The 57,671-nt window shown below is 36.7% G+C and carries 59 protein-coding genes and 1 pseudogene (2 of these 60 running past the window's edge); 31 read left to right on the forward strand and 29 right to left on the reverse strand.

Annotation, left to right across the window (positions count from 1 at the left end; all coding sequences use genetic code 11):
• The 7 genes and pseudogenes from DK857_RS05850 to DK857_RS05880 all read left to right on the forward strand — a co-directional run.
• On the forward strand, positions 1 to 1,379 hold the 3' portion of the coding sequence (locus DK857_RS05850; RefSeq protein ID WP_109401765.1) for an ABC transporter substrate-binding protein. Its footprint begins 259 nt before the window's first position; 1,379 of the gene's 1,638 nt are visible here — the last part of the coding sequence; its start codon lies off the left edge, out of view; it ends in the stop codon at positions 1,377 to 1,379.
• A gap of 271 nt (positions 1,380 to 1,650) precedes the next feature.
• Positions 1,651 to 3,288, forward strand: coding sequence for an oligopeptide ABC transporter substrate-binding protein OppA (oppA, locus tag DK857_RS05855; protein ID WP_109401766.1), 1,638 nt, complete (start codon positions 1,651 to 1,653; stop codon positions 3,286 to 3,288).
• Positions 3,289 to 3,367: 79 nt separating this feature from the next.
• Positions 3,368 to 4,288, forward strand: a complete 921-nt coding sequence (oppB, locus tag DK857_RS05860; RefSeq protein WP_069368989.1) for an oligopeptide ABC transporter permease OppB — start codon at positions 3,368 to 3,370, stop codon at positions 4,286 to 4,288.
• Positions 4,289 to 4,306: 18 nt separating this feature from the next.
• A complete protein-coding gene (gene oppC, locus DK857_RS05865) occupies positions 4,307 to 5,215 on the forward strand; it encodes an oligopeptide ABC transporter permease OppC (protein ID WP_109401767.1) in 909 nt (302 codons plus the stop codon).
• A 10-nt stretch (positions 5,216 to 5,225) separates the two neighbouring features.
• On the forward strand, positions 5,226 to 6,212 hold the full coding sequence (oppD, locus tag DK857_RS05870) for an ABC transporter ATP-binding protein (RefSeq protein ID WP_075673767.1): 987 nt from the start codon (positions 5,226 to 5,228) through the stop codon (positions 6,210 to 6,212).
• The gene (oppF, locus tag DK857_RS05875) at positions 6,209 to 7,216 is read left to right on the forward strand and encodes a murein tripeptide/oligopeptide ABC transporter ATP binding protein OppF (protein WP_109401768.1); all 1,008 of its coding nucleotides are present in this window, start codon (positions 6,209 to 6,211) and stop codon (positions 7,214 to 7,216) included. The genes oppD and oppF overlap by 4 nt, the downstream gene beginning before the upstream one ends.
• A gap of 199 nt (positions 7,217 to 7,415) precedes the next feature.
• A pseudogene (locus DK857_RS05880) lies at positions 7,416 to 8,315 on the forward strand (endonuclease/exonuclease/phosphatase family protein).
• A gap of 82 nt (positions 8,316 to 8,397) precedes the next feature.
• Here DK857_RS05880 and DK857_RS05885 read toward each other — a convergent pair.
• Together DK857_RS05885 and DK857_RS05890 are read right to left on the reverse strand one after the other, a co-directional pair.
• Complete coding sequence (locus DK857_RS05885) at positions 8,398 to 9,555, reverse strand: pyridoxal phosphate-dependent aminotransferase (protein ID WP_109401769.1); 1,158 nt, start codon at positions 9,553 to 9,555, stop codon at positions 8,398 to 8,400.
• A 159-nt stretch (positions 9,556 to 9,714) separates the two neighbouring features.
• Positions 9,715 to 10,593, reverse strand: coding sequence for a LysR family transcriptional regulator (locus DK857_RS05890; protein ID WP_099660317.1), 879 nt, complete (start codon positions 10,591 to 10,593; stop codon positions 9,715 to 9,717).
• Between the two features lie 205 nt (positions 10,594 to 10,798).
• Here DK857_RS05890 and DK857_RS05895 point away from each other — a divergent pair, with 205 nt between their 5' ends.
• A complete protein-coding gene (locus tag DK857_RS05895; protein ID WP_109401770.1) occupies positions 10,799 to 11,413 on the forward strand; it encodes a LysE family translocator in 615 nt (204 codons plus the stop codon).
• Between the two features lie 62 nt (positions 11,414 to 11,475).
• Here the strand turns inward: DK857_RS05895 and DK857_RS05900 are convergent, their stop codons facing one another.
• Positions 11,476 to 13,518, reverse strand: a complete 2,043-nt coding sequence (locus DK857_RS05900; protein WP_109401771.1) for a choline transporter — start codon at positions 13,516 to 13,518, stop codon at positions 11,476 to 11,478.
• A gap of 209 nt (positions 13,519 to 13,727) precedes the next feature.
• Between DK857_RS05900 and betI the strand changes: the two genes are divergently transcribed.
• The 8 genes from betI to DK857_RS05940 all read left to right on the forward strand — a co-directional run bounded on the left by betI (position 13,728) and on the right by DK857_RS05940 (position 22,263).
• On the forward strand, positions 13,728 to 14,330 hold the full coding sequence (betI, locus tag DK857_RS05905; protein ID WP_109401772.1) for a transcriptional regulator BetI: 603 nt from the start codon (positions 13,728 to 13,730) through the stop codon (positions 14,328 to 14,330).
• Positions 14,331 to 14,354: 24 nt separating this feature from the next.
• Positions 14,355 to 15,830, forward strand: a complete 1,476-nt coding sequence (betB, locus tag DK857_RS05910) for a betaine-aldehyde dehydrogenase (RefSeq protein WP_109401773.1) — start codon at positions 14,355 to 14,357, stop codon at positions 15,828 to 15,830.
• 39 nt (positions 15,831 to 15,869) lie between these two features.
• Entirely contained in the window at positions 15,870 to 17,549 is a 1,680-nt protein-coding gene (betA, locus tag DK857_RS05915) for a choline dehydrogenase (protein ID WP_109393893.1), read from the forward strand.
• 365 nt (positions 17,550 to 17,914) lie between these two features.
• Positions 17,915 to 19,165: a cytosine permease gene (gene codB, locus DK857_RS05920; protein WP_109393892.1), complete on the forward strand. Its 1,251-nt coding sequence runs from the start codon at positions 17,915 to 17,917 to the stop codon at positions 19,163 to 19,165.
• Positions 19,155 to 20,432, forward strand: a complete 1,278-nt coding sequence (locus DK857_RS05925) for a cytosine deaminase (protein WP_109393891.1) — start codon at positions 19,155 to 19,157, stop codon at positions 20,430 to 20,432. Before codB ends, DK857_RS05925 begins: the two co-directional genes overlap by 11 nt.
• A 320-nt stretch (positions 20,433 to 20,752) precedes the next feature.
• Positions 20,753 to 21,505, forward strand: a complete 753-nt coding sequence (locus DK857_RS05930) for a DUF3944 domain-containing protein (protein ID WP_109394038.1) — start codon at positions 20,753 to 20,755, stop codon at positions 21,503 to 21,505.
• Positions 21,506 to 21,697: 192 nt separating this feature from the next.
• On the forward strand, positions 21,698 to 21,916 hold the full coding sequence (locus tag DK857_RS05935; RefSeq protein WP_036912865.1) for a hypothetical protein: 219 nt from the start codon (positions 21,698 to 21,700) through the stop codon (positions 21,914 to 21,916).
• Between the two features lie 2 nt (positions 21,917 to 21,918).
• A complete protein-coding gene (locus DK857_RS05940; protein WP_109393890.1) occupies positions 21,919 to 22,263 on the forward strand; it encodes a low molecular weight protein tyrosine phosphatase family protein in 345 nt (114 codons plus the stop codon).
• Positions 22,264 to 22,366: 103 nt separating this feature from the next.
• Here the strand turns inward: DK857_RS05940 and DK857_RS05945 are convergent, their stop codons facing one another.
• The 4 genes from DK857_RS05945 to DK857_RS05960 all read right to left on the reverse strand — a co-directional run bounded on the left by DK857_RS05945 (position 22,367) and on the right by DK857_RS05960 (position 25,458).
• Positions 22,367 to 22,831 (reverse strand): HIT family protein, encoded by a 465-nt coding sequence (locus DK857_RS05945; protein ID WP_109401774.1) that lies wholly within the window; start codon positions 22,829 to 22,831, stop codon positions 22,367 to 22,369.
• A 110-nt stretch (positions 22,832 to 22,941) separates the two neighbouring features.
• Positions 22,942 to 23,919: a porphobilinogen synthase gene (gene hemB / locus DK857_RS05950; protein WP_072064069.1), complete on the reverse strand. Its 978-nt coding sequence runs from the start codon at positions 23,917 to 23,919 to the stop codon at positions 22,942 to 22,944.
• Between the two features lie 242 nt (positions 23,920 to 24,161).
• Complete coding sequence (locus DK857_RS05955) at positions 24,162 to 24,524, reverse strand: hypothetical protein (protein ID WP_109393888.1); 363 nt, start codon at positions 24,522 to 24,524, stop codon at positions 24,162 to 24,164.
• Positions 24,525 to 25,236: 712 nt separating this feature from the next.
• Positions 25,237 to 25,458 carry a DUF2594 family protein gene (locus DK857_RS05960; protein ID WP_006536484.1) on the reverse strand — a complete coding sequence of 74 codons (222 nt, stop codon included), beginning with the start codon at positions 25,456 to 25,458 and terminating at the stop codon, positions 25,237 to 25,239.
• A gap of 278 nt (positions 25,459 to 25,736) precedes the next feature.
• Here DK857_RS05960 and DK857_RS05965 point away from each other — a divergent pair, with 278 nt between their 5' ends.
• The 7 genes from DK857_RS05965 (at position 25,737) to DK857_RS05995 (ending at position 30,346) form a co-directional block, all read left to right on the forward strand.
• Positions 25,737 to 26,621 (forward strand): NAD(P)H-hydrate dehydratase, encoded by an 885-nt coding sequence (locus tag DK857_RS05965; protein WP_109393887.1) that lies wholly within the window; start codon positions 25,737 to 25,739, stop codon positions 26,619 to 26,621.
• Positions 26,622 to 26,762: 141 nt separating this feature from the next.
• Positions 26,763 to 27,191, forward strand: coding sequence for a universal stress protein (locus DK857_RS05970; RefSeq protein ID WP_036912874.1), 429 nt, complete (start codon positions 26,763 to 26,765; stop codon positions 27,189 to 27,191).
• Positions 27,192 to 27,309: 118 nt separating this feature from the next.
• Positions 27,310 to 27,648, forward strand: coding sequence for a hypothetical protein (locus DK857_RS05975; protein ID WP_075674296.1), 339 nt, complete (start codon positions 27,310 to 27,312; stop codon positions 27,646 to 27,648).
• 66 nt (positions 27,649 to 27,714) lie between these two features.
• The gene (locus tag DK857_RS05980) at positions 27,715 to 28,152 is read left to right on the forward strand and encodes a universal stress protein (RefSeq protein ID WP_098942597.1); all 438 of its coding nucleotides are present in this window, start codon (positions 27,715 to 27,717) and stop codon (positions 28,150 to 28,152) included.
• Positions 28,153 to 28,361: 209 nt separating this feature from the next.
• Positions 28,362 to 28,775: a hypothetical protein gene (locus DK857_RS05985; RefSeq protein ID WP_109401775.1), complete on the forward strand. Its 414-nt coding sequence runs from the start codon at positions 28,362 to 28,364 to the stop codon at positions 28,773 to 28,775.
• 303 nt (positions 28,776 to 29,078) lie between these two features.
• Positions 29,079 to 29,882, forward strand: a complete 804-nt coding sequence (locus DK857_RS05990; RefSeq protein ID WP_109393883.1) for a threonine/serine exporter family protein — start codon at positions 29,079 to 29,081, stop codon at positions 29,880 to 29,882.
• Positions 29,873 to 30,346: a threonine/serine exporter gene (locus DK857_RS05995; RefSeq protein ID WP_109394037.1), complete on the forward strand. Its 474-nt coding sequence runs from the start codon at positions 29,873 to 29,875 to the stop codon at positions 30,344 to 30,346. Before DK857_RS05990 ends, DK857_RS05995 begins: the two co-directional genes overlap by 10 nt.
• Positions 30,347 to 30,350: 4 nt before the next feature.
• Here DK857_RS05995 and DK857_RS06000 read toward each other — a convergent pair whose 3' ends face one another.
• Entirely contained in the window at positions 30,351 to 30,533 is a 183-nt protein-coding gene (locus DK857_RS06000; RefSeq protein ID WP_036912881.1) for a hypothetical protein, read from the reverse strand.
• A 253-nt stretch (positions 30,534 to 30,786) separates the two neighbouring features.
• Here DK857_RS06000 and DK857_RS06005 point away from each other — a divergent pair, with 253 nt between their 5' ends.
• A complete protein-coding gene (locus tag DK857_RS06005; protein ID WP_109401776.1) occupies positions 30,787 to 31,770 on the forward strand; it encodes an endonuclease in 984 nt (327 codons plus the stop codon).
• A gap of 15 nt (positions 31,771 to 31,785) precedes the next feature.
• On the opposite strand, the gene DK857_RS06010 is transcribed toward DK857_RS06005, so the two are convergent.
• Positions 31,786 to 32,229: a methyltransferase family protein gene (locus DK857_RS06010; RefSeq protein WP_100160255.1), complete on the reverse strand. Its 444-nt coding sequence runs from the start codon at positions 32,227 to 32,229 to the stop codon at positions 31,786 to 31,788.
• 352 nt (positions 32,230 to 32,581) lie between these two features.
• On the opposite strand from DK857_RS06010, the gene phoH reads away from it, so the two are divergent.
• Positions 32,582 to 33,367: a phosphate starvation-inducible protein PhoH gene (gene phoH / locus DK857_RS06015; protein WP_109393881.1), complete on the forward strand. Its 786-nt coding sequence runs from the start codon at positions 32,582 to 32,584 to the stop codon at positions 33,365 to 33,367.
• Between the two features lie 100 nt (positions 33,368 to 33,467).
• On the opposite strand, the gene DK857_RS06020 is transcribed toward phoH, so the two are convergent.
• The 5 genes from DK857_RS06020 to DK857_RS06040 form a co-directional block, all read right to left on the reverse strand.
• Entirely contained in the window at positions 33,468 to 34,313 is an 846-nt protein-coding gene (locus tag DK857_RS06020) for a siderophore-interacting protein (RefSeq protein WP_109401777.1), read from the reverse strand.
• Between the two features lie 391 nt (positions 34,314 to 34,704).
• Complete coding sequence (locus DK857_RS06025; protein WP_006536506.1) at positions 34,705 to 35,088, reverse strand: DUF805 domain-containing protein; 384 nt, start codon at positions 35,086 to 35,088, stop codon at positions 34,705 to 34,707.
• Between the two features lie 670 nt (positions 35,089 to 35,758).
• Positions 35,759 to 35,920 (reverse strand): DUF2474 domain-containing protein, encoded by a 162-nt coding sequence (locus DK857_RS06030; protein WP_088495408.1) that lies wholly within the window; start codon positions 35,918 to 35,920, stop codon positions 35,759 to 35,761.
• Positions 35,901 to 36,908, reverse strand: a complete 1,008-nt coding sequence (cydB, locus tag DK857_RS06035; protein ID WP_109401778.1) for a cytochrome d ubiquinol oxidase subunit II — start codon at positions 36,906 to 36,908, stop codon at positions 35,901 to 35,903. Before cydB ends, DK857_RS06030 begins: the two co-directional genes overlap by 20 nt.
• The gene (locus DK857_RS06040; RefSeq protein WP_109401779.1) at positions 36,898 to 38,232 is read right to left on the reverse strand and encodes a cytochrome ubiquinol oxidase subunit I; all 1,335 of its coding nucleotides are present in this window, start codon (positions 38,230 to 38,232) and stop codon (positions 36,898 to 36,900) included. The genes cydB and DK857_RS06040 overlap by 11 nt, the downstream gene beginning before the upstream one ends.
• A gap of 137 nt (positions 38,233 to 38,369) precedes the next feature.
• Here DK857_RS06040 and DK857_RS06045 point away from each other — a divergent pair, with 137 nt between their 5' ends.
• Both DK857_RS06045 and DK857_RS06050 read left to right on the forward strand, forming a co-directional pair.
• Positions 38,370 to 39,785, forward strand: coding sequence for an aminotransferase-like domain-containing protein (locus DK857_RS06045; protein WP_109393877.1), 1,416 nt, complete (start codon positions 38,370 to 38,372; stop codon positions 39,783 to 39,785).
• A gap of 114 nt (positions 39,786 to 39,899) precedes the next feature.
• Positions 39,900 to 40,469: a HutD/Ves family protein gene (locus DK857_RS06050; protein ID WP_109393876.1), complete on the forward strand. Its 570-nt coding sequence runs from the start codon at positions 39,900 to 39,902 to the stop codon at positions 40,467 to 40,469.
• Between the two features lie 56 nt (positions 40,470 to 40,525).
• Here the strand turns inward: DK857_RS06050 and DK857_RS06055 are convergent, their stop codons facing one another.
• Positions 40,526 to 41,137 (reverse strand): LysE family translocator, encoded by a 612-nt coding sequence (locus DK857_RS06055; protein WP_109401780.1) that lies wholly within the window; start codon positions 41,135 to 41,137, stop codon positions 40,526 to 40,528.
• 161 nt (positions 41,138 to 41,298) lie between these two features.
• Between DK857_RS06055 and DK857_RS06060 the strand changes: the two genes are divergently transcribed.
• Positions 41,299 to 41,763 carry an Lrp/AsnC family transcriptional regulator gene (locus tag DK857_RS06060; protein ID WP_023582027.1) on the forward strand — a complete coding sequence of 155 codons (465 nt, stop codon included), beginning with the start codon at positions 41,299 to 41,301 and terminating at the stop codon, positions 41,761 to 41,763.
• A 103-nt stretch (positions 41,764 to 41,866) separates the two neighbouring features.
• Here DK857_RS06060 and DK857_RS06065 read toward each other — a convergent pair whose 3' ends face one another.
• Positions 41,867 to 42,091 (reverse strand): hypothetical protein, encoded by a 225-nt coding sequence (locus DK857_RS06065; protein WP_109393874.1) that lies wholly within the window; start codon positions 42,089 to 42,091, stop codon positions 41,867 to 41,869.
• A gap of 181 nt (positions 42,092 to 42,272) precedes the next feature.
• On the reverse strand, positions 42,273 to 43,169 hold the full coding sequence (gene bla / locus DK857_RS06070; RefSeq protein WP_109401795.1) for a class A beta-lactamase: 897 nt from the start codon (positions 43,167 to 43,169) through the stop codon (positions 42,273 to 42,275).
• Between the two features lie 171 nt (positions 43,170 to 43,340).
• On the opposite strand from bla, the gene DK857_RS06075 reads away from it, so the two are divergent.
• A complete protein-coding gene (locus DK857_RS06075; protein WP_109401796.1) occupies positions 43,341 to 44,219 on the forward strand; it encodes a LysR substrate-binding domain-containing protein in 879 nt (292 codons plus the stop codon).
• A gap of 70 nt (positions 44,220 to 44,289) precedes the next feature.
• Here DK857_RS06075 and lhgO read toward each other — a convergent pair whose 3' ends face one another.
• The 12 genes from lhgO to budA form a co-directional block, all read right to left on the reverse strand.
• Positions 44,290 to 45,495: an L-2-hydroxyglutarate oxidase gene (gene lhgO, locus DK857_RS06080; protein WP_109401781.1), complete on the reverse strand. Its 1,206-nt coding sequence runs from the start codon at positions 45,493 to 45,495 to the stop codon at positions 44,290 to 44,292.
• Positions 45,496 to 45,510: 15 nt separating this feature from the next.
• Positions 45,511 to 46,224, reverse strand: coding sequence for a FadR/GntR family transcriptional regulator (locus tag DK857_RS06085; protein ID WP_109393872.1), 714 nt, complete (start codon positions 46,222 to 46,224; stop codon positions 45,511 to 45,513).
• Positions 46,225 to 48,192, reverse strand: coding sequence for a TRAP transporter permease (locus DK857_RS06090; RefSeq protein WP_109401782.1), 1,968 nt, complete (start codon positions 48,190 to 48,192; stop codon positions 46,225 to 46,227). It abuts the gene before it with no gap.
• A 12-nt stretch (positions 48,193 to 48,204) separates the two neighbouring features.
• Positions 48,205 to 49,239, reverse strand: a complete 1,035-nt coding sequence (locus tag DK857_RS06095; protein WP_088495417.1) for a TAXI family TRAP transporter solute-binding subunit — start codon at positions 49,237 to 49,239, stop codon at positions 48,205 to 48,207.
• A 401-nt stretch (positions 49,240 to 49,640) separates the two neighbouring features.
• Positions 49,641 to 50,153: a DedA family protein gene (locus tag DK857_RS06100; RefSeq protein WP_109401783.1), complete on the reverse strand. Its 513-nt coding sequence runs from the start codon at positions 50,151 to 50,153 to the stop codon at positions 49,641 to 49,643.
• A 68-nt stretch (positions 50,154 to 50,221) separates the two neighbouring features.
• Entirely contained in the window at positions 50,222 to 51,043 is an 822-nt protein-coding gene (locus DK857_RS06105; protein WP_109401784.1) for an energy-coupling factor ABC transporter ATP-binding protein, read from the reverse strand.
• On the reverse strand, positions 51,027 to 51,872 hold the full coding sequence (locus DK857_RS06110; RefSeq protein ID WP_109401785.1) for an energy-coupling factor ABC transporter ATP-binding protein: 846 nt from the start codon (positions 51,870 to 51,872) through the stop codon (positions 51,027 to 51,029). Before DK857_RS06110 ends, DK857_RS06105 begins: the two co-directional genes overlap by 17 nt.
• Entirely contained in the window at positions 51,863 to 52,567 is a 705-nt protein-coding gene (locus DK857_RS06115) for an energy-coupling factor transporter transmembrane component T (RefSeq protein WP_167392445.1), read from the reverse strand. Before DK857_RS06115 ends, DK857_RS06110 begins: the two co-directional genes overlap by 10 nt.
• A gap of 2 nt (positions 52,568 to 52,569) precedes the next feature.
• Positions 52,570 to 53,151 (reverse strand): ECF transporter S component, encoded by a 582-nt coding sequence (locus DK857_RS06120; RefSeq protein ID WP_098942621.1) that lies wholly within the window; start codon positions 53,149 to 53,151, stop codon positions 52,570 to 52,572.
• 76 nt (positions 53,152 to 53,227) lie between these two features.
• Complete coding sequence (locus DK857_RS06125) at positions 53,228 to 53,656, reverse strand: PPC domain-containing DNA-binding protein (protein ID WP_075670997.1); 429 nt, start codon at positions 53,654 to 53,656, stop codon at positions 53,228 to 53,230.
• 360 nt (positions 53,657 to 54,016) lie between these two features.
• On the reverse strand, positions 54,017 to 55,696 hold the full coding sequence (alsS, locus tag DK857_RS06130; RefSeq protein WP_109393866.1) for an acetolactate synthase AlsS: 1,680 nt from the start codon (positions 55,694 to 55,696) through the stop codon (positions 54,017 to 54,019).
• Between the two features lie 67 nt (positions 55,697 to 55,763).
• The gene (budA, locus tag DK857_RS06135; RefSeq protein ID WP_109393865.1) at positions 55,764 to 56,591 is read right to left on the reverse strand and encodes an acetolactate decarboxylase; all 828 of its coding nucleotides are present in this window, start codon (positions 56,589 to 56,591) and stop codon (positions 55,764 to 55,766) included.
• A 365-nt stretch (positions 56,592 to 56,956) separates the two neighbouring features.
• Between budA and DK857_RS06140 the strand changes: the two genes are divergently transcribed.
• Positions 56,957 to 57,259: a hypothetical protein gene (locus tag DK857_RS06140; protein ID WP_109401786.1), complete on the forward strand. Its 303-nt coding sequence runs from the start codon at positions 56,957 to 56,959 to the stop codon at positions 57,257 to 57,259.
• A gap of 61 nt (positions 57,260 to 57,320) precedes the next feature.
• Positions 57,321 to 57,671 carry the 5' portion of a hypothetical protein gene (locus DK857_RS06145; protein ID WP_109401787.1) on the forward strand. Its footprint extends 228 nt past the window's final position, so the window shows 351 of its 579 coding nt (coding positions 1-351); its start codon is at positions 57,321 to 57,323; its stop codon lies off the right edge, out of view.

The following is a 57,671-nucleotide window of genomic DNA, read 5'->3' on the forward strand; positions in this document are numbered from 1 at the left end:
TTGCACAACGCTGGGAAACTGATGATAACAAAGTGTGGACATTCTATTTGCGAGAAGATGCAAAATGGAGTGATGGTTCTCCAGTTACAGCTGAAGATTTTGTTTATAGCTGGCGTCGAGTGGTAGATCCTAAAACAGGTTCACCTTATGCCAGCTATCTCGAATATGCTTATGTTGAAAATATTGCAGATATTCTTAGTGGCAAAAAATCCCCTGAAACATTAGGTGTGAAAGCGATTGATCCTCATACTTTTCAGGTGAGTTTAACAAAGCCAATTCCTTATTTAATCGATATGATCAGCCACACGCCATTAAAGCCCGTTAAAAAAGAGATTGTTGAAAAATATGGCGTGAATTGGACTCGCCCTGAAAACTTCGTTGGCAATGGTGCTTATGTTATTGAAAATTGGGTTGTAAATGAAAAGGTGACTTTAAAGCGTAATCCACTTTATTGGGATAATAAAAATACCATTATTGAACAAGCCATATTTTTACCAATAAGCTCGGAAACTAGTGATGTTAATCGCTATCGCAGTGGTGAAATCGATATCACTAATAGCGCTATTCCTCCTGTTCTTTATAGAAAAATGAAGCAAGAGCAACCTGAAAATTTACATGTCACACCGTATTTATGTACTTTCTATTATGAATTAAATAATCAAAAAGCGCCTTTTGATGATCCGCGAGTTCGAGAAGCGGTAAAGCTTACTCTTGATAGAGAAGTGATTGCCGAAAAAATAATGGGGCAAGGACAAATACCTGCTTACTCTTTTACACCTTCTTTTATTGGTAACGGTAATTTTAAAGCTCCTAAATGGGCTTATTGGACGCAACAACAACGTAATGAAAGGGCGCGTGAATTATTAAAAGAAGCGGGGTTTAATAGTCAAAATCCGTTGACTTTCACATTGCTCTACAATACTTCAGATCAAAATAAACAGCAGGCAATAGCGGCAGCATCAATGTGGAAAAAAAGTATTGGTGCAAATGTAACGTTGCAAAATCAAGAATGGAAAACGGCATTAGAAAACCGTAATCAAGGAAATTACCAAGTTGCAAGAGCAACATGGTGCGCAGATTACAATGAACCTACCTCATTTTTAAACTCGTTTCTTTCCACCAGCAGTCTAAATACCGTTTTTTATGAAAATAAAGATTACGACGATGCATTAAATAATGCCTCAATTGCTGTTGATAAAGGGGCACGTCATCAACTCTATCAACGGGCTGAAGCCTTGCTAGACAAGGATTCGGCGATAGTGCCTGTTTATTATCGTGTCAGTGTTAGATTAGTTAGTCCCAAAGTAGGCGGATTTACAGGTAAAGACCCCTTTGATTATACGGACTTAAAGCGCTATTTTATAAAGGCAGATAACTAAAACTGGTAAATTATCGATATTCTATAGTTATGTGCGATTTTGAATCATTAAAAGTGATTTAAAAAGTAGTAACACAATAAAAAGCTACACAAAAAAGCTATCGGCATAAAAAATTATAATGCTATCAGGCAATTAAGCACTGATAGTAAATAAGCAAGATTGATTTATTTTTTGTAAAAACAATAAGTTGTGTAAACCGTTCTAAAACACAACTGAACATCACAGAATGGTTGTCTAACAACCAACTCACTAACTGGGAGTATTTTATAAGATGAGTAATTTAACTAAAAAGAGTGCGTTGGCGATTGCTATAAGCGCAATCTTTGGATTATCAGCATTAACAGCTAATGCTGCTGTTGTTCCTGATGGAGTAAAATTAGCTGAAAAACAAGTGCTTGTACGTAATAACGGCTCTGAACCACAATCGCTTGATCCTCATAAAATCGAAGGTGTTCCTGAATCTGCATTAGCGCGTGATCTTTTCGAAGGCGTGACGATTGTTGGTCCAGATGGTGAAATTTTACCGGGCTCTGCAACTAGCTGGGAAAATAAAGACTTTACTGTTTGGACATTCAAAATTCGTGAAGGTGCTAAATGGTCAAATGGTGAACCTGTTACAGCACAAGATTTCGTCTATAGCTGGCAACGTTTAGCTGATCCTAATACGGCATCTCCTTATGAAAGCTATCTGCAATATGCGCATATCGTAAATATCGACGATATTATTGCCGGTAAGAAAAAAGCCACAGAATTAGGTGTTAAGGCATTAGATAACAACACATTAGAAGTCACTTTATCTGAAGCGGTGCCTTATTTACCAAAATTATTAGCTCACTCCTCCATGTCGCCAGTAAACCAAAGAGTCATTGAAAAATTTGGGGAAAAATGGACGCAACCTGCTAACTTCGTCGGCAATGGTGCTTATAATTTAAAAGACTGGACAGTCAACGAACGTATTGTTTTAGAACGTAGCCCAACTTATTGGGATAACAAAAGTACCGTTATTGACCAAGTCACTTTTTTACCTATTTCATCAGAAGTCACTGACGTAAACCGCTATCGTGCGGGTGAAATTGATATGACATACAGCAATTTACCGATCGAATTTTTCCAAAAGCTGAAAAAAGAGATCCCAGATGAATTGCGTATAAGCCCATATTTATGTACTTATTATTATGAAATTAATAATGAGAAAGCACCGTTTAATGATCCGCGTGTTCGTGAAGCACTTAAGCTTTCAATGGATAGAGATATCATCACTTATAAAGTGAAAAACCAAGGTGATATTCCAGCTTACGGCTTTACCCCTCCATTCACAGACGGTATTAAAGAGAGTAAACCAGAGTGGTTTGCGACTTGGACTCAAGAACAACGTAATGAAAAAGCACGCCAATTATTAGAAGAAGCAGGCTATAACAAAGCAAATCCACTGAAATTTAAGCTTCTGTACAATACATCCGACTTACATAAAAAAGTCGCGATCGCCGCTTCTTCAATTTGGAAGAAAAACTTAGGTGCAGAAGTGTCTCTTGAGAACCAAGAGTGGAAGACATTCTTAGATACACGTCACCAAGGAACTTATGATGTTGCACGCGCTGGCTGGTGTGCGGATTATAACGAACCTTCTTCATTCTTGAACATGATGTTGTCTTACAGCAGTAACAACACCGTTCACTATAAAAACACAGAATTTGACGCATTGATCAAAGAGTCTTTACGTGTGAAATCTGATGATGAACGTGCCGCTATTTATCAAAAAGCGGAAGGCGTATTAGATAAAGATTCGGCTATTGTTCCACTTTACTACTATGTAAACACCCGTTTAGTTAAACCTTATGTGGGTGGTTATTCAGGTAAAGATCCATTAGATAATTTACATACTAAAGACTTGTACATTATTGCTAAGTAATCGGGCGAGACCTTGTCTTTTTTAAGGCAAGGTCTTTTTATCGTCACGCCTGAATAGGTTTGTGTTATAGGAACGGGCAATGCTCAAATTTATTTTTCGTCGCTTTTTAGAAGCGATACCGACTCTATTTATTCTAATAACGATTTCGTTTTTTATGATGCGTTTAGCACCCGGCAGCCCTTTTACAGGGGAAAGGAAACTTCCACCGGAGGTTATGGCAAACATTGAAGCGAAATATCACTTAAACGATCCCATTTATAAACAATACTTCGATTATTTAATTCAATTGTCGAAAGGGGATTTAGGGCCTTCTTTTAAATATAAAGACTACAGTGTAAACACCTTAGTCGGTAAAGCATTCCCTGTTTCAGCTAAATTAGGGCTGTCGGCATTTATTTTTGCTGTCATTTTGGGTGTGGGGGCAGGCGTGATAGCAGCACTGAATCAAAACACCAAATGGGATTATACCGTCATGACTTTTGCCATGACGGGGGTTGTAATACCGAGTTTCGTTGTCGCACCACTGCTAGTTCTTATTTTCGCTATCTCGCTAAGGTGGCTACCGGCTGGTGGTTGGAATGGCGGTGCGGTGCAATATATGTTGCTACCGATGATTGCGCTGTCGCTTTCTTATATCGCCAGTATCTCGCGTATTACCCGTAGTTCAATGATTGAAGTGTTACATTCAAACTTTATCAGAACGGCAAAAGCGAAAGGCTTGCCGATGAAAAGAATTGTACTACGTCATGCTTTAAAACCTGCGTTGCTACCTGTTATCTCTTATATGGGGCCTGCATTCGTCGGTATTATTACGGGCTCAATGGTTATTGAAACCATCTTTGGATTGCCGGGTATTGGACAATTATTCGTTAATGGTGCTTTAAACCGTGATTACTCATTGGTATTAAGCTTAACCATTATCGTAGGTGCATTAACGATTTTCTTTAATGCGATTGTCGATATTTTATATGCCGTTATTGATCCGAAAATTCGTTATTAATAGACACTGGAGCGCGTTATGTTATCACTGAAGGAAAACAGCGAAGCTCTGGGGAATTTCTCGGAGCAGCTAGATATTGAAGGCCGTAGTTTATGGCAAGACGCTCGTCGTCGTTTTATGCACAATAAAGCGGCTATCACGAGCCTTGTATTACTTTTCTTTATTTTATTATTTGTTATTTTTGCCCCAATGTTATCGCCCTTTGTTTACGACGATACTGATTGGGAAATGATGTCAATAGCACCTGATTTTGCCTCTTCTCACTATTTTGGTACTGACTCATCTGGGCGTGACTTATTAGTTCGTGTTGCGATTGGTGGGCGTATTTCATTAATGGTTGGTATCGCCGCCGCCTTTGTTGCTGTTATTGTTGGTACGCTGTATGGCGCAATGGCAGGTTATATTGGTGGACGTGTTGACTCTGTGATGATGCGTTTACTGGAAATCTTAAACTCATTCCCATTTATGTTCTTTGTTATCTTATTGGTGACATTTTTTGGTCAAAATATCTTACTGATTTTCGTTGCGATTGGGATGGTATCTTGGCTGGATATGGCACGTATTGTAAGAGGACAAACCTTAAGTCTAAAACGTAAAGAGTTTATTGAAGCCGCATTAGTCTGTGGTGTGTCATCACGCAATATTGTGTTAAGACATATTGTACCTAACGTATTAGGTGTGGTGGTGGTTTATGCCTCTCTATTAGTGCCTAGTATGATTTTATTTGAATCCTTCTTAAGCTTCTTAGGTTTAGGAACACAAGAGCCACTAAGTAGTTGGGGCGCACTATTAAGTGATGGTGCAAACTCAATGGAAGTTTCTCCTTGGCTGTTACTTTTCCCGGCTTCGTTCTTAGTTGTCACACTGTTTTGCTTTAACTTTATCGGTGACGGCTTACGTGACGCATTAGACCCGAAAGATCGTTAAGGAGAACAAAATGACAAATTCAACAAGTAAGTCGTTATTAAGTGTTAAAGATCTCTGTGTGACTTTTGGTACACCGGATGGAGACGTTACTGCCGTTAATAAACTCAATTTTGAATTAGCTGCAGGTGAAACCTTAGGGATCGTCGGTGAATCGGGTTCAGGTAAATCGCAAACAGCTTTCGCATTGATGGGATTATTAGCGAAAAATGGTCGCACAGCGGGTAGTGCTAATTTTAATGGCCGTGAGATCTTAAATCTTCGTCAGAGCGAATTAAATAAAATGCGCGCTGAAGAAATATCCATGATATTCCAAGATCCAATGACTTCATTAAATCCCTATATGAAAGTCGGTGCACAGCTTATTGAAGTCTTAATGCTACATAAAGGCATGAGTAAAAATGATGCTTATGCAGAATCTGTGCGTATGTTAGATGCCGTAAAAATGCCTGAAGCTCATAAACGTATGAGCATGTATCCTCATGAGTTTTCAGGTGGTATGCGTCAACGTGTCATGATCGCGATGGCATTGCTTTGTAAGCCAAAACTTTTAATTGCAGATGAACCCACAACGGCACTCGATGTGACGGTTCAAGCACAAATCATGACCTTACTCAATGAGCTTAAGAATGATTTAAACACCGCGATTATTATGATCACCCATGACTTGGGCGTGGTTGCAGGGATTTGCGATAAAGTATTGGTGATGTATGCAGGGCGTACTATGGAGTACGGTAAAGCGCGTGATATCTTCTATCAACCTTCACATCCGTACTCTATCGGCTTATTACAGGCGGTTCCGCGTTTAGACGGTGAAGATGAGCGACTCGCTACCATTCCCGGTAATCCTCCTAACTTATTGCGTTTACCAAAAGGCTGCCCATTCCAACCTCGTTGCCAGTATGCAACAGAGCAATGCTTAACGAGTGAACCTCAATTAGAGCAATTTGCACAAGGGCGATTACGTGCCTGTTTTAAAGCAGTGGAGGAATTGGTATGACTCAAGCCACATTACAAGATAGAAAAGTTATTCTTGAAGTGAATGACTTAAAAGTTTATTTCGATGTTCAAGATAATAAACAGTGGTTTTGGCAACCTAAAAAAAGCCTCAAAGCCGTTGATGGTGTCACACTGCGTTTATATGAAGGTGAAACACTCGGCGTTGTTGGTGAATCTGGTTGTGGTAAATCGACATTTGCTCGAGCCATTATTGGATTAGTCAAAGCCTCTGGCGGTACAGTCACTTGGTTAGGTAATGATTTACTGGGAATGGGAAATAAACAATGGCGCGATATTCGCCAAGATATCCAGATGATTTTCCAAGATCCGCTGGCTTCTCTAAACCCAAGAATGACGATTGGCGATATCATTGCCGAACCGCTTAAAACTTATCATCCTAAAATGAAACAGGTTGAAGTTGTTGAAAAAGTGAAAGCAATGATGATGCGAGTCGGATTATTGCCAAACTTAATCAACCGTTACCCTCACGAATTCTCAGGTGGGCAATGCCAGCGTATCGGTATTGCGCGTGCGTTAATTTTAGAACCCAAATTAGTGATTTGTGATGAACCTGTTTCAGCATTAGACGTATCAATTCAGGCTCAAGTGGTTAACTTGCTGAAAGATATTCAAAAAGAGATGGGATTATCGTTAATCTTCATTGCGCACGATCTGGCAGTGGTAAAACATATTTCAGATCGTGTGTTGGTGATGTATTTAGGACATGCAGTGGAGTTAGGAACCTATGATGAAGTTTATCATCATCCATTACATCCTTATACTAAAGCGTTGATGTCAGCAGTGCCTATTCCTGATCCCGATAAAGAACGTAATAAGAATATCGATTTATTAGAGGGGGAATTACCTTCACCGATTAATCCACCATCAGGCTGTATATTCCGTACACGTTGTCCGATGGCTGATGAAGAATGTGCAAAAACACGTCCTTTACTAGAAGGGAGCTTCCGCCACGCAGTCTCTTGCTTAAAAGTGGATCCGCTTTAAGACTTCATTTATTTAAATTGAGTGACTAATGCCTGATATTTATCAGGCATTTTTTATGGGTAAAAGATAAAAATTTAATATTAGGTTGATTTTTTGCATCTCGAAATAACTTTGTGGATTGTATCACTGCGTCATATTTTCAGTGTGATAGTTTATTGTTGATCATCCATTAGCATTCTGTTTATTTTTCGGGGAAATTATGAAAAAAAGTGCAATATCTATCCTAGTTAGCACGGGTGTATTATTGTCATCAATGGCAGTAGCAAACACCACAGGCTCAGAAATCCTTGCTGTACAATCAGGCGGTACACCTAATAAGGTGTATCAAAATAATAAACCGACACTGAAAGTAGCTACCTATAATATTGGTAAAAATGAAGTTTCAGCGGATGTCACCAATTTTGATAAGCTAAACTAAGCAATCAAAAATATCGATGCCGATGTTATTGTTGTCACTGAAGTTGATAATAAAACAGCACGTAGTAAAAATATTAACCAGCTGGAAGAGTTAGCAAAAGCCAATAATATGCAGTTTGCTTTTGGCAAAGCGCTCGATTTTGATGGTGGGCAATATGGTGTTGGCATTTTATCAAAATACAAAATTGATAAATCACAGGTCGTTAATCTGCCTTCAGGGAATGCAGAACAACGTATTGTTTTATTATCGCAAATTACTAAACCAGGGTTTGATTCACCGATTATTATTATGGGAACACACCTTGATTGGCAAAAAGATCCCACTATTCGTATTGGTCAAGTAAGACATATCCTAGATGCTGCAATTGGCGATACAGAGACAGGCTTTGATAATATTTCAACATCAATAAAAATATTGGCGGGTGATTTTAACTCTACAGCCAATGAACAACCAATCCAAGAAATTAACTATTTTTGGAATCCTGTTGAAAAACCAAATAGCGACAAACGTACATGGCCAGCAATTAATCCAGCCATAGATATTGACCATATCTTTACGTTTAAAGGACAAGTTTGGGATATCAAAAATATGACAATCCCACAAGATTCAGCAACATTTAAATGGTCAGATGCGAGTGATCATCTTCCTGTTATTGCTGAGTTAGAATTACAAGAACAGTAATAAATAACGGTAATAAAAACGCCCTTGATATTATTTTCAAGGGCGTTATTTCATCAACCAATAAAATAAGCGTTAAATCAGATCAAATCCAACCTTTAGCCCTAAAGGTTTTTAATGTAGCTACAAAATAACGCATCTCTTCTGGGGTCCCTAACGTTAAACGGCTCCAACCAAAAGTAGGCGGAAATTCGCGGCCCACCATAATATTCGCGTCTTTCATTCTATTTTGATAGGTTTTTACATCACCTTTAACTTTATGAAAAATAAAGTTTGCATGAGATGGTGCATATTCAATATTGAGCTCTTTTAATACATCCACAACCATCTGACGTGAAACATCAATCGACTTACGGCTATATTCCACATAAGCTTTATCTTTTAGTGAGGCTAATGCGGCAACTGCACCTGCAGTATTAGTATTATCAATAGAAACAAAGGCATCAATTTGTGAGATTACTTCTGGGACGGCAACGCCATAACCTACACGCAGTCCTGCTAAAGCATAAATTTTAGAGAAAGTACGGGTCACAATCAGGTTTTTATAACCTTCCGCTACTAATGTAATAGCACTGATAAATTCAGGTGTTGAAACAAACTCAGCATAAGCTTCATCAATAATAAAAAAGACATTCTCTTTTGCTGATTTTACCCAATTCGATAAATCTGCACTAGGAGTTAACATTGCGGTTGGGTTATTCGGATTGCACAAATACACCATGCTAATACCATCAAACTCTTGCGCTTTTTTCTGCATAGTTGCCAAATCGAAAGCTAGAGTATTATCAACAGGCACTTTAACGATTTTTACACCTAAAGGTTCTGCATAAAGTTCGGCATAATTAAATGTTGGATCAGGAACAATAAGTTGAACTGATTTACCTTCTTTTTGTGCTTTATTTGCCACAAATTGAACTGCTACTTGAATTGTTTCAGATGAACCGTTTCCCAAGGTGATATGTTTATCTGAAAGTTTAAATTCTTTCCCTAATTCGCTAATTAATTTGCTACGCGCCTCATCTGGATATCTAAATGCATTGGGTAAAGCATCAATAATGGCTTTTTGAGCGTTAGGCGACATGCCTAATGAGTTTTCATTGAAATTAAGCAGTAACGGATTTTCTGCATTAAATACTAATTTATTTTTTAGTACTTCATTGGCATAAGCTGAACTCACAAAAGAACTTAATGATAATCCGCCAATAACAAGGCTTGATGATGTTAAGAATGAACGACGATTCATGTTATGTTTCCCAAGTAAATTATTCTATGTTTTATTAGTTCTCATAGATTACTAAAAAAATGATAGAAGTAAATAAATATGATAGAAAAATAATTATTTATTCACTTTGTTTTCATGGGAGTAAACGGGTAGCTGAGTGTTTTTGAGATAAGAATAGAATTATCCCTGTGATCTTTCAGTCTCTATTGCGCATTTTTCCGCTTCAGCAATGATCCAGTTTTTAAACTTATCTTGCTTTGAGTCAGGCATGATTTCACTTGGAGAGAGCAAGTAGTAGCTTGAGTTATCTTTAACAAAGCCATGTGTAGCGATAAGCTGTTGATCTTTTAATTCATCTTGCACCATAAGAAAAGAGGCGATGGTCGTACCTAATCCAGCAAGAGTAGCCTGAATAGCAAGATAAAAATGCTCATATTGGCTGGTATGAGTATAAGTAGATTGTTGCATACCTGAATATTGATACCAATCTTGCCAAGCTTGAGGGCGAGAGAGCGTTGTTAATTGCTTATCTGAATAATGGATATTATTAGGCTTTACGACAGCACCAATTCGCTCATCACATATTTTTGTTGCATAAATATTCTTATGCCATAAGAAATCATTCCGCCGAAATGCTAAATCGACACCTTCTTTATTGAAATCAATCGCACCACCCGCGGCAACTAAATGCAACGTGATTTCAGGGTGTAATGCATAAAAGTGAGATAAGCGAGGAATAAGCCATTTCATCGCAATAGTGGGTTCACAAGAAACCGCTAACACCGGATTATTTAAAGGGGAGCGCAGATGCGAGACAGTTTCTTCTAGCTGTTCAAAAATTGAAGAAGTTGTTTTATATAAATATCGACCCGCTTCATTTAAATAAACTGCGCGATTGCGCCGTTCAAATAAAGGAATACCTAATTCATCTTCTAATAATCGTATTTGGCGACTTACTGCGCTGTGAGTGACATGAAGTTGTTCCGCTGCATTAACAAAACTACCTGTTTGAGCGGCACTATTAAAAAAACGCAATGATGTTAAAGAGGGTGTTTTCATAAAGATAAGCGATAAAATTGAGTTGTAAAAATAGACGATGAAAAGTCACAGATATACTGCAAGATAAATCGCTTTTTATTTTTAGTCAAGACAGCAAAATAGGGTAATTGGTGGTGAGTTAAATAGGTTTTTATTAAAAGAAGAACATATTTTATGTCACTTTTTATTACTTATTATTGATTCAAAAGTGAGAGTGAGAAGAACAATGAGTGAACTAATTGCTGTGGCGATGATTACAATATTGGCGGTTATTAGCCCGGGGCCAGATTTTGCTATGGTGACAAAAAATAGTTATTCCTATGGTGTAAGAGTAGGATTAATGACGGCAATTGGTATTGCGATTGGAGTACAAGTGCATGTTTTTTACACCGTATTTGGTATCTCTTTTATTATTATGGGATCACCAACGCTCTTTTTTATTATGAAATTATTAGGTGTTGGATATTTAATTTATCTTGGGGTTAAATCGTTAACGAATAAAACACAATTGACCATTGAGAATGCGGTCAATTTAGCACCCAATATGTTTCAAGCATTACGTGTTGGTTTTTTTACTAATGCTTTAAATCCTAAAACGATGTTGTTTGTTATTGCACTTTATACGCAAGTTGCCAACTTAAGTAATCCACTTTGGATAAATCTTTCTTATGGTATGTTTATCTCTGTTGCTCATTGGGTTTGGTTTAGTTGTGTTGCGTTATTTTTTTCTACGCCTTTATTACGCACAAAAATACTTTCAAATCAAAAAGTGGCAGATAAAATTATTGGTGTATTATTAATCCTTTTGGGTATTGGGTTGTTGTTTATTTCAGTGAAGTAGAAAATTAAACAAATAAAAAGGAGATCAAATAATGATCTCCTTTCTTTATTTTAAGTGAGGATTTAATTTGATTCAGGGAACGTTAATGTTGCCCCTGGTGCTTCACGACTAAGATGAATAAAATTTAGGTGCTTTTCATATTGATCTAAAATATCTGTAATGACCTGCTCTTTGGTGTAATCCATTAAGTCATTTCCTTGGGAGCCTTCCCATAAATAAGTCTCTAAACGGTAATAATCTGATTTACCTCGACGAGCACGATAAGTAAATGCAGGTACTGAATATTTTTGTGGCCAAATCTGATAAATAAAATTTTGCTCTTGGTCAAGATCGACCACAAGCTCTAAATGATGTAAGCGTTCATTATCTTCAATTGGGTAATAATTGAATTCGACTTTGGCTCCTCGTAATAACAGCTCTTTAGCCACATCTTGCATTGCTGGCATACAAGTTAAATCTAACATCCGTTGTGTATAGGTCGTTCCTGGGAAATTCATTACTCGCCCTAAACGCTGTTTCCAATTCATCGTAGTATTGCCATAAAGTGGTGCTGGCGCATTGGTATTTAGCGAACTAACACGTCTAAAATCTTCGACTTTTAATGATTTATAAAGTCCGGCCATAATAAAGAAAATAACAAAACTAAAGGGTAATCCCATTATTATGGTGGTGTTTTGTAAGGCAGAAATACCATCTGCCATTAACATACCTAACGTTAATAAACCAATAGCAATAGACCAGAAAATGCGAAGCCAATTTGGAGCATCGTTATTAACATGGCTTAATTGAGAGGTGAAATTACCTAATACTAATGAGCCAGAGTCAGCAGAAGTGACATAAAATAATAATCCAGTAATTGTGGCAACAGACGCCGTTAAACCAAAACCAGGATAGAGTTCTAATAATGAATAAAATCCTTTTTCGGGAGCTTCCAATACTGTTTTTGCGAGTTCTTTATTACCATGGATCACTTCATATAAAGCACTATTACCAAAAATTGACAACCATAGTAGTGTAAAAACAAAGGGAATAATTAAGGTGCCTATGACGAATTGTCGAATTGTTCGTCCTCTTGAGATACGAGCTAAAAAGAGTCCAACAAAAGGTGACCATGCAACCCACCAAGCCCAGAAAAACAGTGTCCAGCTATTCATCCAATCTGTTGGTTTATCAAATGCAAAGCTATTTAATGTCATACCTAAAAAGCGATTAGTGTAGTCACCGACATTTAATACCAGTGCATTTAATAAAAACTCAGTATCACCCGCAAATAAGATAAATAAAATCAGCCCCAATGCGAGTAGTACATTCAGTTCAGATAAAATCCTGATCCCTTTGTTAACGCCCGATGTTGCCGAAATAACGGCCATAATGACAGATAATAGAATTAATCCGCCTTGAACGCCCAATCCTTGGGGCAAATCAAAAAGAACTTTCAGCCCATAATTAAGTTGTACAACACCAATGCCTAATGTTGTCGCAATACCAAAAATAGTTCCCAATACCGCTGCAATATCAACGGTATGGCCAATTGGGCCATAAATGCGGTTTCCAAAGATAGGATAAAGTGCAGAGCGTATGGTCAAGGGCAAATTATAACGATAGCTAAAATAACCGAGTGCTATACCAATAAGTGCATACATAGACCAGCCCGTCAGGCCATAGTGGAATAAAGTCCACACCATCGACTGACGGGCTGCTTCTATTGTTTCACCTTCGCCTGTTGGCGGTAACATATATTGCGTAATGGGCTCCGCCACAGAGAAAAACATCAAATCAATCCCAATACCTGCTGCAAATAACATCGCAGACCAGCTTAAAACACTAAATTCAGGTTTCGATTGCTCAGGCCCTAATTTGATATTTCCAAAACGAGAAGTGGCAACAAAAATAACAAAAACAATGTATAGCGTTGCTGCTAATAAATAGTACCAACCAAAGGTTTTTGATACCCATCCTAGCGTTGACACGATCCATGTATTTGCTGTTTCTGTCATCAAAATAGTGAAAAAAGAAAACGCTAAAATCAGCGTTGCTGAAGCGAAAAAAACAACAGAATTTAGCTTGTCTTTCTGTGGTTTTTTTGTGCTGTTAAGAGTTGTCATCAGAAATTCCAAAAATTTATTTATCTAAAAGTTAAAAGTTGCATTCTTTGTTAACTAATTGAATTAGTTGCAAAGATTCAAATTTTCACAATGTCCTCCTATATAAAAATGTAAATTAATTGTGATAAACAATAGTTAATATTGATTGAATGTTCAATTAAAAAAACGTTTAATAAAAGCGTTCAATGTATTTTTTAGGTCTTTAAAACATGCCGAAGATAGGAATGCAGTCGATACGTAAACAGCAATTAATCCAAGCAACGTTAGCAGTGATTAATGAGGTTGGAATGCAAGAGGCGAGCATCGCATTGATAGCTCGAAAAGCTGGTGTTTCTAACGGCATTATTAGTCACTACTTTCGTGATAAAAATGGATTGTTGGAAGCTGCTATGCGCCATATCCAGTATCAATTGGGTTTTGCGGTGGCGATACGTTTAAGAATGTTAAGTGATGCAACACCTAAGCTACGTATCCAAGCCATTGTTGAAGGTAACTTTGATACAACTCAAACTAGTGAAGCCGCAATGAAAACATGGCTAGCATTTTGGGCGAGTAGTATGCATCAGCCTAATTTGAATCGCTTACAAAAAGTCAATGATAGAAGGCTTTATTCCAATTTAAGTTACGAGTTTGGGCGCGTTCTTACTAAAGATCAAGCTCGTTTGGCTGCAAAAGGTTTAGCTGCATTAATAGATGGTTTATGGCTACGAAGTGCATTAAGTCATGCACCATTTTCTCTTGAAGAGGCCAAAACCATTACTAATGAGTATATCGATATGCAATTGACAAATCGGAGTCAAATAAAGACTTAAGAAACTAATAATAAAGGAGAAATTATGCCAAACCCACCGTTACAGAAACTCTATATTCATGGTGGATATGTTGATTGTGCACAACCGGAATGTGAGCAATTTGAAGCGATTAACCCAGCTAATGGTGAAGTGATCGCACATTTACAATCTGCAAGTGAAGAAGATATCAATTGGGCGGTCGAGAGTGCGAAGCAAGGGCAAAAAATTTGGCGTGCAATGACCGCAATGGAACGATCTCGAATTTTGCGACGCGCTGTTGATATTTTACGTGAACGTAATGATGAATTGGCTCATTTAGAAACTTTAGACACAGGTAAACCGCTATCTGAAACGCGCTATGTCGATATTGTGACGGGCGCTGATGTTTTAGAGTATTACGCAGGTCTGATCCCCGTACTTGAAGGGGAGCAAATTCCGCTTAGAGAAACCGCTTTTGTTTATACGCGACGTGAGCCTTTGGGAATTGTTGCTGGTATCGGTGCTTGGAATTACCCCATTCAAATAGCGTTATGGAAATCTGCGCCTGCACTTGCCGCAGGTAATGCCATGATCTTTAAACCAAGTGAGATGACTTCATTAACAGCATTAAAGCTTGCCGAAATATACACTGAAGCAGGATTGCCAAATGGCGTTTTTAACGTTGTTACAGGGAAAGCTAATGTGGGGCAATGGTTAACACAGCATCCTGATATCGCGAAGGTTTCTTTTACTGGCGGAATTGAAACGGGTAAAAAGGTGATGGCAAATGCTTCTGCTTCAAGTTTAAAAGAAGTAACCATGGAGCTTGGTGGAAAATCACCTTTAATTATTTTTGATGATGCGGATTTAGATACCGCCGCTGATATTGCGATGATGGCGAATTTTTATAGTTCAGGCCAAGTTTGCACCAATGGAACGCGCGTATTTGTACCAGAAAAGTTAAAAAAAGCATTTGAAGCCAAAATCACTGAGCGTGTCTCCCGTATTCGAATAGGTTCTCCTCTTGAAATGGACACCAATTTTGGTCCTCTGGTCAGTTTCCCTCATCTTGAAAAGGTCTTGAGTTATATTGAGTTAGGCAAAACCCAAGGGGCGAGATTACTTTGTGGTGGTCATCGTTTATTAGAAGGCAATTTTGCTCAAGGTGCTTATGTTGCACCGACAGTTTTCACAGATTGCACCGATGATATGAATATCACGCAAGATGAAATCTTCGGCCCTGTGATGAGTATTCTTAGTTATCAAACTGAAGATGAAGTGATTTTACGCGCAAATAATAGTGTTTATGGTTTGGCCGCAGGTCTTGTCACCAAAGATCTCACAACAGCTCATCGCGTTATTCACCAATTAGAAGCTGGAATTTGTTGGATTAATACATGGGGCGAGTCTCCAGCAGAAATGCCAGTTGGTGGTTATAAACATTCTGGGGTGGGACGTGAAAACGGGCTTGTTACACTACAGAATTATACTCAAATAAAATCTATTCAAGTTGAACTTGGGGAGTTTTCATCCGTTTTTTAATCCATTCTTTTTTTAATGACTGAAACAGAGGAGATAACAATGGTCTATGACTACATTATTATCGGTGCTGGTTCAGCCGGTAACGTTCTTGCTACCCGCTTGACAGAAGATCCTGAAGTTACTGTGCTGCTCCTTGAAGCTGGAGGTCCGGACTACAGGTTCGATTTTCGTACACAAATGCCAGCGGCATTAGCTTATCCGTTACAAGGTAGGCGATATAATTGGGCTTATGAAACAGAGCCCGAACCTTATATGAATAACCGACGCATGGAGTGTGGTCGTGGAAAAGGGCTAGGTGGATCATCATTAATTAATGGTATGTGCTATATCCGTGGTAATGCAATGGATTTTGATGGGTGGGCAAAATTACCTGGTCTTGAAGAGTGGGACTATTTAAGTTGCTTGCCTTATTTTCGTAAAGCTGAAACTCGTGATATTGGTGCTGATGATTATCATGGTGATAAAGGGCCTGTAAGTGTAACAACACCTAAAAAAGGCAATAATATTTTATTTCAAGCGATGATTGAAGCCGGTGTACAAGCAGGATATCCAAGAACGATTGACCTTAATGGCTATCAGCAAGAGGGCTTTGGCCCAATGGATAGAACAGTCACACCGAAAGGTCGCCGAGCAAGCACCGCAAGAGGTTATCTTGATCAAGCTAAAGCACGAAAAAACTTAACGATCAAGACTCACGCTATAACAGATATTATTGAGTTTGAAGGAAAAAAAGCAATTGGTGTGCGTTATCTTTTAGGAGAAAATACTACTCTTCATTATGTAAAAGCCCGTCGAGAAGTATTGCTTTGTGCGGGGGCAATTGCCTCACCTCAAATATTGCAACGTTCTGGTATTGGGCCTGAAGAAATATTAAATGAATTTGATATTTCTCCTGTGCATGTATTACCGGGAGTTGGGGAGAATCTGCAAGATCATCTAGAAATGTATTTGCAGTATGAATGTAAAAAGCCTGTTTCACTTTATCCTGCTTTAAAATGGTATAACCAACCTAAGATTGGTGCACAATGGTTATTTCAAGGAACAGGTATAGGTGCAAGCAATCAATTTGAAGCTGGCGGATTTATTCGCTCTAGCGAAAAATATGCGTGGCCCAATATTCAATTCCACTTTCTGCCCGTTGCCATTAATTATAACGGCACCAATGCGGTAGATGTTCATGGTTTCCAAGCACATGTAGGATCGATGCGTTCACCTAGTCGAGGGAGAGTAAAATTAGCCTCTACAGATCCTCATCAACATCCTAGTATCTTGTTTAATTACATGTCCACAGAACAAGATTGGGAAGAGTTTCGCGCTGCAATTCGGATCACACGGGAAATAATGGCACAACCGGCATTAGATGCTTATCGTGGAGAAGAGATTAGCCCAGGGAAACATATTCAAAGTGATGAAGAGCTTGATGCTTTTGTCAGAGAACGTGCTGAAACAGCATTCCATCCTTGCGGCACGTGTAAAATGGGAACAGATGAAATGGCAGTTGTCGATGAGGAAGGTCGAGTACACGGCATAGAAAACTTAAGAGTTATTGATGCATCTATCATGCCACTAATAATCACTGGGAATTTGAATGCAACTACAATTATGATGGCAGAAAAGCTAGCAGATAAAGTGAGAGGAATAAACCCTTTACCTAAAAGCCAAGCTGACTATTATGTTGCAGGTGATCAACCTGTAAGAAAAACAAATCTAAGCCTATAAATTAGGGTAGACAAAAGAGGAATGTAAATTCCTTTTTTGTCTTTTTATCATTATTTCCTCTTTGTTGATATTGAATTTATATAAAAATACTTTATATAAAGTCTAAATATTCAGGAAAAAATATGATTAATTTTTATCATAAATATTTCTAAATAAAATTACTTTATAAAAGAAATTCAAAGTAACGAGATAAATTCAAGTAAAACAACGGTTTTACTGTCATTTTTGTGATAAATGTCAACTCTCCATAACTGAAGCATCCCATTAATTATCGTAAACAGACAACGAAAACGTTTGCATAATATTTTTATGCAGATAGAATTCGTCAGATTTTTTTGGCCTGGTGAAATTAATAGGGGGTTAAAGTGTCTCAGGATAACAATTATAGTCAGGGCCCAGTGCCCATATCCGCAAGAAAGGGTGGATTGGCGTTAACCTTTGTGATGTTGGGATTAACGTTTTTTTCAGCCAGTATGTGGACTGGCGGCGCTCTTGGTACTGGTCTTTCCTTTAATGATTTCTTCCTCGCAGTTCTAATTGGTAATCTTCTTCTTGGTATCTACACCGCATTTCTTGGTTTTATTGGTTCAAAAACAGGTCTTACTACTCATCTCCTCGCGCGTTACTCTTTCGGTATTAAAGGTTCTTGGCTTCCCTCATTTTTACTCGGTGGTACTCAGGTTGGTTGGTTTGGTGTGGGTGTGGCAATGTTTGCCATCCCGGTAGGAAAAGCTACTGGTATTGATATTAATCTCCTTATCGCCGTTTCCGGCATTTTAATGACCATCACAGTATTCTTCGGTATTTCCGCTCTCACTGTTCTCTCTATCATTGCTGTTCCTGCTATCGCAATCCTTGGAAGTTACTCTGTTTACCTTGCTATACATGATATGGGGGGGCTTTCAACGCTAATGGCCGTTAAACCTGCTCAACCATTAGATTTTAATTTAGCGCTGGCGATGGTTGTTGGATCCTTTATTAGTGCAGGTACGCTGACGGCTGATTTCGTACGCTTTGGACGAAACCCTAAAGTTGCAGTGATTGTCGCAATTGTTGCCTTCTTCTTAGGAAATACCTTGATGTTTGTCTTTGGTGCTGCAGGTGCTGCTTCACTAGGAATGGCAGATATCTCGGATGTGATGATTGCGCAAGGATTATTACTTCCTGCTATCGTGGTGCTGGGGTTAAATATCTGGACAACGAATGACAACGCGTTATATGCATCAGGATTAGGTTTTGCCAATATTACTGGTTTATCAAGTAAGAAACTTTCAGTCATAAACGGTATCATCGGTACGCTGTGTGCTTTATGGCTATATAATAACTTTGTAGGTTGGCTTACCTTTTTATCTGCAGCAATTCCACCAGTAGGAGGTGTTATTATTGCAGATTATCTGATGAATAAAGCACGCTATAACACCTTTAATATTGCTACAATGCAATCGGTTAACTGGGTAGCGCTACTTGCTGTTGCAATAGGTATTGTTGCAGGGCACTGGTTACCGGGTATTGTGCCTGTTAATGCTGTGCTAGGGGGAGCAATAAGCTACGCTGTGTTAAATCCAATATTAAATCGTCGTACAGCTCGACAAGCGGAGATAAGTCATGCTGGGTAAGAATATCGAACAAATTAATCATGCTCGTCTAGTTGGAAAAGAAGGTTTGTGGCGCATTACGCTTAAAAACAACAAAATTGAAGTGATAGAGCCACAACCTGAACATAATTTTCATCCTGAAGCATTAGATGCGCAAGGTGGTTTAGTTCACGCTCCTTTTGTTGAACCTCATATTCATTTAGATACAACACAAACAGCAGGACAACCGAATTGGAATCAATCGGGGACATTATTTGAAGGTATTGAGCGTTGGGCTGAAAGAAAAGCACTGTTAACTCATGATGATGTTAAACAACGTGCATGGCAAACGCTACAATGGCAAATTGCTAATGGTATTCAACATGTTAGAACCCATGTGGATGTTTCAGATGCTTCACTAACAGCATTAAAAGCAATGCTGGAAGTGAAAGAAGAAATTAAACCTTGGGTTGATTTACAAATTGTTGCTTTTCCACAAGAAGGTATTTTGTCTTACCCTAATGGTGAAGCATTATTAGAAGAAGCATTAAAATTAGGTGCTGATGTTGTAGGTGCTATTCCACACTTTGAATTTACGCGTGAATATGGTGTTGAATCACTGCATAAAACCTTTGCATTAGCACAAAAATATGATCGTTTAATTGATGTTCATTGTGATGAAATTGATGATGAACAGTCTCGCTTTGTTGAAACTGTTGCCGCTTTAGCACATAAAGAGAATATGGGTTCACGAGTGACAGCCAGTCATACAACTGCAATGCATTCTTATAATGGCGCTTATACTTCACGTTTATTCCGACTATTAAGAATGTCTGGAATTAACTTTGTGGCAAATCCTTTAGTTAATATTCACTTGCAAGGTCGTTTTGATACCTATCCAAAACGTCGTGGTATTACTCGCGTAAAAGAGATGCTAGAAAGTAATATTAATGTCTGTTTTGGTCATGATGATGTTTTTGATCCTTGGTATCCATTAGGCACAGCAAATATGCTCCAAGTTTTACATATGGGATTGCATGTTTGCCAATTAATGGGCTATGGTCAAATTGATAACGGATTACAGTTAATTAGCCACAACAGCGCAAAAACACTCGCTTTAACGGATTATGGTGTTGAGGTAGGCAATAGTGCAAACTTTATTATTCTGCCAGCGGATAATGGATTTGATGCTTTACGTCGTCAAGTACCTGTGCGTTATTCTATTCGCCAAGGTAAAGTCATTGCACAAACAGAGCCAGCAAAAACAGAAATTATGTTAGATAAGCCAATGTGGATTAATTATAAATAATAACCAAATAATTGTAGCAAAAGTCATCTTTATTTAGGATGACTTTTTTATATAAGTAAATTAATGAATTGAATAATAAATAGGCATCTAATGCTTAATTATTTTATGTTTTTTTTATTTGTATTACTTAACTTAAAAATAGATATTTACCTTATGGTTGTGAAATGCAATCCCCAAACACAAATAAATATATTTAAATTATTATTATCTCATATTTGGTGTTTTATATAAAACAAGAAGATATTTAATCTGTTTAATTTCCTATAAAATCCAATTAAATAATCTTATTTATAAAACATAATAAAAGGAGATAGATGTTTATGGCATATCGTTATGATGAAGATCTAGTTTTTCTCTCAGAATGTTCAAATGAAGAATTGAATGATCTTGTTTATTTATTAACACATGATAAAGATGGCGAAAAACGTTGGACAGAAGAGTTAACAAATAATTCTAATTATAAAGCATTTTATCCTAATCATAGTTTATATTGGGAAGAAATCGCCGCTGAAATACAATGTTTTGGCGGTAATACTTTCGCCACCATGTTTAGAGGGGGAAAAGGTGTTTTATATCGAGAAGTATTAATTGATGTCTGTGATAAATTAAAAGTTAATTATAATAAAAATTCTACTATTGAAATTATTGAAAATAATCTTTTGATGAAAATAGTAACAGATGCACTAGGTTCTATGACACCAGAACAAATTAAACAACTAGGTGGAGAATTAGGTGTAAAAAATACATCTGGCCTAACAGCACAAACACTAACAGCTGGTTTTCAGGCAATATTTAGAGCTGGTGGATTTAAGTCGTATCAGTTAACGGCGATTATCGTAAACCAAATAATGAAAGCCTTAATTGGTAGAGGATTAAGTTTTGCTGCGAATGGCACATTAATGAGAACAATGTCAATCTTAGCTGGGCCTGTTGGTTGGGCTATTACAGGAATATGGACGGCAATTGATATTGGTAGTACTGCTTATCGCGTAACAATTCCTGCCGTAATTCAAGTCGCATTTTTAAGAACACAATCTTCTGCTAAATTAGCGAATGAGATTAGTTTTGATTAAGAAATAATGAGTTTTTCAGTTAGAACAACAAATCTATAATACTCTTTGTTTGCTTATTAAAATATTTATTGAATGAAAATGAATCATTGCTGTATTTATCATTGCAGATTTACCTAATTCAACTAAAATAAGACACTGTTAGACCCTCTCCGTATTACTGCGGCTGCTATCCCTTTAATCTGAGAGGTTTTTATGTCTACACAAAGAGATCGTGGTTGGCGTCAATGTGTTAACCGCAAAAATAAACATCAAGAAATGGGTTGTTCACGAGTGATGTTTAAACCAGAAAAAAAATGGTCTAATTTATATACTCGATCACTTAAAATGACCAGAGCTGCACAATTAGGAATTGAATACCCAAGAATTTCTCGTAGTCAGCGCCGATTAAATGCGTTATCTGATAGTGAGTAATGATGAATATCTTATTTATTTGCAGTAAAAATCAATGGCGAAGCCCAACCGCAGAACTGTTGTTTGCAGATAGAGAAGGCATTAATACACTTTCGGCGGGTACGCGCAAAGATGCGCAATGTGTGGTTGATAACGAATTACTTAAATGGGCTGATTTAGTGCTTGTCATGGAATCTAAACATTTAAATCGATTATCTGCACATTTTCCTGCAACTATGCGCTATAAAAAAGCGCATGTATTGGGAATACCTGATAATTATCGTTTTAACGATCCGGCATTAATTGAACTCCTTGAACAGAAAGTTCAGCCTTATTTACCAATGGAAGCAAAGCTTTCAACTAAATAATGTTTTTAATCTTGATAAAAAAACGCTCAGCTTAAAATAAGACTGGGCGTTTTTTATATCTAAAATTTTTATGCAGGTATAAAAAGAGTAGGTTGGGCTTTTACTATTGGTTATTTTTTCTGATCAGTGTCGCAAGTTGTGCAAGCTCTTCATCACTTGCTCGTTCAAAATCGTGAGATGAAAGATAACCCGGATATTTATCAAAGAAAATCTTCTGCTTATTTTCAATAGGTGCCCATTTTGTCATATCACCAGTGCCATGCATTGGGCTAAGTTTACTATGAACATGATCAACACCAAATCCTTCAAAAAACATTCCTGAACGTGAAACATCAGGAAATGTTTTATCTAAGATTTTTGCCACTTTTTTCGTCGCAATCACTAACAACGCTAAGGCTTCATCACTGAGATCAAAAGCATAACTTGGATAGTGTTTTTTAGGAATAACAACCGTAAAGCCTTTGGTATTCGGAAATATAGAAAGAAAAGCAAGGTGGTGTTCGTCTTCCCAAATTTTATGGCAAGGTGCTTTTCCAGCAACGATTTGACAGAAAATACAGTTATCCATATTAACCTCATAATTAAGTACTCATTATACTTCAAGTTGCAGCGTTGTTAGCTGAGCATTATTGCAATTGCCATTTAGCTGCATCTTGAATTATTCAGAGTATAAGATGGTTAAAGTAGGTTTCTTTCAGCTAAATCCAGTGCGAAGTAAGATAGAATTAAATCTGCACCAGCGCGTTTAATTGAACCTAAAGTCTCCATTACTACACGATCTTCATCGATTGCACCGGCTAATGCTGCAAATTTAATTTGAGCATATTCACCGCTGATTTGATAAGCCGCTAAAGGTAATAAAGTACGTTCACGTACATCGCGAATAATATCTAAATAAGCACCAGCAGGTTTAACCATCAGCATATCAGCGCCTTCTTGCTCATCAATTAATGATTCGCGGATCGCTTCACGGCGGTTCATTGGATTCATTTGATACGTCTTACGATCACCAATTAAGCGAGAGCCTGCTGCATCACGGAAAGGACCATATAAGGCTGAAGCAAATTTAGTCGAATAAGAAACAATACCAGTATCGCTAAATCCTGCTTTATCAAGTGCTGCACGAATAGCGGCGACTTGGCCGTCCATTGCAGCAGATGGTGCGATAAAATCTGCGCCAGCTTGTGCCGCAGCAACAGCTTGAAGACCTAAATTATAGATAGTTTCATCATTATCAACATGTTCGCCATGTAAAACACCACAGTGACCATGTGATGTGTATTCACAAAAACAGGTGTCAGACATGACAATCATTTCTGGTACTGCATCTTTACAAATACGAGACATGCGAGAAACTAAGCCATCACTTTTCCAAGCATCACTCCCTGTTTCATCAAGATGATGCGATACCCCAAAAGTCATGACAGTTTTAATGCCTGCTTTTGCAATACGTTCAATTTCATAAGCAAGACGCTTTTCAGGAATACGAACGACACCTGGCATACTTTTAATAGGTTGGTAATCATCAAGCCCTTCTTCTACGAATATAGGTAGAGCGAGATCATTTTTAGTTAAGGTTGTTTCTTGAAAGAGCGCGCGCAGGTTTTCGGACTGGCGTAGTCTTCTTAAACGCTGGATGGATTGTTCGTTGCTCACAATATCTCCTTTTTATGGCCAGTACTAACAAGTATTTACCGAGGTATTATAAACCTTAATATCGATAGATAGATACTCTATAATTGATACTCGTCATACTTCCGCACCTTGAATTATTTAGGGTATAGAGAAAGAGAAAAAAGCAAAAAGGAAAAGAATAAGTGATGGAGAGGGGAAATAAAAAAGAGCAGGATAATTTCTACTCTTTAAATTGATTGCTACTCTCATTACTAATGAGATAGTTATTTTTTCTGCTCTTCTAACGCTGAGACCAATTGAATTTTACAAGCGGCAACAATTTGAGTTAGGCCTTCTTGGAATTCTGCTCGAGAACCAATTTCAGCTTTTGCGTCACGTAAAGAGTTAACAACTTCGATAGTACCTTCAGTAAATTGCGCTTCAGTTGCTTCTAATTTTGCAAAATCAAATTTCTTTGCATTTAAAGAGGCTACTGCATCTTTAGCAATTTTCTCTGCTGGCTCTTTTGTGTCATAAGCTTTAATTGAGATATCTTTAAAAGTATCGCAGTAATCATCAGCCATTTTTGTTGGGTTAGCAAAAGCAACAGCAGGTAATAATAGCAGAGATAAGAGAAGTGGTTTCATTTTAGCCTCATGTTTATTTTTTAGTACGTACTTATTGAGTGTAACATATAAACAGGAGTGACGATAAATCAGAATAAGTGTAAAAATATAAATAGTTAATATTTTTAATTCAATGGGTTTTAACCAGTATTGTTATAATTGTGTTTAGGGACAATAAGCTAGCATTTTTTGACTGAATAAAAGTTCACAATTTACAACAACGGAAACAACTCAAAATATAATAATATTAGGATTTATCTTTATTTACATTTCATAAGGTGGTTTTTTATTTGTGTTAAAAATAACAAAAAATCCGTTTTAAATATAAAAATAAGAATAAAAAAGAGTTAAGTAACTATCTGTTAACATTAAGATAATTTTAATATATTGTATTTAGTAGGTTGATTTGTAATCGTGTTAGTTATGACAAGAAAACTTTTAATACTGCGATTTAATTTAAATAACATTAAAAACATTAAACAAAAAGAGGTTTTGATATCAATCCTTAGATAAAATTATCGAAAATAATTCAAATAGGAAAATCGAGGATGGGTAAAAGAGAAAAAAATCCCCTCTACAAGGATAGAGGGGTAGCTAAATGAATAAAGAATGGTTTATTTCGAGATTGAGTATATAGGAAGTTTGAAACTAAAATTTGTTTATTTGTGCAGCACAAAAAGTTTAGAAAATAGGATAAAAATATGTGTAAGTACTTAACTCGAAAATAAACATATTATTGGCGATAAGCTGTCTTAATTTGGCTAATTGTATTACGGAATGTCTCTGCTTGTTTTTCGTCATCAACTTCTGCAATAGCACGTTCAATATTTAAAATAACACGTCCAGCATCTGCTTGACCTAATGCTTTTAACATATAGGTGACTAGTGTTTTTAAGCAAGCCACTTCTTCTGCTAATGTTTCCACATCTGCTTGTGTTTTAAACTTCTCGTTCATTATCTACGTTCCTTTGTCTTTAATTTATAAATCATATCAGGCTAGGTCATTAGAATAGCAAAGTCTCAGCAAGGTATGAATAGTGATAATGAAAGCATTTTATCATATTGAAATTGTTAGCATGATAAAGAGACAAAATAGTTAGTGATCCCATTTATTTGTTAAAACCACGCTATACTTTGAACATTATGTTTTGAACGTTAATACAAACAGATGTGGTACAGCAACCATTGCCAGCAATAAGAAAAAATGCAGAAAAAGGAGGGAAGGGAAATAATATGAATGAAGAACAACTATTACACGCGATCACTCATTATCCCGCACTTTATCAGCGCAAGTCAGGGAATACACATAAAGGAACATTTGGCACATTAGGCATTGTAGGTAGTGCAGAAGGAATGAGTGGCGCGATTGTATTAGCCGGTAAAAGTGCATTAAAAGCAGGGTGCGGAAAGGTATTTCTTGGTTTTGCTCAGCCACAACTTCCTGTTCCTTTTATTGATAGTGCGCCAGAGCTTATGCTCAAAACAGCACTGACATTGATGAATCAACAAGATATTTCTGCTTGGGCGGTTGGATGTGGATTAGGATTATCTGCAAATTCTGAAGAGATCTTATCAATAGCTTTGGCACAACGTAATGAAAATATACCCTATGTTTTTGATGCAGATGCATTAGTGTTAATGGCTAAATTAAAATCAGAATTCTCACTTAATCAGCATTGTGTATTAACACCACACCCTAAAGAAGCCTCTATTTTGCTTAATTGCACACTAAATGATATTCAAAATAATAGAGAAGAAGCGGCAAAAGAGATTGCAAAGCTTTATCATTGTTGGGCAATAATCAAGGGGCAAAATACTGTAGTGACATCCCCGAAAGGGGAAATCACAATTAATAAAACCGGTAATAGTGGATTATCAACCGCAGGGAGTGGTGATGTGCTAACGGGTGTTATGGGCAGTTTTTTGGCACAAGGAATGACAATGTCTGATGCTGTAAAAAGTGCGGTTTGGATACATGGAATGGCGGCGGATATCTTAGTTGAAAAAGGTATTGGGCCAATAGGATTAACTGCATCAGAATTGATTGATACTATCCGAAATATTCGTAATCAAATATGGACGTTAGCACAGCAACATAATGCAAACTATTTTGAATGATCACTTTTATTTTTAGCTTAACGTATTAATAATTAAAGTAGGTTTATATTAAGATTAGATTGTTTTTAGTTAATTCACTCACAGTAATCTTTGGGTTATTGCGATAGGATTAAGGCAAATGGAGAGTTGAGAGGAGTTATTATGTATAAAACGATTTTAGTGCCTATTGATATTGTAGAAGAAGAGTTAACCAGTAAAGCGGTACGACATGCAGTGTATTTAGCAAAAGAAACGGGAGCTAATTTACATTTAATTCATGTTCTTCCTATCTCTTCAGCAATCATTAATGCTTATTCATTGGGTTATCCAGAAATTAAAGATAAAGCGACAGTGAAGGCAGAGAATGATATGCAAATGTTGGTAGATTCGGTGGATTTGCCTGCTGAAAAGGTCGCTTATACGGTTACTTTTGGCTCACCGCGTGATGAAATTTTAGTTACAGCAAAAGATATTCAAGCTGATTTAATTGTGATTGGTTCACGTAGACCTAATATCAGCACTCATTTATTAGGCTCAACCGCTGCGGGTGTTGTTCGCTATGCTGAAATTTCAGTATTAGTGGTTCGTTAATATATTACTAATATGCTATGAGCATCTCTCATAGCATATTTTTTAGTTTTTTTGTGTAGCTTATCTTATTTATTCAATAAGCCATTTATTGAATAAACACTCTATAGAGTGAATAAGAATGGAAAAATTTACCCAAGAACTTTTAAGGCTCGATCATTTTATTCTACGCATCTTACGCTATTATGTAATAGGCTCTATTTTCTTTTTTTTAGGATTATTACCCGGCGTATTAGGATTTTATTTAATTGAAGGACATAGTTTTATGGAATCTTCATTAAATGCAATCTCTATGTTAAGTGGTCAACCGGTAGAGCCGGCACCTGCAACCCCAACAGGGCGCTTTTTTATTGCAATTTATGGTTTATTTCTTCAGTGTGTTTTTATTTTATCAATTGGGCTTGTAGTGACACCTTTTATTCATCGACAATTGCATAAATGGCATCTAGAGGAAGATTAAATAAGCAAGCTGTGGGATTAACGCTACAATAATAAACAGACAATAATCTGATAATGAGGAGTTGCTATGTACAAGACAATTCTAGTACCTGTTGATATTTCAGAAGATGAGTTAACGACTAAAGCCTTACAACATGCTGTTTATATTGCCAAATTAGAAGGCGCAAAACTACATCTTTTCCATGCCATTCCTGATATTTCACGTTTCTCTATTAGTTATAGCTATCATTATGACATGCTCAGCTCTTTTGCAAATAAAGCACTTGAGCGTGTACAAGAACAACTGCAAGAATTAGCTGATGGCATTGATTTGCCAAATGAACAAGTCGAATTTTCAGCCGTATTTGGTTCTGCAAGAGATAAAGTTTTAGAACTCGCTGAAAAAATTCATGCAGATTTAATTGTAATAGGTTCTCGTCGTCCTAGTATTTCAACCCATCTATTGGGTTCAAATGCATCAGGTATTGTTGCTTATGCTAAGCAATCTGTTTTAGTTGTTCGCTAAAATTTTTATAGAAGTTAGAAAATAGTATGCAACCCCTAGATCTCGATTTAGGGGTTTTTTATTTTTAAATTTAAGCATTGCCATTTTAAATTGTAGGTGAATGTGATTGCTTATTAATGCGGTTTTATTTTAAATACTCGGATCTTTATTGATTGAGAATGATAGTCATTCTAAAGTGTAACGATTGTTATTAATTAGAGATGAGTATTATGTTGAATAATAAAACTTTTACCGTTATGGGTGTTGAGCAATTTCCTGTTATTACGATGAAAATATTTCCAGAAACACTGGAAGATGCCAATGATTGGACTGCTGAAATGGATATTGTATTAAACGAAAAAAGAAAATTTGTTCTGGTTTACCCTTCCATCAATAAAAAGGATAAAGAGCATAAAAAAGAAGATATGGAAGGGATGAAGGCGGTTAGACGTTGGCTTAAAGAGGGGAAAAAGCTTCTTAGTGAATATTGTGTAGGTATGATAATGACTGCCGATCCACAAAAAAATGATAAAGAGCAACTGGTACAACTCTCTTCTGTTATTTCTGCTGTTTATGGTGTTCCTGTATTTGTTGCAGAAACTCTGGGAGAGTCTTATATTCAAGCTAATGAATTGGTGAAGTAATTAAACCTTACTAATTTTCTTAATTAAATTAGTTTATAAAGCACTTATTTGAGTGCTTTTTTATTAAAACAGTGATTGCTATTTGATGATGTAAGTTAAAAATAAGGAACGGATATTTAATCACTGTAGTGTAACTTTCTATAACAATATTTATGACTATCCACCTATAACATTGATCTGCCTACAGCCTTAAATATTTTATTTGTTCATAATAGTATTGAAAGATAATAGAGCGAGAAACGAGCTATGCTGATAAACTTTATATTAGCAATGGCTCGTTTTTGATTAAAACTAAGGCATAGTATGGATAATGAGATAATGGCGGATTGTACTGCCATTTCACAAGATAAACAGCGTGAAATTACCAAGTTATGTATTCAAACTGCGTTGTTGTTATTGCAGCATGGTGCAGAAAGTATGCTGGTTGAACAGCTTTCAACCCGCCTAGGTTTAGCTTTAGGTGTACATCAAGTCGAAAGTGCAATTTCTGCTAATGCAGTGGTATTAACCACCATTGTTAATGGGCATTGCCAAACTTCAACACGTAAGATTGTCGATCGCGGTATTAATATGCATGTTGTCACTGAAGTGCAGCATATTGTTATTTTGGTCGAACATCACCTTGCAGATATTCATGAAGCAAGAAAACGCTTTGAGCATATAAAACCGTTACGTTATCCTCGTTGGGCGATTATTTTTATGGTTGCCTTATCTTGTGGCTGTTTCTCTAAATTAAATGGTGGTAATTGGGATGGCTTTTTAGTTTCTGCCATTGGTGGTGGTCTTGGTATGTTTGTTCGCCAAGCATTAACACATCGCCAAATGAACCCATTAATTAATTTCTGTATTACTGCATTTGTGGCAACTTCAGTCTCTGGTCTATTATTAAAGCTCTCTTATTTTCAAACCACGGCGACTATTTCAATGGCAGCCAGCGTTTTATTACTTGTTCCCGGGTTTCCTTTAATTAATGCTGTTGCTGATATGTTTAAAGGGCACGTTAATACAGGCTTAGCGCGTTGGGCAATGGCAACAATGTTAACTTTAGCCACCTGTTTAGGCGTTATTTTAGCTATGGCAGTATGGGAGTTAAGAGATTGGGCATAATAACGATACTTCTCACCCTAATTGAAGATATGATCTTAGCTGCTATTCCCGCAGTAGGTTTTGCGATGGTATTTAATGTACCTTTAAGGGCATTAAAATATTGCGCACTATTAGGAGCAATAGGGCACGGCTCTCGTACTGTTTTAGTAATGAGCGGGATGAACATAGAATGGGCAAGTTTTTGTGCTGCCATTTTAGTGGGTTGCATTGGTATTCAATGGTCACGTTGGTGGCTTGCACACCCTAAAGTTTTTACTGTTGCCGCGGTTATTCCGATGTTCCCAGGAATAAATGCATATATAGCGATGATCTCAGTGGTGAAGTTAACACAAATTGGTTATAGCGCAGAAATTTTTGAAGCTTTAGTTACTAATTTCCTTAAAGCTTCATTTATTGTCGGTGCGCTCTCTATCGGGCTATCCTTGCCGGGATTATGGTTATATCGCAAGCGTCCGAGTGTATAATGACTTACATCGCGTGTTGTAATGAATTTAATGTAATATCCAGTTCATTTTTGTCAGAAATAATAATCTGAATTCGTAATTTATTCTCAGACTCTAAACTAGCATGCGCTTTAACATCTTCGTTATTCGCATGTTTTTTTGTTATCTCGACTAATTCGTCCATCAAATTCAGCATATTCTCATTCATTTTTAAATTTCTCCAAATCATTGATGGACTAAACCATAGCAAATCCCTTTTACGTTAATGTCGAGAATAACGGCTTTTTCTATCACCATTCACGCTTATTGTTTTATTTTTTATACAAAAAATAGCAAGAAAGATTGCCCAAAATAAATAAAAAAAAGGTAAGATTAGGCTAAATAAAAATAAGATTATCAGTTGGTTATTAAAAATAATTCTTATTGGGTTTAATAAAACAAAGAGTAAGGCAGATACCACTTTGAGAAAAATATTACACTATACCGCGGTTGTGTTGGGTTTGTTTTTTATTACGCTAAAAGTGCAAGCACAAGCCCCCGAAAATTTTACAAAAGCGAAAGAGGTAGCAAAAGAACGTATTTATTATGATCAAAATCAAAAATCACAAGGCACTATTTATTGTGGTTGTGATTGGGAATGGGTAGGTAAATCTGGTGGACGTGTTAATTTAGCCAGTTGTGGTTATAAAATCAGAACCCAACAAACAAGAGCAGAACGTATTGAGTGGGAGCATATTGTTCCCGCATGGGTTTTTGGTCATCAACGCCAATGTTGGCAAAATGGAGGCAGAACTAATTGTGTGAAAAACGATCCTGTATTTGGCAAAATTGAAGCTGATTTACACAATTTAGCGCCATCTATTGGTGAAGTTAATGGGGATCGTAGCAATTTTAGTTTTGGACAATTACCAGCACAAGCACCTTATCAATATGGTCAATGCCGTAGCCGTGTTGACTTCGCGTCACGTACTTTTGAACCTCGCAATGAAGTTAAGGGGCAAGTAGCAAGGGTTTATTTCTACTTACATGATCGCTATAACCTCTCTATGTCACGCCAACAACAACAGTTATTAATGGCTTGGGATAATGCTTATCCACCAACAGCTTGGGAAAAAGAGCGTGATAACCGTATTGCTCGTATTGTTGGATATCATAATCCGTTTGTGACGGGTGAAGTGAAGTGGCAATTAGGACATAAAAATAGCGGTGCCGGATTATCTGCAACAAATAGTGCACCAGCCACTAAAGCTAAAACTGAAACGCCTAAACAAGTAAATACATCACAATCTGAAGATATTAAAGGTAATGTTAATAGTAAGATCTACCATTTTGCACATTGTTCTGGTTATAAAACAATGTCAGATAAAAATGCGGTTTTGTTTAAAACAGAGAGTGAGGCTATTAAGGCAGGTTACCGTTTAGCTAATAACTGTAAACAGCCTTAATCGTAATTATTTAGGTCACATCCAACGACGAACGTGGCGACAATATTGTTGCCACGCTTGTGGAAATAATTCACTTAAGATTTTCTCTTCACGTACTATCGTATAGCGATCAGTAATAAAGTAAAACGCAATTGCAGCTCCTAAAAAACCCCAATTACCAAAAATAAAAAATAACCCGATACTGATATCTAAAAAACCAAGATACATAGGATTGCGACTTATTTTATAAGGACCACTTGTCACTAATTGTCGAGGTGTGTGATTGGGATTAGGAGATGTTTTTTGTTTAATAAAAAAGGAGAGGCAATAAAAAAGCCAGATCCCAGAAGTCGTAATAGTGAGTAAACCGAGATAAAAAAAGAAGCCCATTTTAAGAGAGCCAGAGTGAAGTTCAAAACCAATAAATGGAATGAGGTTAAGTAGTAACCAATAAACAAAAGGCAATCGTAAGAAATTCATTTATTCCCCCCAAAAAATAACACTTATTGTTATTTTTATGTTAAGTCCATCTCGTTATAAATCATCTCAGTATTGAAAATATTTTTATTTTGTCATTATACTGTCATAAAGCTTCGTTAATTTTCACTCTAACTCCATGATGGGGAATATGAATGACAGAAGCAATGGAAATATCTCGTTACTCACAGAAAACCGGCAACAACCCGTTCATTGATGTTTAATGTTCAGGATTGTGACCGGTTTTTTGTTTTCTGCGACTAAATAGAGTCTGAAGGGGACTCACCGGTAAGTGAATGGAATAAAAACAGAGATGTCGATGACTTTTTGAAGACTAACAAGGGTAAATACCACTATGAGTAGACAAAAAGCAGCAACACGTTTACGCCGAGAAAATAAACGCACCTCACGTAAAGAACAACGTAATGGAGCACATCGAGATAATGTTATGGTTTTACCGGGATTTGGGGATATTGATACCATTGGCATGGCGAGAGAAAAACGCGATGAACGTGTGTTATCTCCTCGCAACGAAGCACAGCGCCAATATATGAATGCAATTAAGCATCAAAATCTTATTTTTGCCACAGGCGAAGCTGGCTGTGGTAAAACCTTTCTTAGTGCCGCAATGGCTGCCGAAGCTTTAATTAATAAAGAAATAGAACGTATTATTGTTACTCGACCAGTATTGCAGGCAGATGAAGATCTCGGTTTCTTACCCGGCGATATTGCTGAAAAATTCGCACCGTATTTTCGTCCGGTTTATGACGTATTAGTGAAACGCTTAGGTGCTTCATTTTTACAATATTGTTTACGACCTGAAATCGGTAAAGTTGAAATTGCACCTTTCGCTTATATGCGGGGGCGTACTTTTGAAAATGCATTTGTTATTCTAGATGAAGCGCAGAATGTTACGGTAAATCAAATGAAATTATTTCTAACCAGAATGGGTGAAAATGTCACCGTTGTGGTTAATGGCGATATTACCCAGTGTGATTTACCTACTAATGTACCGTCTGGATTAGCAGATGCACTGATTCGATTTGAAGCTAATAATCGAGTAGGAGTGATTAAATTTATGCAAGAAGATTGTGTGCGCTCTACATTATGTCAGCATGTATTAGCTGCTTATAATGATTAAATAGGCGTAGGGATTTTTGTATAAAATAAAAAAGGCTGCATATTATTGAAGGATTTAATATGCAGCCTGTACAGCCAACACTTGATCTTTAATTTATCACTCAGTTTACGTCTTCGTTATCCATAACATGATGACGTTCAGAATGATAACCTTCTTCGTCATAACCAAAACGCCAATAAGGAATGGCATAAATTAAACTACGATCGTAACCGTTATCACGACGAATATGGCGTCTTAATGCACGAATAATTTTGTCTTCACCCGCAATCCAAAATGCCACATCTTCAGCAGGCAATTCCCATGATATAAATTCATTAATTAAGTTCTGGGTTTGTTCTTCTACTGAGCCAATTAACCAGATTATCTCTAAGCCGCTAGGGTGTTTAATTTCTTGACGATGTGTTTCGTCTTCTACTCGTATAACAACTTTTCCTTGAACATTAGGCTGCATGGTTTCAATTAAAGCCATTAAAGCTGGTAATGAACTTGGGTCAGCTGCCATATAGTAATGTGACGCAGGTGCTAATAAAGGATCAGGGCCACCCGGATTAGTGATCCCAATATAGTCGCCTTGCTTAGCATTTAGCGCGAAATCAATAGCAGGACCTGCATCGTCATGTACGGCAAATTCAATATCTAACTCTTTTTGCTCAGGACGAATAGCACGAACACTATAAGTACGTACAATCGATCTTGGTTCGCCTTCAGGCCATTTAGGGCCTTTTTCAGAAAAGCCCGGTACGGTAGGTTTAACTTGGCCTTCTAAAGGTAAGAATATTTTTAAATGTGCTCCCGCAGTATCTGCTGGATAAGTATCTAAATCATCGCTAGTAAAGGTAATACAGCGCATTCCTGGAGTGACATCAGTAATACGTTTTACTTGAACTAGGCGAGGAGGTGCTGGTTTATAAATATTTTTTTCTTGAGGTGTTTTTTGGTTACTCACGTTTTTTTACCTGACTCATTTAATTGTTTTATCGACGTAGATATTATTATTTTCAATTAATAATGATAGTCATTATCAATATTAACATTGATTTAGTAAAGGAAAGCGTATTTTTTACTTATATTGTGTGACTAAGTTCAAACTCATAACAAAGAAAACTTAAGGATCAATGCAATAAGCATAGTGTAATAACGTGATGGCGTTAATTAGAAACGTTAGAAGCAAGTAAAAATACCAAAGTACAATGCGGGAGGAGATGAGCCAGTGTTATTTTATTTAAAGAAAGGAATGTTTTTAGATCTTTGTAACAAAGGTAGGAAAATCAATTAATACAGTGAGTATACTTAATCTAGTTACACTCACTGTATTGTTATATTCATTCAGTAATAGATTAAGCTTTAGGATCTGGGCCGAATCTGTTGTCACCTTTAGTACCTTCAAGGCACATAAAGACAAAAACAATTAATCCACCAACAGCGGGAATAAATGCAAGTAAAAACATCCAACCTGATTTATCTTGGTCGTGGAAGCGACGAATAGTCACTGCAAGGCTAGGGATAATAATAGCTAAAGAGTAAATACCTAAAATGATACCAACAATTGAACCTAATCCACTCATTTCACCCGTATTCATGTCTATTGATGAAATCACAATAGCATATAGGATGGTAATAATAATGGTATTTACTAGAGTAAACATCCAATATTCTTTTCTGCGAGCACGTCCTGAAAAGTTAGCATAATTATTTTTAATGACTTCCAAATACCAATTCATGATTTCATCCTTAATTTAGTAGCAACAATGAGTAAGCCTAGTGTAAGTGATCTTTCTTAGCAATTAAGATAAATCTAAATTATCAAAATATGTATTTTGAACAGACATCATCAATTATCCATCCTTTTTTAATAGGGAGTGGATTTAATTCTTGAATTAATCATATGGCATATCTAAATGACACATTTGGTGTGTCTTTATAAAATAATACAGATATGAACCTGCTAGGCGGCGATATCATAATTACTTTGGAAACTTAATTCAACATTCATTCCATCTTATTTATAGAGAAGATAGCTTTTTATAGGATTTTTTATATCTTTATTTATCGTAATAAATGCCTAAAAAAGATTTTATCTCTTATTTTTAATCAAAAATGATGTATTTAAAATGATTTTATCAAGGTGTTTGATTTAAATTTAGTTAATTATGGATAAATGAAAATATTTGCTTTTGTGTTTTATTTTTATAACAAAGAAATTTATATAAAAATTAATTACTAAAAGAGTATTTAATAAGAATAGGTTAAGTTTTAATGACATTAAAGAGTCGTTCACTATCTTAAATAAAGATAAAAGGGCTGAAGATAACTTCAGCCCTTTTTTTACTTCTATTCTATAGTTTACCGTATTCGGTGCTAGTTGATTATATTGCTGTATGTATTTTGCCTTTACTTGACTTTCATTCCGGCTAACGTCATTAAAAAACGAAAGAGGGAAGAAACTGCGAATAAGGCTAAAACACTACAAAACCAAATAGTAATCAACCATCCCCATCTTTTTAATAACGAGGGTTTGCTTTGTATTTGTGGATCAGTGATAACCTTCTTCATAATTTGTTTTTCCTCTAAAAACGTAATAACTCCAGAATGTGTACACGAGAATAATTGGAATAATAAACAGTGCGCCAACTAGCATAAATCCTTGGCTTTCTAGCGGTGCGGACGCTTCTACAAAACTAATTGCAGGTGGAATAATGTTAGGCCAAATACTGATCCCTAATCCTGCAAAACCTAAGAAAATTAAGGCCAGCGCACCAAAGAAAGGCAGGTAATGTCCTTGTTTTTTCACTGAGCGTAAAATTAACCAAGTGCTATACAACACTAAAAGAGGAACAGGTAAAAAGAAGAACAGGTTTGGTAATGTGAACCAACGTTCAGCAATTGCAGGTTGTGCTAATGGTGTCCATGCACTAACCGCTGCAATGACTGCAAGCATAACAAGTGTAAGAGGTTTAGCGACCTTATATAGACTCTGCTGTAAATGACCTTCGGTTTTCATAATTAGCCAGCCACATCCTAATAAGGAATAGGCGATAACTAATCCAAATCCACAAAAGAGTGCAAAAGGGGATAACCAGTCAAAATAGCTACCTGCAAAAGTGCGATTAACAACTGGTAAACCTTGAACTACGCTACCAACGACAACGCCTTGCATAAAAGTGGCTAAGATAGATCCAAAGATAAATGATTTATCCCAAAAACCTTTGTGATTTTCATCGGCTTTAAAACGAAATTCAAATGCGACACCACGAAAAATTAAGGCGACAAGCATTAATGTTAGAGGCATTGCTAAAGCATCAAGAATAACCGCGTAAGCTAATGGAAAAGCACCAAATAATGCGGCTCCTCCTAGAACTAACCATGTTTCGTTGCCATCCCATACTGGAGCAACGGTATTCATCATTAAGTCACGATCTTGGTCGCTTTTAATAAATGGATAGAGCACACCGATACCGAGATCGAAGCCATCCATTACAATATACATTAATGTACTAAATACGATGATGACGAACCAAATAACGGGTAAATCAATTCCCATGATGAACCTCCGGTGTACCTTTACGGATCAGTTTTAACATATAGGCATATCCAACACCGAATACAGAGCTATAAACAACTAAGAAGATCAGCAAGCTTATACTCATATGCATTTCGCCGTGTGCTGATACGGCATCTCGTGTTCGTTGTATGCCATAAACAACCCAAGGTTGACGTCCTACTTCAGTTGTAAACCAACCGGCAAGAATAGCGATAAGTCCTGAAGGCGCCATTAGAAAAGTTAGGCGTAAGAAAGCTTTAGATTCATAAAGTTTCTTTTTATATCGTAGCCACGTTCCCCAAACACCGACTAAAATCATTAACATACCAAGGCCAACCATAATGCGGAAAGACCAGAAAACGATAGGTGAGTTAGGTCGGTCTTCTTTTGGAAACTCTTTTAATGCAGGAACTTGTTTTTCTAAGCTATGGGTTAAGATCATGCTGCCAAGATAAGGAATTTCTATCTTATATTTAGTTTCTTCAGCATCCATATCCGGCATACCGAAAAGGATCAGTGGTGTTGCTTCACCCGGTTTATTTTCCCAATGGCCTTCAATAGCAGCAATTTTTGCAGGTTGATGTTTTAAGGTATTTAAACCATGAATATCACCAATGAGTGCTTGAATGGGGGCTAAAATTAAAATCATCCACAACGACATTGAAAGCATCTTTTTCATGGCTGATGTTTTATGGCCTTTGAGCAGGTGCCACGAGGCAGATGCAGCAATAAAGAAGGCCGAAGCAAGGAAAGCAGCAACACCCATATGAGCAAGGCGATAAGGGAATGATGGATTGAAAATAACCGCGAGCCAATCTACAGGAACAACTTGGTTATTTATAATTTCAAACCCTTGTGGTGTTTGCATCCAGCTATTTGAAGCCAAGATCCAAAACGTAGACATTAATGTACCTAATGCCACCATACAGGTTGCGAAAAAGTGAAGTTTTTCGCCTACTTTATTCCAACCAAACAGCATCACACCTAAGAAACCAGCTTCTAAGAAGAAAGCGGTAAGAACTTCATAAGTGAGTAGAGGGCCTGTAATTGAGCCCGCAAAATCAGAGAAAAAACTCCAGTTGGTTCCGAATTGATAGGCCATGACCAAACCAGAGACAACGCCCATAGCAAAGTTAACAGCGAATATTTTTGACCAGAAATGAAATAACGCTAAATAATCCTTATTGCGAGTTCTTAACCATAAACCTTCCAATACGGCTAAAAAGCTAGCCAGTCCGATGGTAATCGCAGGGAAGATAATATGAAAAGAAACTGTGAACGCAAATTGGATACGCGCCAAATCAAAGGCACTTAACCCAAGCATAAAAAACCTCGTTTTATTGATATGTAAATATAAATTGCAGGTAAATCGTGTGGATTAGTAGACCATATGACAGTAAGCTATAATAGTGACAATAAGTTTAAAAATGACTATAACAGTTTTGAGGTGAACAGTTTTATATGACTCGATATGAACAGCTTGCAGCGCAAATACGCCAACAGATTGAAGATAATATCTGGCAATCTGGTGACCGTTTACCTTCATTGCGGGATACGGTGAAACAATCAGGTTTAAGTTTAATGACTGTTTTACAATCGTATCAGTTATTAGAAAGCCAAGGATGGATAACCGCACGACCACAATCAGGTTATTACGTTGCTCATCGTAATACACGCTTTGGTCAAGTGACAGCCAGTAAAGGGCTACACATGAGTGAAAATGTTGAGATAAGCACCTCTATTTTCAATGTCCTTCAAGCATGTAAAGATCCTGAAATTATTCCTTTTGGTTCCGCTTTCCCCGATCCGAGTTTATTTATTCAACCTAAATTAAGTAGTGCATTGGCTTCTGCTGCAAGACATCTAGCGCCCCAAAGTTCGGTGATCAATCTGCCTCCGGGAAATGAAAAGTTACGCCGTAACATTGCACAACGCTATGCATTACAAGGAATTCATGTCTCTCCAGATGAAATTGTGATTACTGCTGGTGCAATGGAATCATTAAGTTTTAGTTTGCAAGCTGTTACCGAACCGGGTGATTGGGTTGTGATTGAGTCACCTGCATTTTATGGTGCATTACAAGCCATTGAACGTTTGCGATTAAAAGCGATTGCCATTAGAACAGATCCTGTAACAGGAATTTGTTTAGATGAACTCGAAAAGGTAGTGGAGCAATACGATATTAAAGCCTGTTGGTTGATGAGCCATTGTCAAAACCCATTAGGTGGAACAATGCCCGATGAGAATAAAATAAGGCTGGTGGAAATATTAGCGAAGAAACAGATAACGCTAATTGAAGATGATGTCTATGGCGAACTCTATAACAGCCAGAAAGCACCGATGCCAGTAAAAGGTTTTGATAAAACAAATAGCGTTTTACATTGCGCTTCTTTTTCTAAATGCCTTGCACCAGGATTTCGTGTGGGCTGGGTTGCGGCAGGAAAACATGCAACAAAAATACAGCAGTTGCAAATGATGAGTACAGTTTCTGCCAGTATGCCAACACAACAAGCTATAGCCGATTATTTATCACAAAGTGGTTATGATACGCATCTTCGCCGATTAAGATTATTGTTAGAACAAAGGCGTTATCGGATGTTGCAAGCGATACAAACGCATTTACCTGAAGATGTAAAAGTGAATATTCCATCAGGAGGGTATTTTCTCTGGTTAGAGTTTGAGTCAACATTTGATGCCAATAAACTCTATCACTTTGCATTAGAACGAGGTGTCAGTATTGCGCCGGGTTCAATGTTTTCCACCAGTTCCCAATTTAATCATGCATTCCGTTTAAACTCTTCTTTTCAATGGAATAGTCGTACTGAAAAAGGAATGGAAATTATTGGTGAAGGATGCAGAAAATTACGACGTAAATAGCTGACGTCAGCGCACATTTTTAAAAGTTAGCTATTGATTTATTGACGGTAATCTCCAATGATTAATCCTTAACCTCATTATCAGACTGATAGCCAGATATTGCAGGAGGATACAATGAAGCTACGTTGTTTTGATCAGCAAGAGTTACCGTTTATATCATGGAATAATCAAAAAGGCACAACGCAAGAAATTGTGTGTTGGCCGGTTAATAATGATTTTTCATGGCGAGCGTGTTTAACCTCTATCGAAGAGAATAGCTCATTAGGACAGTTCCCTGACATTGAACGGCAAATAGTGCTATTAGAAGGTAATGGCGTCAATTTAAATAGCCCTGGTTTTCTTAGTCATTCCGTTACAGACTCTTATCAGCCTTTTGATTTTTCAGGTGATATCCATGTTAAATCTGAACTTATTAAAGGTGGCGTAAAGTGCCTAAATATCATGGTACGTCGGACGTGTTGGAAAGCAGAAACGACCTTAGTAACACGGCCACTTATTTTGCCTAGTTCTCATGCAGGGTTAATTTATGTCACTCAAGGCGAATGGACTTTAATAGGCGCGACTTGTCAGCGTTTGTCAAAAGGCCAAGGCGCTTGGTGGTTGCCTGATATTCGTGAAGGTGAAATAAGACCGTTAACCACAAATTGTCAATTATTATGGGCAGATATTCGACCACTTAAATAGAGGCATTTTTGTGGTCAAATACTGACTAGAATAATAAATAGTGCTTAGGATTAAGGCTAATTTAAAGCCAGATTAATAGCTGCAAAAGTGAGTAATCCTCCTGCAATGCCATCGTTATAGCGGCGACGTTTTTCACTTAAACCACCTTTTAAGCCAATATAAGCAAAAAAGGTGCCGAGCAGACCATAAATAATTAAGCAAGTCGTGATAAATATCCCAGATAACAGCAATGATTGTGTTGCTACATCATTATGATTATCAATAAAGTTTGGTAAAATAGCGAGATAAACGAGTAGTCCTTTAGGATTAAGAAAACTGGTTAAAAAACCTTTACGAAATAGATGTGAGGTTTTTGAGGCATCTAGGGCTAATTGACCTTTTTTACAGGCTGATATCAGCATTCTGATTGCAAGATAACTAATATAGAACACACCAACCCATTTGAGTAAATGAAATAAAATGGGTGATGCTGATACTAAGGCGGCAAGCCCTAACGCACTCAGTAATGCATGGGTTAAATAGCCTGATATAACGCCAGTATTGGCAATCCATGCTGATTTTATACCGCCAGATAGCCCTTGAGATGAGATAAAAAGAATATCGGGCCCAGGCGTGCAGATAAGCGGTAGAACAGTCAGTGCGAATAATAATAAAGTGTTAAATTCCATCTTTTCACCTGATAGAGATAGTTTAAGAGAAATATCGTTTTTGCTGTGAAATTTAGCGGAAAGATTATATGATGTTTTCGAAAAAATCGGGTTGCTTTGTTGCTAACAAAAAGAATTAATTGGCAATAAAATTCCACAAATAGAATTAAGGTTAATCTTTGATGTCAATAAAATTAGATAAGATAGATAAACATATTTTGCAGGTGCTTCAACGTGATGGCAAAATCCAGAACATTGAACTGGCAAAAGAGGTTGGACTCTCACCTTCTCCTTGTCTTCGTCGCGTGCGTTTACTCGAAGAGTCTGGTGTGATCACTCGTTATGTTGCTGTATTAGATGGTAGTAAGGTTGATGCAGGGTTATCTTTATTTGCAAGGATTTGGTTTAGAGCACAAGATGCTGAAACTATTGAAGAGTTTGTAAAAGCTATCAAGGTATTACCTGAAGTGGTTGAATGTCATTTAATGGCTGGTGAATGTGATGCTCTTATTCGCATCGTTACTAAAGATTTAGCAACGTATCGTCGTTTTCATGCCGATTATTTAACACAAATTCCAAGCATCCAAAGTATAAAAACAGAAGTACCAATGGAAACAGTAAAAGTGAGTTTTGCTTTACCACTTTAATTTTCTACACATTTAGATTTAGTTAATTTAAATCATCACACGAGATATTTTTAATAGAGAAAGCCTCTAGTTAATTTAACGGAGGCTTTTTTATAACTGTAAATTAAACTATCCAGCTTTTAATAAACCGATATATCTCGGGTGTATAAAGCAACATACATAAAAATAATGAAGCACCAATAAAATAGAGCTCAAATGACCAAGTACATAAAGAGACAATAACTAACATTAATAGGGTAAGAATAACGATACAAAGTCGGATCTGAGTGAGTGTAATTTGACCTGCACAGGATAGTAATTCACCTATTAATTCAAATAGATCAGACATCTTACTTCCTTAAAATAAATCCATTTAATAGAAGCCAGTATATTATGCTTGTTTATTACAGTCTAATTGTTTTGCCTGTATGTTATTTTATTTATATTATTATGTGTGTTTGTAATAATAGAGCCAATTAATAACTCTATTATTACATTTAATTTCTTATCTAGATTATCAATAAAGAAATTTATTTTGTTTGAGGTGGATTAGATATCTCTTTTGTCACAATTTCAGCAGCTTTAGCAATAATATCTTTACGATATTTTGCATCTTGTTCTTGTTGTGTGAAATAAATGACTAAAATTAATGGCGCATGATTTTCAGGCCAAATGACGGCAATATCGTTAGTTGTACCATAATCACCACTGCCAGTTTTATCCCCAACAACCCAGTGTTTTGGTAAACCTGCTTTAATACTGTGATCACCCGTTGTATTGCCTTTTAACCAAGTAACAAGTTGTTGACGTTGAGATTGACCTAGCGCGTCACCTAATGTCAGTGCTTGAAGACTTTTAGCCATTGCAATTGGAGAGGTAGTATCACGAGGATCACCATGAATTGCTGTATTTAATTCAGGTTCTTTCCGATCTAGGCGATAAGTTACATCATTAATTGAACGTGCAAATTGAGTGACTTTGGCTGGACCTCCTAAATAATCTAATATCTTATTCATTGCTGTATTATCGCTATATTGCAATGTAGCAGCACTTAATTCAGCCAGAGTCATTCCTATTGTTAAATGTTTTTCTGTAATAGGGCTGTAAGCAACTAAGTCAGATTTTTTAATCGTAATATTCTTATCTAATAATCCGGCTTGTTTTTCACTCGCTTTTAAAACGGCAGCAACTGCCATAACTTTACTTGTACTTGCCATCGCAAAGCGTTCTTCACCACGGTATATTATTTGTGAGTTATCTTCCGTGTTGATTAATGCCACGCCTAAACGACCTTGGCTATATTTTTCAAGCGTATTTAATTGCTCTTCAACTGTATTATTGTTGTCAGCCCATAACATTGGTGATGCTAATAGAGATATTAATGAAACTGCGATCGCGGCTATTTGGCGAAATGTTGTTTTAAACATAGTCATTGTTGCTCATATTAAGTTAATAAAGAAAATCTCAATATAAATAGACAGTTATTGGGTAGATATAGAGCCGTTTATTTATAAGGTGCAATATCCTATTTAATTGATTTATTGACAATCGATAATAAATCACCTTAGCCTATAGAAAATCTAATGGCTAAGAATATTATGCGAACACATCTCCCCTTAAATGCATTGCGTGCATTTGAAGCTTCTGCAAGACATCTTAATTTCACCAAAGCGGCATTAGAGCTGTATGTCACTCAAGGTGCTGTTAGCCAACAAGTGAGAATATTAGAAGAGCGACTTGGTGTTGTTCTTTTTAAGCGTTTGCCTAGAGGCTTAGAAATGACGGATGATGCTCAAATCTTATTTTCTGTATTAACAACAGCTTTTAGTGATATTGAGCGTGTATTTAAGCAATTTGAACGTGGTGAATATCGTGATGTTGTTTCAATTGCGGCTGTCGGCACATTTGCAGTGGGATGGCTATTACCTAGGTTAGCCGAATTTAGGCAGTTATATCCAAGAATAGAAGTGAATTTAAGAACAAATAATAATGTGGTCAATTTGGCTACTGAAGGATTAGATTTTGCTATTCGATTTGGTGAAGGTTTATGGCCATTAACACATAACAAAGCATTATTTTCTGCGCCATTAACGGTATTGTGTTCATCGGGTACGGCGAAACGTTTACAACATCCAACTGATTTAATAAATGAAAACTTATATCGCTCTTATCGAGAAGATGAGTGGTTACAATGGTTTGCAAAAGCAGATATGTCGCCTATCAAAATAACGGGCTCTATTTTTGACTCTTCACGCTTAATGATTGAAAGCGCTATTTATGAAGGAGGCGTTGCATTAGCACCAGCAAAAATGTTTTCAAGAGAAATTGAAAATGGCCAGTTAGTGCAACCGTTTAAAATAGAAGTTGAAATGGGCAAATATTGGCTAACATATTTAAAATCAAAGCCAATGACAGCATCAATGGAAATATTTCAGCAATGGTTAATGAATGAAGCGTTAAAAGAATGCAGTGAGTAATATAAAAATAAAAAAGCACTGATTAATTTCAGTGCTATTTGTTATTTTTACTCACAGTATATTTTTTCAATTACAAAGAAAAATGCTCTTTTACTATTATTTCTCTGCCTATTTCAATAGACGCTGTTGCAGCTGGTGATGGAGCATTACAAACATGCAGTGAACGTTTACCTTTTACAAAATGGAAATCATCTACTAATTTCCCTTCGCGAGTTAATGCTTGGGCTCGAACACCGGCAGGGCCCGGATGAATATCTGCTTCGCGTAAATCAGGAATGAGTTTTTGTGCATTTGCGGTAAATAATTTACGTGAATATGAGCGTCGAAGCTCTGCCATTCCTTCACCTAAATAATTTCCAGCAATTTTCCAAAATCCTTTATAAGTGAGAACTTCGGCGAGATCTTTTAAGTTAATGTCGCTTTTTTTATAACCTTCACGCTTAAAAGCTAATACCGCATTAGGTCCAACGTCACGATGTCCGTTATACATGCGTGTAAAGTGCACACCTAAGAAAGGAAAATCAGGGTTAGGAACAGGGTAGATCAGATGATTTACTAAGTAGTTTTTATTGGTATTAAGCATAAAATATTCACCACGGAATGGGACTATTTTCATACCTGTGTCATAACCTGCCATTTTAGCAATACGGTCACTAAATAAACCGGCACAATTAATTAACCATCTGCCTATAAATTGGTTATTGGATGTCGTAACCGTGACAGTGTCATCGGTTTCATTAATTGCTGTAACCGCTTGTCCAAATGCAAATTCGCCACCACGAGATTGAATAATTTCAACGTGTTTTGCTGCAATTTCAGGATAATTCACAATACCCGCATCAGGGACTAATAGGGCAGCAATACCATTAACATAAGGCTCTCTGACTTTAAGCTCTGCTTCAGTCATTTTGATAACTTCAAGTCCGTTTTCAATGCCACGTTGATAAATATTTTCTAAGGCTTGTAACTCTTTTTCATTAGTAGCAACAATGACTTTGCCACAACGATCATAATAGAGATTATGTTGTTGGCAAAATGCATACGTTGTGATGTTGCCTTGTTTTGCTAACCTCGCTTTAAGACTCCCTGGCGTGTAATAAATACCAGAATGAACAACATTACTGTTATGCCCACTTTGGTGAACAGCGGGGCCAGATTCTTTATCAATCACTAGTAATTTCAGTTCGGGGTGACTCTCTTGTAGTGCACTTGCAACCCCTAATCCGACTAATCCCGCACCAATAATAATCACGTCATAAGTCATAATATTATCCATTTTATAAATTTAAAATTAACAGGGTTCTTGTTTTAAGCGCTTTAATTTGCCTCTTACATTGGTCAAATGAAGACGCATTCTATGGCTTGTTTCATCGTGATCTTGTTGGCGTATTGACTCGAGAATTGCCTCATGTTCTGCGATAACACGCTCTGTTTCTGCCTCTCGCCCTTTATTTTGACTTAATGAATACATTAAGACACCAAGATAAAGCTCATGCATATTATCTAAGATCCTGACAAAAAAAGGGTTGTGTGCGGCAACCATAATCGAACGATGAAATTGATAATCTTCTTTATGACCAATGCTTTTGTTTTGTCTTGTCGCCAAAACAAAAGCGTCGTGGGCGTTTTCGATAGCGCGTAATTCTTCTGGTGTTCGACGTAAAGCGGCAATAGCTGCCGCTTCATGTTCAATGACCTCACGCATTTCAAGCAGTGAATCTATCTCTTCAGGGCAAGCTATTTCCATAACTAATGGCTCATATTTACTGAGTATAGAATGGTCAATTACACGGCGGCCGCCCCCTTGGCGTGAAGTTACAATGCCACTGGCTTCTAAGACACCTAATGCTTCTCTGATGGGGACTCGACTGACGCCAAAGGCGTCAGCAAGTACATTTTCAGAGGGTAACTTTTCACCAATAGGGTATGTCCCGTTACTAATATTTTGCTTTATCTGCTCAAGAATTTGATGTGACGCTTTTTGGCGTGAGATCTTTTGTATCATCTAGTTTTCTCCAGATGCATGCCTCATATTGGCTAACTGTTTTTTAGACCGTAATAAATGGAATGCACCGGTTAATAGGATCAAGGCGACACCTAAAAGGTCGGTATATAAGCCCGGTTTAATCATTAGAATTGCCGCTACTGCAAATGCAATACGCTCAAACCACGTTGTTTTAATCATCCAGAAGTTTGCCGTTGCGATACTTAGTGCATAAATTCCGATTAATGCACTAATAATCATTAATCCAATAGAAAGTACACCTAAATTATCACCTTGCATCAATAAAGCAGGGTTATAAACTAAAATAAATGGAATGATAAAACCAGGAAGTGCTAAACGAACTGCATCCCATGATGTTTGCATAGGATCGGCTCTTGCAATACTGGCTGCGGTATAACTTGCTAATGCCACAGGTGGTGTAATATTGGATAAAGCACCAAACCAGAAAACAAAGAAGTGAGCCGCTAAAGGCATTACACCCGCTTTAATTAAGATAGGTGACACTGTAACAGCTACGACAATATATAATGCTGTTGAAGGTAAACCCATACTTAATACAATACACACTAGCATAACGACTAATAAGATCATCCATAATGTGTTATCTGTCATTGAGACAATATTAAATGCTAATGTTGCACCGATACCTGTCATTGTAACAACACAGATAATGACACCTATGGCAGCACAAGCGATAGTCACTTGAACAGATCCACGAGCAGCTTCAGCCAAGGCGTCGGCCACTTTAGTTAACGTCATACGGACTGATTTATCAGGTGTAATCCTGCTTGCAACAATAATGGTTAGAATACCTAAGAAACCTGCATAAATAGGTGTTTTGCCCACTAATAAGGTGCCAATAACAATAACTAAAGGCAGTAATAATAAACCACGTGCTTTTAATACCGCTTTAACTTGTGGGATATTCTCTTTACTTAAACCTTTTAATCCTTGTTTTTTAGCTTCGATATCAATCGCCATAATTAATGCTGCGTAATACAACAACGCTGGAATAATCGCGGCAATAACAATCGTGGTATAAGAAATCCCTAAAAAGCCCGCCATAATAAATGCGGCAGCACCCATAATAGGTGGCATTATCATACCGCCTGTTGATGCAGTTGCTTCTACGGCGCCTGCAAAGCGAGGTGTTAATCCAATGTTTTTCATTAAAGGAATGGTAAAGGTACCAGTTGTCGCTACGTTGGCGACGGCACTTCCACTTAATGAACCAGTTAATGCAGACGAAATAACAGCAACTTGGGCAGGACCACCACGACGACGACCCGCAAGAGCAAGTGCTAAATCATTAAATAGTGCTGTTGCGCCACTCACACTTAAGAACGAGCCAAAAAGAATAAAGACAACAATTGCTGTCGAGGCTGTTGAAAGGGTGATCCCAAAGATACCTTCACTGGTCATAAATAAGCGGTATAACAATCTTTCTACAGAAAATCCGGCATGACCGAAAATCCCCATAAAATACTGACCAAATAAAGCGTAGATAATGGCAAATGTAGCAAGTCCTGGAATAAAGTAGCCAGTGGTTCTTCTTGCTGCTTCAAACAGTACAATAATTCCTAATATTGCCATGACATAATCGGTCGTATTTGGAATACTTTTTCTCACAACGTGAAGATCGACATAATTAAAGAAAAAGTAGCCATAACTGATTAATGTTAAAGCAATAAAAAGATAATCCCATCCATTAAATTTAGGCGTTGAAAAACGCTTAGAGAATGGAAACAAAATAAAACCTAAAATTAAAATACCGCTAAGAAAAATAGTATTACGGTAAAACTCTTGAGTATTTGATAATGCGTTGGAATAAATAGCATAAAGCGAAATTAATATTGCAAGAGTTGTGGTAATTTTCAGGTAAATACCTGCAAGTTGGCGATTGCCGGAGCTTGCTTCTTTATCTAATGCAGGTGGCTCTACCGGAGTTAGGTGGTCATTGTTAGTCATAACTCACTCCTGTTATTTATTATTAGTCTGCGTTTGAGCTTCTGGCGGAATAAGATAATCAGGGATCTCTAATCCGATTTCTTTGTAGTAGCGGTAAGCCCCTAAATGTAATGGTACAGAAACACCTTTTAATGCATTTTCTGTGGTGATGTACTTGGCTGCGCTATGAACTTGATGAACTTCAGGCAGGTTCTCAAACATGGTTTTTGTCAGCTCATAAACTAAATCATTATCAATGCTGGTTGTGGTCATTAAGATATTAGGTTGAGCAATCGTATTGACCATTTCAGTTTGACGAGGGTAGGTGTTGGCGGGTATTTCAAATCGAAACCATGAATTTGCCACATGATTGATATCATCAAGTTGCTTATCTGTGACTTCGAGTAATTTTGCACTGACACCACTTGCATACATATCAGTTACCGCTGAAGCAGGCACACCAGCAGGTAATGCGCCACCATCAAGGCGACCATCCCGCATGGCAGAAACCGTATCACCGTATCCAAGATATTCTGGAGTGATATCTTTCTTAGTTAAATTAACGCCTTTAAGAATAATAATTGTAGATTGTTCAGTACCACTGGCTTGAGGGCCAACAGAAAAACTCGTTGCACGAATATCATCTAATGTGCCTGTTTTCACTTTGTTATTCATCAACACAAAGTGTTCGACATTGGGCCATAACATAGAAATTGAACGAAGATTTTTTTCTGGTTTACCTTCAAAATTACGCACACCTTCGTAGGCTTCTACGGCTAAAAGGCTTTGTAATATTGAAAGTTGAGCTTCATTCTTCTGCATTAAATAGATATTTTCTATTGAGCCAGCAGAAGATTGCCCGGTTACTTGAACGCCTCTATCCTTAAGATGCGTACTCCATACGTTTGCTAAACCCACTCCCATCGGATAATACGTTCCTCCTGTTGAAGCGGTTGCTACAGAGAGAAATTGTTTATTCGCATTCTCTTTTTTGCCGATTACTGCTAATGAGACAACAGCAATAACAGCAACAATACCGATGGCAAGCTTTGTTTTTCTTATTCTCATGATGTTGTTCCTGTACATAAAAACGCAGGTGAATGTTTCACACTAACTTGTATACAACATGACAACTTTTATAGAAACAAGGAACGTTAAGAAATTGTGATGTGACGTAATGAAATTAAAACAAGAAAATAACAATTTGTGATCAACATAGTAATTATGCAATTTTTAATCATAATTATGGTGATAGTCATAAAACACAAAAGAAAATATCAATAACTTGCTAGAGAAACGATAAAACGAACTAAAAAATAACCTATTTATCGATAATAAAAAATAAAATGAAAAAACAGGGGATCAGAAAATCGTTAAATAATCCGATGATGAAGATGGGAAACAGATCATTTTTAGTGTTAATAAAATAAGTAAAGCTTAGCAGTAAAATTGAGTCGTAATTAAAACGCTTATAAGGCAATTGAAAGCACGCCTGTTGCAATCAGTACAAACATAGCAGACCAAATTAATGCAGAAATCGCACTGGTGATATAAATACCGTATGTAGGTAGTTTTAATAGACCAGCACTAAACGGTGTTAAATAACGAAATACAGCGAGGAATCGAGAAATAAATAAAATATAGTGAGTCTTATTTTTTAATAACTGCTGAACTCGATTAATTTTTGACTGATAACGCTTAACCCATGCCTTAAGTCGAGGAAATCGATAGATAGAACGGCCTAATTCATAGCTAATAATCGAGCCTAATAGAGCGCCAAAACTGGTTGCTAGCCAAAGAAAGATAGGTGAATAAAGAGGCAAACAGGCACCAAAAATAAAGATCAGCATTAAAGATGCAGGAGGTAAGAATGAAGAAATACCAATAGTCGATTTTCCTGCCGTGATTAAGGTAATGGAGAGGAAAAGTGTAATAGGAGATAAATGACCTAACGAGTCTAATAGAGTGTGAATAATTTCCATTTTATTATCTCCAGCAACAAAATAAACAACATCAAACGCTAATAATAGAGAGATAAACCTTAAGATTATTATGAGTTAATTTTATGATTTTTATTTATTTCAACTAACATTTTGGCCCATTCAATAGGGGAATTTTTTGTTGGTAATTTTAATTTTTGGCTTAATGAGTATAGCGTAGGTGCAGGTATATCTGAAAGAGATTGTAATGTTGAGTTCATTAATACCTTTTCAGGTACGTCATCAGCAATTAATTTACCTGAAGATAAATGAATGACTCGCTGAAAATGGCGTGCAGTAAAGTCCAGATCATGGCTAATAGCAAGAACAGATGTCCCTAATGTTTTTTGTACTTGAAGCCAATTTTCAAAACAAGTTAGCCAATGTGCATCAAAATCGCGAGTCGGTTCATCAAGCAGTAATATTTGAGGGGATAGAATACTTAAACTGGCGACGGCAACCATTCTGCGCTGGCCAGCGTGTAAATCTAAAGGATGAACATCAGCGACATCACTTAAGCCACAAAGTATTAATGTTTCATCTAAACGTTTTTTAATTTCATCTTTAGAAAATTTGCGTTGTTTTAGGCCAAAAGCGACTTCTTTTTCTACTGTATTATGAAATATTTGTCGTTCAGGCTCTTGGAATAATACACCAATATATTGAGCACGTTGTGTCGCTTTCATTTGAGATAATGGCTGATTATTGAGTTTTACCTCACCTTCATTGGGTGTTAATAACCCCGCAATTAAACGCAATAAAGTTGATTTTCCCGCACCATTATCACCAACAAGTGTTACCCATTCACCTTGATTTAACGTTAAAGATAACTGAGAAATACAGGGTGGTACATCTTCACTCCAACGATAAGACACTTTATCCAGCTGTAGCATAAAACTCCTTAAAAGCCTTAAGCAAAGCTTTATCGTTATTTACAATATTTTTGTTCCAATAATGGTTTTCAACTAACCAATTTAAAGCTTGCCATGAATCAGGGGCATTAATTGTTGAAAATAAGAAAGGAAATATATCTTCTAAGGCGCCTGTCGCTTTTGTTTTTCCTGCTTCTAACAATAAAAATTGTTCACTGAGCGTTATTGCAGGTAATAAGTTACGTTCAAAAATAATCACACTGCATTTATGTTCTTCTGAATATTGTTTTATACGTTGTTGTAATTGTTGTGTCGCATTAGGCGTTAAACGATTAAATGCTTCATCAAGTAATAATAATTTGGGGTGCATGGCAAGGGCACTTGCAATCACAACTCGCTGAGCTTCTCCGCCCGAAAGTGTAGAAGGGTGGCGAAAACGTAAACTGTCGCATTGTGTTAATACCATTGCTTCTTTTACACGAAATCGAACTTCATTATCGCTTAATCCTAAGTTTTCAGGACCAAAAGCAATCTCTTGTTCTACAGTAAAAGCACAGCCTGAGAGCTGTAATTGGGGGGATTGTTGAACGAGTTGTCGTCCTGGGGCCAGCGACACTAATCGGCTTTTATCTAGAGCAATATTTTGTACAATTCCCAAACCTTGCACTGAGCCTGTTAATAAATCGGGATACCAACCTGCTAGTAATTGGGCAAGAAGGCTTTTTCCACTGCCATTACCTCCCAAAACAACAAGCCATTCTCCTTGTTTTAATTGCAAATCAATAGGGCCAATAATCGGTTGCTCATCGCCTTTAAGGGTAAAACTAAATTGCTGAAGACTTAGTACCATAGCCAAATAGCTCCTTCAACAAAGATAAGCAGTAAAATCAAATAGCGAAACATCTCTTGTAGTGGGGTATCAGCAGGAGGATAAAGGGTAGTTCGTTTTGCAATAATACGAAACCCTCGCATATCTAATGCAGCACTACGAATAGTTAAGTCACTTAATACATGGCTAATAAGTGGCAAGATAATGGCAGGCAATGTTATTAGACGTTGCCAAAATGAACCATCAAGAGGAACACCTCGCGCTAATTGTGCTTCTCTTATATTATGTAATTGTTGGCGTAATTGTTCTACAAGCAGTAAAGGCCCTGCTAATAAATAGGAAAGGCTCATAGGTAGGCGACTAGCAAATAAAGCTCTGATAAATTGTTCGGTTGAAGTGTACTGCAACCACAATTGAGCACTGCTTATTATTGCTAATAATCTTAGCCATAGCGTTATTGCCATAGTTTGTTTACTGGTATCTAAAATGCCACCTGTTAACCAATATGCAAGCCAACCGCTATGAACTAACCATAAGCCTATTGCCATTGGGATCATCAACCATATGATAAAGCGCCAACGCCAGCGAGAGGCTTTCCAAAGTAATAAGCTAATAAAAGTACCACTGCTGATAATCAGCAGTGGTAAGCTTAATGATAAAAAAAGCACACTAGCACTTAGCCAAAGCCATAATGCCAATGAGGTAAAGGGATGCATTATCAGCGAACCTTAGCCATTGCAGGGAAATTACGTTGTGTTCTTTGTGGTAATTGACGTACTAATAACCAAGCAATAATTGCTGATAATATTTTATCGGCAAGATTTGCACCTAATACAGTAATTGCAACAGATTCAATAAGCCCTTCACCAACAGCATGAAAATAAGCGACAAAGAAATCTGCGCCACTTCCAGTTGCACCACCAAATAAATAAGTACGAATTGGAACAGCGACAATCATCAGCGCTAAAGTAATGACAACGCCTGAGCCAATAACACGAATTAAAGAGCGAAAACCGCCTGCACGCGCTAATAAACCTGCACTTAATCCTATCATCATGGCAACAGGTGCAAATGCGGCAGCCATTGGACCACTAATTAACCCCCATAATAGGTTGGTTAATAATCCAGTAAATAATGCAACCCACGGCCCACCTAATAATGCACAGATAAGTGTGCCAATAGAGTCTAAAAAGATAGGAAGTTTGACCATAGAGGTGATTTGACCACCGATCATATTTATTGCAATAGAAACAACAATGAGCACAAGAGTACGGCTCGAAATTTGAGGAGTTGTAGACATAGTTTAAAAACCTTTACAAAGGATAGTGACTATTGGTTTTATTATTTTGCGTCAATAGTGCTTTTTTATAAAAAGGCTATTTACGCGGTGTGATGACCAACTCCTCATAACCAGAGTGTTCACAAGGCTGACGGCTAAAAGTCACTTGCTCTAACTCACCAATAACGAGCTCTAGCGTCGTGCGCACTGTACAACCTGGCATCATATGTCCACCACACATTAATCCATTTTCATCTGAAACCGCTAAATGCAAATGTTCACCTTGGTCATCTAATGTTCCAATCAGTGAAACAATTTCAAATTTACCTGTAAGATAGCGATTTTCTTCGCGACCTGCAAAGCGTAATACCACATCTGTTAAACTTCCCACACAACCTGCAATAAATGCCGATTTCAGATTTTGTTCTTTAATAATCTGTCGTAATGCCATAATCACATCCTCATTAGGGAGAAGGCGAAGCGCAATAAATCGAGCATGAGAAGAAAGATGAGGTGATTGTAGCATGGTGTTATCCTAAACGATTGACGGGTGTAAATAGGAAAAGCGATACTTAAATCAAATAAGTAAAAGATTAATTATTTCGCTAATCATTGTTATTTTAGGTTTATTTTTCAAGAAAGAAAAGATTGGACCTGTATCAGGTGGGGCTAGCAAAAATACAGAATAGACTTTATTACTGTTCGAAGGTGAACTTGTAGATATAAATATCCAATCAGGAAAATAAATTTATCAAGGAGTGAGCATAAAAATATTGAAACTCGTGTCACTGAATATTTAAATAAAAACAAACAGTAGCGCTACATTAGAAAGCCCTCAGTGATATTTTATATTGCTGGGGCTTTTATATGATTAGTTTAAAATACACTAAATAATTAAATTGTAATCAATATGTTCCATTAGTTTAGCGTTATCTCGATAGTCAACAGGAATAGCAAGTACTGCTGGACCATCTACAGCTATTGCTTCATGTAAAACAGTACGTAATTGAGAAGCACATTCAACAGAAAATCCTTTAGCACCAAAGGATTCAGCGTAACGTTTAAAATCAATTGCCCCAAATTTTACACCAGAATAACGACCATATTTTTCTTGCTCTTGCATTTCTACCATATTATAAGCGTTGTCCACCCAAATAATATGCAAGATATTGGTATTTAAACGAACTGCGGTTTCTAATTCCATGGACGATTGCATAAAACCACCATCACCAGAAACAGAAATAATTTTATCGGATGGACGAACAAAAGAAGCGCCAATTCCCCAAGGTAATGCAACCCCCATTGTTTGTTGTCCATTTGAAATCAGCATTTGTCTTGCTCTAAAACTATAAAGATAACGAGCGAGCCATATATGAAAACTCCCCATATCAATGCAGAGTGTTACATCGTTATCAATAATATTTTGCATCTCATGGATGATGGTTAAAGGGTGAATAGGAGAACCATGCCGAAAATAACTATTTTGTTGCAGAATTTCTCTTTGGTGACGAATTTTCTCTAAAACCTGACGAGTATTATTTGAGAGTGTAATTTGAGATGCGGATTGCTTAGTAAAATAGTGAGTTAAATTATTAATTGTTAATTTGATGTTGCCTGTTAATTCTAAATCAGGGCAGTAAGCTAAATCAATTTCAGCGGGGATCTCATCAATATGAATAATACTGGCATTATTATGATTCCATAATGACGGCTCATATTCGATAGGGCTATAACCCAGAGTAATGACTAAATCAGCGTGAGATAATAACTCATCACCCGGTTGATTATTAAATAAACCAATACGACCAGCAAATAAAGGAAAATGGCGCTGAGCAATCGCACCTGCTGATTGATAAGTACCTACAATCGGGAGAGGGCAAGTATCAAGTAGCATTTGTAATGCTAATGCATTTTCAGGGTAACTAGCTTGTAGTCCTAATAAAATAACGGGGCTTTTGGCATTCAGCAGTAATTTAACAGCTTCTTGGATGGCATCATTATTTGCACTACCAATATTGGATTTTGATTTAGGTACTAATATTGGGCTACTCACTTCATTATTTAAAATATCCATTGGGAAAGTTAAAAAAGCGGAGCCCGGTCTTCCTGATTCTGCATGGCGAAATGCATTAGCCAAAGTTTCGGAAATTGATTTTGAAGAATCAATTTCAGCACAAAATTTAGTAATAGGATTAAACATGGTAACGGTATCCATGCTTTGATGAACCAGTTTTAATCTATCGGAGGATTTTACTGATCCTCCCAATGCAACTAATGGATCACCTTCAGACGTTGCTGTTGCAATGCCTGTCGCAAGATTAGAGCATCCTGGCCCTGATGTTGCGATAGCTACTCCCGCTTTACCTGTTAAACGACCAACCGCAGCTGCCATAAATGCGGCGTTAGCTTCATGACGAACAACCACTGTTTCAATGCTGGAATCAACAAGAGAATCAAATACACGATCAATTTTTGCCCCCGGAATACCAAATACTTGTTTAATGCCATGTTGTTCTAACTGTTTGACAACTAAATCTGCACCACATTTCCAATGAGGAGTATTCATATAACCTTCTTTGATTTTGCAAGTGAATAAAAAATTGGATTGAGAATAAAATGAAGTGACTTTTAAATTAATTTTCGGCTTTTTCTATTGCTTGATGGAGATTGTCTGGCGTTAAGTTAGCTTGTAGAAAAGCGGATTGGCTGGGTAAATCAATGGTAAGGCGAGAAATGATGCCGATTTGTAATGTGCCCTTTTTTAAGTAGTAATCAAGAACATGACCACCGCCTTGGCGTTGTTGATTAATATAATGTTCATGAAACCCTGCAACATTTATTCCTTGAGTAAATTGTGGTGAGCGAAAACCCGCAATAGTCCCTGTTTCATTGTGAAAGGTAAAAATAGGCTGATTCTCGATAGCCTCTAACATCGGAAGGTAGGGAGGCTCTTGGCGAGGAACGGTGCGTGTTTTAACTAATTCAAATTCGCCTTCAATTCTGATTGCACAAAATAAATTATCGGAAGGAACATATTGATTAATTACATTGTGTATTTCTTTTTGTGATGCACCATAAGAAAAGTGATGTTCAATATCACAATTAAAAAATGTCATTACAGCAAAAGGAGATTTTTGAGAATTTAATGCCTTTCGCGCACTACCATCAGAGCGTAGCTGAAAAACATTACTGTCGAATGCAACTAATTCACCATCAAGTTGATTGAATGTTCCTAAACCAAAATCACCATGCTTTAATAAATCAGCAATAGTGATATCACTGTCATATACACCCGCAATTAAACTACTCATTAATGAATTTTGATAAATAGTACATTCGGGATGATTATTAATATAATTATTTAAGTTGTTTATTATTTCTTGCCCACATAGGCAACCACTCTCTTTATTCTGTTTAATATCGCTATTATCTCGCATGTTATATTTAAGACTGCTGTTCATAATAAAACCGATCCTTATTAAATAAAGATAGCCATTGCTTGACTATCAAATTTATTATTAAACCAACACATGAATTTTTCAAATGTTTTAATTGTTATTGAATAGCGTGTGATAGTTGTGTACTTAAAAAATAAGTATAGATTATTTTTTGTTGTGATTTAATAAACCTTATTAACTTAATTCGTTCTGATATTTAATGTGGTTATTGATGGGGTTTATTAAACTCTTTTATATCAAAGTAAAGTTAAAAATAGTTAATTTTATGATTTTAAAATCGAATCATTTGTGTGGGTAAATAAATTTTTCATCATGATTTCTACAATTTTTAGAACGATAAATCTGATTGTGGTAGTTTTATTAAATTAATGACTTTATCTCTTTATCATGATGATGAAAAAATTAGAGAGAAAGCTAGAGTTTTATATAACAGATATCTTGAACTTAAGGAAGTAAAGCCTTTTGTGGGAAAAACTAATTGTAGTAACGGGTGTTATCGTGTTAACTGGGGAAGTAAAGAATATAATAATTACATTCTTATTAGTAAAAATAATGCTATGATAATTAATCATAAAAATATAACTAAAATGCTATTTAATAAATATATTGAGTGTGATGTAAAATGTAATAAGTATTTTTATTATATTAATGAAAAGTATGTAAAAAAATAATCATATTAACAATAGTTATTTATTTGGTGAGGTTTTTAAAGTTTTCAGAAATAATTATAATATGTCTGTTAATAAAATTAAAATTGATAAGTTTTTATCGTTACTTAAGCTTAGTGACTATCAAAAAAAATTCCAATCAAAATGGATGGGCATACCTACAGCTTCTCAGGAAGATTTTCTTGATACTGAAAAGTATAAAGATATATCAATAATATTTGAAAATTTATTACTCATTCCAGAGGATAAAAAAGAAAAGATTTTACTTAAGCCTGAACATTATGAAGATATTTGTAAGGTTTTTGAATTGACGTCGTTAGATAATAAAGAAAAATCTAAATATTTACTAAGTCTTGCTATATTGTTCATTGATTTTGTATATAATTTTACTTTTGATGTATATATAAAAGAATAC

The organism is Proteus terrae (assembly GCF_003144325.1).
Taxonomy (GTDB): Bacteria; Pseudomonadota; Gammaproteobacteria; order Enterobacterales; family Enterobacteriaceae; genus Proteus; species Proteus terrae.

Excerpts from the sequence above, each read along its gene's own strand:
- oppA (WP_109401766.1), top strand. The coding sequence starts at position 1,651 with ATGAGTAATTTAACTAAAAAGAGTGCGTTGGCGATTGCTATAAGCGCA.
- oppB (WP_069368989.1), top strand. The coding sequence starts at position 3,368 with ATGCTCAAATTTATTTTTCGTCGCTTTTTAGAAGCGATACCGACTCTA.
- oppC (WP_109401767.1), top strand. The coding sequence starts at position 4,307 with ATGTTATCACTGAAGGAAAACAGCGAAGCTCTGGGGAATTTCTCGGAG.
- oppD (WP_075673767.1), top strand. The coding sequence starts at position 5,226 with ATGACAAATTCAACAAGTAAGTCGTTATTAAGTGTTAAAGATCTCTGT.
- oppF (WP_109401768.1), top strand. The coding sequence starts at position 6,209 with ATGACTCAAGCCACATTACAAGATAGAAAAGTTATTCTTGAAGTGAAT.
- DK857_RS05885 (WP_109401769.1), bottom strand. The coding sequence starts at position 9,555 with ATGAATCGTCGTTCATTCTTAACATCATCAAGCCTTGTTATTGGCGGA.
- DK857_RS05890 (WP_099660317.1), bottom strand. The coding sequence starts at position 10,593 with ATGAAAACACCCTCTTTAACATCATTGCGTTTTTTTAATAGTGCCGCT.
- DK857_RS05895 (WP_109401770.1), top strand. The coding sequence starts at position 10,799 with ATGAGTGAACTAATTGCTGTGGCGATGATTACAATATTGGCGGTTATT.
- DK857_RS05900 (WP_109401771.1), bottom strand. The coding sequence starts at position 13,518 with ATGACAACTCTTAACAGCACAAAAAAACCACAGAAAGACAAGCTAAAT.
- betI (WP_109401772.1), top strand. The coding sequence starts at position 13,728 with ATGCCGAAGATAGGAATGCAGTCGATACGTAAACAGCAATTAATCCAA.
- betB (WP_109401773.1), top strand. The coding sequence starts at position 14,355 with ATGCCAAACCCACCGTTACAGAAACTCTATATTCATGGTGGATATGTT.
- betA (WP_109393893.1), top strand. The coding sequence starts at position 15,870 with ATGGTCTATGACTACATTATTATCGGTGCTGGTTCAGCCGGTAACGTT.
- DK857_RS05925 (WP_109393891.1), top strand. The coding sequence starts at position 19,155 with ATGCTGGGTAAGAATATCGAACAAATTAATCATGCTCGTCTAGTTGGA.
- DK857_RS05930 (WP_109394038.1), top strand. The coding sequence starts at position 20,753 with ATGGCATATCGTTATGATGAAGATCTAGTTTTTCTCTCAGAATGTTCA.
- DK857_RS05935 (WP_036912865.1), top strand. The coding sequence starts at position 21,698 with ATGTCTACACAAAGAGATCGTGGTTGGCGTCAATGTGTTAACCGCAAA.
- DK857_RS05940 (WP_109393890.1), top strand. The coding sequence starts at position 21,919 with ATGAATATCTTATTTATTTGCAGTAAAAATCAATGGCGAAGCCCAACC.
- DK857_RS05945 (WP_109401774.1), bottom strand. The coding sequence starts at position 22,831 with ATGGATAACTGTATTTTCTGTCAAATCGTTGCTGGAAAAGCACCTTGC.
- DK857_RS05955 (WP_109393888.1), bottom strand. The coding sequence starts at position 24,524 with ATGAAACCACTTCTCTTATCTCTGCTATTATTACCTGCTGTTGCTTTT.
- DK857_RS05960 (WP_006536484.1), bottom strand. The coding sequence starts at position 25,458 with ATGAACGAGAAGTTTAAAACACAAGCAGATGTGGAAACATTAGCAGAA.
- DK857_RS05965 (WP_109393887.1), top strand. The coding sequence starts at position 25,737 with ATGAATGAAGAACAACTATTACACGCGATCACTCATTATCCCGCACTT.
- DK857_RS05970 (WP_036912874.1), top strand. The coding sequence starts at position 26,763 with ATGTATAAAACGATTTTAGTGCCTATTGATATTGTAGAAGAAGAGTTA.
- DK857_RS05975 (WP_075674296.1), top strand. The coding sequence starts at position 27,310 with ATGGAAAAATTTACCCAAGAACTTTTAAGGCTCGATCATTTTATTCTA.
- DK857_RS05980 (WP_098942597.1), top strand. The coding sequence starts at position 27,715 with ATGTACAAGACAATTCTAGTACCTGTTGATATTTCAGAAGATGAGTTA.
- DK857_RS05985 (WP_109401775.1), top strand. The coding sequence starts at position 28,362 with ATGTTGAATAATAAAACTTTTACCGTTATGGGTGTTGAGCAATTTCCT.
- DK857_RS05990 (WP_109393883.1), top strand. The coding sequence starts at position 29,079 with ATGGATAATGAGATAATGGCGGATTGTACTGCCATTTCACAAGATAAA.
- DK857_RS06000 (WP_036912881.1), bottom strand. The coding sequence starts at position 30,533 with ATGAATGAGAATATGCTGAATTTGATGGACGAATTAGTCGAGATAACA.
- DK857_RS06010 (WP_100160255.1), bottom strand. The coding sequence starts at position 32,229 with ATGAATTTCTTACGATTGCCTTTTGTTTATTGGTTACTACTTAACCTC.
- phoH (WP_109393881.1), top strand. The coding sequence starts at position 32,582 with ATGAGTAGACAAAAAGCAGCAACACGTTTACGCCGAGAAAATAAACGC.
- DK857_RS06025 (WP_006536506.1), bottom strand. The coding sequence starts at position 35,088 with ATGAATTGGTATTTGGAAGTCATTAAAAATAATTATGCTAACTTTTCA.
- DK857_RS06030 (WP_088495408.1), bottom strand. The coding sequence starts at position 35,920 with ATGAAGAAGGTTATCACTGATCCACAAATACAAAGCAAACCCTCGTTA.
- cydB (WP_109401778.1), bottom strand. The coding sequence starts at position 36,908 with ATGGGAATTGATTTACCCGTTATTTGGTTCGTCATCATCGTATTTAGT.
- DK857_RS06040 (WP_109401779.1), bottom strand. The coding sequence starts at position 38,232 with ATGCTTGGGTTAAGTGCCTTTGATTTGGCGCGTATCCAATTTGCGTTC.
- DK857_RS06045 (WP_109393877.1), top strand. The coding sequence starts at position 38,370 with ATGACTCGATATGAACAGCTTGCAGCGCAAATACGCCAACAGATTGAA.
- DK857_RS06050 (WP_109393876.1), top strand. The coding sequence starts at position 39,900 with ATGAAGCTACGTTGTTTTGATCAGCAAGAGTTACCGTTTATATCATGG.
- DK857_RS06055 (WP_109401780.1), bottom strand. The coding sequence starts at position 41,137 with ATGGAATTTAACACTTTATTATTATTCGCACTGACTGTTCTACCGCTT.
- DK857_RS06060 (WP_023582027.1), top strand. The coding sequence starts at position 41,299 with ATGTCAATAAAATTAGATAAGATAGATAAACATATTTTGCAGGTGCTT.
- DK857_RS06065 (WP_109393874.1), bottom strand. The coding sequence starts at position 42,091 with ATGTCTGATCTATTTGAATTAATAGGTGAATTACTATCCTGTGCAGGT.
- bla (WP_109401795.1), bottom strand. The coding sequence starts at position 43,169 with ATGTTTAAAACAACATTTCGCCAAATAGCCGCGATCGCAGTTTCATTA.
- DK857_RS06075 (WP_109401796.1), top strand. The coding sequence starts at position 43,341 with ATGCGAACACATCTCCCCTTAAATGCATTGCGTGCATTTGAAGCTTCT.
- lhgO (WP_109401781.1), bottom strand. The coding sequence starts at position 45,495 with ATGGATAATATTATGACTTATGACGTGATTATTATTGGTGCGGGATTA.
- DK857_RS06085 (WP_109393872.1), bottom strand. The coding sequence starts at position 46,224 with ATGATACAAAAGATCTCACGCCAAAAAGCGTCACATCAAATTCTTGAG.
- DK857_RS06090 (WP_109401782.1), bottom strand. The coding sequence starts at position 48,192 with ATGACTAACAATGACCACCTAACTCCGGTAGAGCCACCTGCATTAGAT.
- DK857_RS06095 (WP_088495417.1), bottom strand. The coding sequence starts at position 49,239 with ATGAGAATAAGAAAAACAAAGCTTGCCATCGGTATTGTTGCTGTTATT.
- DK857_RS06100 (WP_109401783.1), bottom strand. The coding sequence starts at position 50,153 with ATGGAAATTATTCACACTCTATTAGACTCGTTAGGTCATTTATCTCCT.
- DK857_RS06105 (WP_109401784.1), bottom strand. The coding sequence starts at position 51,043 with ATGCTACAGCTGGATAAAGTGTCTTATCGTTGGAGTGAAGATGTACCA.
- DK857_RS06110 (WP_109401785.1), bottom strand. The coding sequence starts at position 51,872 with ATGGTACTAAGTCTTCAGCAATTTAGTTTTACCCTTAAAGGCGATGAG.
- DK857_RS06115 (WP_167392445.1), bottom strand. The coding sequence starts at position 52,567 with ATGCATCCCTTTACCTCATTGGCATTATGGCTTTGGCTAAGTGCTAGT.
- DK857_RS06120 (WP_098942621.1), bottom strand. The coding sequence starts at position 53,151 with ATGTCTACAACTCCTCAAATTTCGAGCCGTACTCTTGTGCTCATTGTT.
- DK857_RS06125 (WP_075670997.1), bottom strand. The coding sequence starts at position 53,656 with ATGCTACAATCACCTCATCTTTCTTCTCATGCTCGATTTATTGCGCTT.
- alsS (WP_109393866.1), bottom strand. The coding sequence starts at position 55,696 with ATGAATACTCCTCATTGGAAATGTGGTGCAGATTTAGTTGTCAAACAG.
- budA (WP_109393865.1), bottom strand. The coding sequence starts at position 56,591 with ATGAACAGCAGTCTTAAATATAACATGCGAGATAATAGCGATATTAAA.
- DK857_RS06140 (WP_109401786.1), top strand. The coding sequence starts at position 56,957 with ATGACTTTATCTCTTTATCATGATGATGAAAAAATTAGAGAGAAAGCT.